General features: G+C 59.7%; 50 protein-coding genes (2 of these 50 cut by a window edge). 21 read left to right on the forward strand and 29 right to left on the reverse strand.

From position 1 onward, the window contains the following. The 5 genes from phoU to AC0Z8Z_RS16225 form a co-directional block, all read right to left on the reverse strand. Positions 1–590 carry the 5' portion of a phosphate signaling complex protein PhoU gene (gene phoU, locus AC0Z8Z_RS16205; RefSeq protein WP_122534192.1) on the reverse strand. The gene continues 169 nt to the left of window position 1, outside the view, so 590 of the gene's 759 nt are visible here — the first part of the coding sequence; it begins with the start codon at positions 588–590; its stop codon lies beyond the left edge, outside the window. Positions 591–641: 51 nt separating this feature from the next. Beyond that, positions 642–1475, reverse strand: coding sequence for a phosphate ABC transporter ATP-binding protein PstB (gene pstB / locus AC0Z8Z_RS16210; protein ID WP_065988194.1), 834 nt, complete (start codon positions 1473–1475; stop codon positions 642–644). Between the two features lie 103 nt (positions 1476–1578). Next, positions 1579–3249, reverse strand: a complete 1671-nt coding sequence (gene pstA / locus AC0Z8Z_RS16215) for a phosphate ABC transporter permease PstA (protein WP_485619767.1) — start codon at positions 3247–3249, stop codon at positions 1579–1581. Positions 3250–3264: 15 nt separating this feature from the next. Then, positions 3265–5550, reverse strand: a complete 2286-nt coding sequence (locus AC0Z8Z_RS16220) for an ABC transporter permease subunit (protein ID WP_485619768.1) — start codon at positions 5548–5550, stop codon at positions 3265–3267. 185 nt (positions 5551–5735) lie between these two features. Further along, the gene (locus tag AC0Z8Z_RS16225) at positions 5736–6716 is read right to left on the reverse strand and encodes a phosphate ABC transporter substrate-binding protein PstS family protein (RefSeq protein WP_485619769.1); all 981 of its coding nucleotides are present in this window, start codon (positions 6714–6716) and stop codon (positions 5736–5738) included. Positions 6717–6990: 274 nt separating this feature from the next. Here AC0Z8Z_RS16225 and AC0Z8Z_RS16230 point away from each other — a divergent pair, with 274 nt between their 5' ends. Further along, positions 6991–8340 carry an NHL repeat-containing protein gene (locus AC0Z8Z_RS16230; RefSeq protein WP_485619770.1) on the forward strand — a complete coding sequence of 450 codons (1350 nt, stop codon included), beginning with the start codon at positions 6991–6993 and terminating at the stop codon, positions 8338–8340. Positions 8341–8475: 135 nt separating this feature from the next. Here AC0Z8Z_RS16230 and AC0Z8Z_RS16235 read toward each other — a convergent pair whose 3' ends face one another. Beyond that, positions 8476–9777 (reverse strand): MFS transporter, encoded by a 1302-nt coding sequence (locus tag AC0Z8Z_RS16235; protein ID WP_485619771.1) that lies wholly within the window; start codon positions 9775–9777, stop codon positions 8476–8478. Between the two features lie 380 nt (positions 9778–10157). On the opposite strand from AC0Z8Z_RS16235, the gene AC0Z8Z_RS16240 reads away from it, so the two are divergent. Together AC0Z8Z_RS16240 and AC0Z8Z_RS16245 are read left to right on the forward strand one after the other, a co-directional pair. Continuing rightward, the gene (locus AC0Z8Z_RS16240; protein WP_037016781.1) at positions 10158–10559 is read left to right on the forward strand and encodes an acyl-CoA thioesterase; all 402 of its coding nucleotides are present in this window, start codon (positions 10158–10160) and stop codon (positions 10557–10559) included. Positions 10560–10665: 106 nt separating this feature from the next. Next, on the forward strand, positions 10666–11577 hold the full coding sequence (locus tag AC0Z8Z_RS16245) for a D-hexose-6-phosphate mutarotase (RefSeq protein WP_485619772.1): 912 nt from the start codon (positions 10666–10668) through the stop codon (positions 11575–11577). A gap of 156 nt (positions 11578–11733) precedes the next feature. On the opposite strand, the gene AC0Z8Z_RS16250 is transcribed toward AC0Z8Z_RS16245, so the two are convergent. The 4 genes from AC0Z8Z_RS16250 to purE form a co-directional block, all read right to left on the reverse strand. Next, positions 11734–12270: a DUF3299 domain-containing protein gene (locus AC0Z8Z_RS16250; protein WP_237250117.1), complete on the reverse strand. Its 537-nt coding sequence runs from the start codon at positions 12268–12270 to the stop codon at positions 11734–11736. Positions 12271–12349: 79 nt separating this feature from the next. Beyond that, on the reverse strand, positions 12350–12595 hold the full coding sequence (locus AC0Z8Z_RS16255; RefSeq protein WP_037016790.1) for a GlsB/YeaQ/YmgE family stress response membrane protein: 246 nt from the start codon (positions 12593–12595) through the stop codon (positions 12350–12352). A 226-nt stretch (positions 12596–12821) separates the two neighbouring features. Continuing rightward, positions 12822–13904, reverse strand: a complete 1083-nt coding sequence (locus AC0Z8Z_RS16260; protein ID WP_485619773.1) for a 5-(carboxyamino)imidazole ribonucleotide synthase — start codon at positions 13902–13904, stop codon at positions 12822–12824. Positions 13905–13911: 7 nt separating this feature from the next. Continuing rightward, a complete protein-coding gene (purE, locus tag AC0Z8Z_RS16265) occupies positions 13912–14403 on the reverse strand; it encodes a 5-(carboxyamino)imidazole ribonucleotide mutase (protein WP_074885928.1) in 492 nt (163 codons plus the stop codon). 355 nt (positions 14404–14758) lie between these two features. On the opposite strand from purE, the gene AC0Z8Z_RS16270 reads away from it, so the two are divergent. After that, entirely contained in the window at positions 14759–15394 is a 636-nt protein-coding gene (locus AC0Z8Z_RS16270; RefSeq protein ID WP_485619774.1) for a hypothetical protein, read from the forward strand. Between the two features lie 43 nt (positions 15395–15437). Here the strand turns inward: AC0Z8Z_RS16270 and AC0Z8Z_RS16275 are convergent, their stop codons facing one another. Next, positions 15438–16349, reverse strand: a complete 912-nt coding sequence (locus AC0Z8Z_RS16275; protein WP_205485494.1) for a LysR substrate-binding domain-containing protein — start codon at positions 16347–16349, stop codon at positions 15438–15440. Positions 16350–16559: 210 nt separating this feature from the next. Here AC0Z8Z_RS16275 and AC0Z8Z_RS16280 point away from each other — a divergent pair, with 210 nt between their 5' ends. From AC0Z8Z_RS16280 to AC0Z8Z_RS16290, 3 genes are all read left to right on the forward strand, one after another. After that, on the forward strand, positions 16560–17984 hold the full coding sequence (locus AC0Z8Z_RS16280) for an aspartate ammonia-lyase (protein ID WP_205485496.1): 1425 nt from the start codon (positions 16560–16562) through the stop codon (positions 17982–17984). A gap of 198 nt (positions 17985–18182) precedes the next feature. Next, entirely contained in the window at positions 18183–19637 is a 1455-nt protein-coding gene (locus AC0Z8Z_RS16285; protein WP_172610237.1) for an alanine/glycine:cation symporter family protein, read from the forward strand. A gap of 30 nt (positions 19638–19667) precedes the next feature. After that, complete coding sequence (locus AC0Z8Z_RS16290; protein WP_485619775.1) at positions 19668–20672, forward strand: asparaginase; 1005 nt, start codon at positions 19668–19670, stop codon at positions 20670–20672. Between the two features lie 384 nt (positions 20673–21056). Here AC0Z8Z_RS16290 and AC0Z8Z_RS16295 read toward each other — a convergent pair whose 3' ends face one another. Continuing rightward, entirely contained in the window at positions 21057–21947 is an 891-nt protein-coding gene (locus AC0Z8Z_RS16295; protein ID WP_438826317.1) for a bestrophin family protein, read from the reverse strand. A 245-nt stretch (positions 21948–22192) separates the two neighbouring features. Between AC0Z8Z_RS16295 and tkt the strand changes: the two genes are divergently transcribed. Beyond that, positions 22193–24304, forward strand: a complete 2112-nt coding sequence (gene tkt, locus AC0Z8Z_RS16300; RefSeq protein WP_485619776.1) for a transketolase — start codon at positions 22193–22195, stop codon at positions 24302–24304. 64 nt (positions 24305–24368) lie between these two features. Here tkt and AC0Z8Z_RS16305 read toward each other — a convergent pair whose 3' ends face one another. Together AC0Z8Z_RS16305 and pdxR are read right to left on the reverse strand one after the other, a co-directional pair. Next, positions 24369–25580 (reverse strand): YeeE/YedE family protein, encoded by a 1212-nt coding sequence (locus AC0Z8Z_RS16305; protein ID WP_485619777.1) that lies wholly within the window; start codon positions 25578–25580, stop codon positions 24369–24371. 91 nt (positions 25581–25671) lie between these two features. Further along, positions 25672–27222, reverse strand: coding sequence for a MocR-like pyridoxine biosynthesis transcription factor PdxR (pdxR, locus tag AC0Z8Z_RS16310; RefSeq protein ID WP_485619778.1), 1551 nt, complete (start codon positions 27220–27222; stop codon positions 25672–25674). Between the two features lie 89 nt (positions 27223–27311). On the opposite strand from pdxR, the gene AC0Z8Z_RS16315 reads away from it, so the two are divergent. From AC0Z8Z_RS16315 to AC0Z8Z_RS16325, 3 genes are read left to right on the forward strand one after another with little or no spacing between them, the layout of a single operon-like run. Continuing rightward, on the forward strand, positions 27312–27953 hold the full coding sequence (locus AC0Z8Z_RS16315) for an FMN-binding negative transcriptional regulator (protein ID WP_485619779.1): 642 nt from the start codon (positions 27312–27314) through the stop codon (positions 27951–27953). Beyond that, the gene (locus AC0Z8Z_RS16320; RefSeq protein WP_485619780.1) at positions 27946–28392 is read left to right on the forward strand and encodes a GNAT family N-acetyltransferase; all 447 of its coding nucleotides are present in this window, start codon (positions 27946–27948) and stop codon (positions 28390–28392) included. Before AC0Z8Z_RS16315 ends, AC0Z8Z_RS16320 begins: the two co-directional genes overlap by 8 nt. 16 nt (positions 28393–28408) lie before the next feature. Beyond that, the gene (locus AC0Z8Z_RS16325; RefSeq protein ID WP_485619781.1) at positions 28409–29080 is read left to right on the forward strand and encodes a GNAT family N-acetyltransferase; all 672 of its coding nucleotides are present in this window, start codon (positions 28409–28411) and stop codon (positions 29078–29080) included. Positions 29081–29212: 132 nt separating this feature from the next. Here AC0Z8Z_RS16325 and oadA read toward each other — a convergent pair whose 3' ends face one another. Together oadA and AC0Z8Z_RS16335 are read right to left on the reverse strand one after the other, a co-directional pair. Next, on the reverse strand, positions 29213–31021 hold the full coding sequence (gene oadA / locus AC0Z8Z_RS16330; RefSeq protein ID WP_485619782.1) for a sodium-extruding oxaloacetate decarboxylase subunit alpha: 1809 nt from the start codon (positions 31019–31021) through the stop codon (positions 29213–29215). 103 nt (positions 31022–31124) lie between these two features. Beyond that, the gene (locus tag AC0Z8Z_RS16335; RefSeq protein ID WP_122534213.1) at positions 31125–32540 is read right to left on the reverse strand and encodes an acetyl-CoA carboxylase biotin carboxylase subunit; all 1416 of its coding nucleotides are present in this window, start codon (positions 32538–32540) and stop codon (positions 31125–31127) included. 195 nt (positions 32541–32735) lie between these two features. Between AC0Z8Z_RS16335 and AC0Z8Z_RS16340 the strand changes: the two genes are divergently transcribed. Beyond that, positions 32736–33686: a LysR family transcriptional regulator gene (locus AC0Z8Z_RS16340; RefSeq protein WP_122623595.1), complete on the forward strand. Its 951-nt coding sequence runs from the start codon at positions 32736–32738 to the stop codon at positions 33684–33686. On the opposite strand, the gene AC0Z8Z_RS16345 is transcribed toward AC0Z8Z_RS16340, so the two are convergent. The 3 genes from AC0Z8Z_RS16345 to AC0Z8Z_RS16355 form a co-directional block, all read right to left on the reverse strand. Continuing rightward, on the reverse strand, positions 33640–33870 hold the full coding sequence (locus AC0Z8Z_RS16345) for a PA3496 family putative envelope integrity protein (RefSeq protein ID WP_172610227.1): 231 nt from the start codon (positions 33868–33870) through the stop codon (positions 33640–33642). The genes AC0Z8Z_RS16340 and AC0Z8Z_RS16345 overlap by 47 nt on opposite strands. Before the next feature lie 108 nt (positions 33871–33978). Next, positions 33979–34845 (reverse strand): transcriptional regulator HexR, encoded by an 867-nt coding sequence (hexR, locus tag AC0Z8Z_RS16350; protein WP_065988147.1) that lies wholly within the window; start codon positions 34843–34845, stop codon positions 33979–33981. 117 nt (positions 34846–34962) lie between these two features. Continuing rightward, positions 34963–37029: a putative bifunctional diguanylate cyclase/phosphodiesterase gene (locus AC0Z8Z_RS16355; protein WP_485619783.1), complete on the reverse strand. Its 2067-nt coding sequence runs from the start codon at positions 37027–37029 to the stop codon at positions 34963–34965. A 171-nt stretch (positions 37030–37200) separates the two neighbouring features. On the opposite strand from AC0Z8Z_RS16355, the gene uvrD reads away from it, so the two are divergent. From uvrD to AC0Z8Z_RS16370, 3 genes are all read left to right on the forward strand, one after another. Then, the gene (gene uvrD, locus AC0Z8Z_RS16360; RefSeq protein ID WP_122623598.1) at positions 37201–39384 is read left to right on the forward strand and encodes a DNA helicase II; all 2184 of its coding nucleotides are present in this window, start codon (positions 37201–37203) and stop codon (positions 39382–39384) included. A 205-nt stretch (positions 39385–39589) separates the two neighbouring features. After that, positions 39590–40444, forward strand: coding sequence for a Tim44 domain-containing protein (locus tag AC0Z8Z_RS16365; RefSeq protein WP_122534217.1), 855 nt, complete (start codon positions 39590–39592; stop codon positions 40442–40444). Between the two features lie 128 nt (positions 40445–40572). Next, entirely contained in the window at positions 40573–40980 is a 408-nt protein-coding gene (locus tag AC0Z8Z_RS16370) for an SMI1/KNR4 family protein (RefSeq protein WP_065988140.1), read from the forward strand. Between the two features lie 52 nt (positions 40981–41032). Here the strand turns inward: AC0Z8Z_RS16370 and AC0Z8Z_RS16375 are convergent, their stop codons facing one another. Next, positions 41033–42787 carry a cation:proton antiporter gene (locus AC0Z8Z_RS16375; RefSeq protein ID WP_485619784.1) on the reverse strand — a complete coding sequence of 585 codons (1755 nt, stop codon included), beginning with the start codon at positions 42785–42787 and terminating at the stop codon, positions 41033–41035. A 306-nt stretch (positions 42788–43093) separates the two neighbouring features. Here AC0Z8Z_RS16375 and AC0Z8Z_RS16380 point away from each other — a divergent pair, with 306 nt between their 5' ends. Next, the gene (locus tag AC0Z8Z_RS16380; protein WP_122534219.1) at positions 43094–43579 is read left to right on the forward strand and encodes an acyl-CoA thioesterase; all 486 of its coding nucleotides are present in this window, start codon (positions 43094–43096) and stop codon (positions 43577–43579) included. Between the two features lie 18 nt (positions 43580–43597). Here the strand turns inward: AC0Z8Z_RS16380 and pdxY are convergent, their stop codons facing one another. Further along, positions 43598–44464 carry a pyridoxal kinase PdxY gene (gene pdxY, locus AC0Z8Z_RS16385; RefSeq protein WP_485619785.1) on the reverse strand — a complete coding sequence of 289 codons (867 nt, stop codon included), beginning with the start codon at positions 44462–44464 and terminating at the stop codon, positions 43598–43600. Between the two features lie 134 nt (positions 44465–44598). On the opposite strand from pdxY, the gene AC0Z8Z_RS16390 reads away from it, so the two are divergent. Continuing rightward, complete coding sequence (locus tag AC0Z8Z_RS16390; RefSeq protein ID WP_074886003.1) at positions 44599–44991, forward strand: DUF3301 domain-containing protein; 393 nt, start codon at positions 44599–44601, stop codon at positions 44989–44991. Between the two features lie 20 nt (positions 44992–45011). Here AC0Z8Z_RS16390 and AC0Z8Z_RS16395 read toward each other — a convergent pair whose 3' ends face one another. Beyond that, positions 45012–45974, reverse strand: a complete 963-nt coding sequence (locus AC0Z8Z_RS16395) for a CobW family GTP-binding protein (RefSeq protein WP_485619879.1) — start codon at positions 45972–45974, stop codon at positions 45012–45014. 51 nt (positions 45975–46025) lie between these two features. Here AC0Z8Z_RS16395 and AC0Z8Z_RS16400 point away from each other — a divergent pair, with 51 nt between their 5' ends. After that, on the forward strand, positions 46026–46397 hold the full coding sequence (locus tag AC0Z8Z_RS16400) for an NADH:ubiquinone oxidoreductase (protein WP_485619786.1): 372 nt from the start codon (positions 46026–46028) through the stop codon (positions 46395–46397). A gap of 12 nt (positions 46398–46409) precedes the next feature. Here AC0Z8Z_RS16400 and zigA read toward each other — a convergent pair whose 3' ends face one another. Beyond that, positions 46410–47612 (reverse strand): zinc metallochaperone GTPase ZigA, encoded by a 1203-nt coding sequence (gene zigA / locus AC0Z8Z_RS16405; RefSeq protein WP_485619787.1) that lies wholly within the window; start codon positions 47610–47612, stop codon positions 46410–46412. An 86-nt stretch (positions 47613–47698) separates the two neighbouring features. Here zigA and AC0Z8Z_RS16410 point away from each other — a divergent pair, with 86 nt between their 5' ends. After that, positions 47699–48088: a glutamine synthetase gene (locus AC0Z8Z_RS16410; RefSeq protein ID WP_485619788.1), complete on the forward strand. Its 390-nt coding sequence runs from the start codon at positions 47699–47701 to the stop codon at positions 48086–48088. Positions 48089–48335: 247 nt separating this feature from the next. Here the strand turns inward: AC0Z8Z_RS16410 and AC0Z8Z_RS16415 are convergent, their stop codons facing one another. After that, positions 48336–49574: an N-acetylmuramoyl-L-alanine amidase gene (locus AC0Z8Z_RS16415; RefSeq protein ID WP_485619789.1), complete on the reverse strand. Its 1239-nt coding sequence runs from the start codon at positions 49572–49574 to the stop codon at positions 48336–48338. On the opposite strand from AC0Z8Z_RS16415, the gene AC0Z8Z_RS16420 reads away from it, so the two are divergent. Beyond that, complete coding sequence (locus AC0Z8Z_RS16420; protein WP_485619790.1) at positions 49573–49710, forward strand: hypothetical protein; 138 nt, start codon at positions 49573–49575, stop codon at positions 49708–49710. The genes AC0Z8Z_RS16415 and AC0Z8Z_RS16420 overlap by 2 nt on opposite strands. A gap of 109 nt (positions 49711–49819) precedes the next feature. On the opposite strand, the gene AC0Z8Z_RS16425 is transcribed toward AC0Z8Z_RS16420, so the two are convergent. Continuing rightward, the gene (locus tag AC0Z8Z_RS16425) at positions 49820–50341 is read right to left on the reverse strand and encodes a DUF3617 domain-containing protein (protein ID WP_485619791.1); all 522 of its coding nucleotides are present in this window, start codon (positions 50339–50341) and stop codon (positions 49820–49822) included. Between the two features lie 175 nt (positions 50342–50516). Between AC0Z8Z_RS16425 and cls the strand changes: the two genes are divergently transcribed. After that, positions 50517–51956, forward strand: a complete 1440-nt coding sequence (gene cls, locus AC0Z8Z_RS16430; protein WP_485619792.1) for a cardiolipin synthase — start codon at positions 50517–50519, stop codon at positions 51954–51956. Between the two features lie 126 nt (positions 51957–52082). On the opposite strand, the gene cfaB is transcribed toward cls, so the two are convergent. From cfaB to hflC, 4 genes are all read right to left on the reverse strand, one after another. Then, positions 52083–53267, reverse strand: a complete 1185-nt coding sequence (gene cfaB / locus AC0Z8Z_RS16435) for a C17 cyclopropane fatty acid synthase CfaB (RefSeq protein WP_485619793.1) — start codon at positions 53265–53267, stop codon at positions 52083–52085. A 277-nt stretch (positions 53268–53544) separates the two neighbouring features. Further along, on the reverse strand, positions 53545–55425 hold the full coding sequence (locus AC0Z8Z_RS16440) for a cation-translocating P-type ATPase (protein ID WP_485619880.1): 1881 nt from the start codon (positions 55423–55425) through the stop codon (positions 53545–53547). Positions 55426–55496: 71 nt separating this feature from the next. Continuing rightward, complete coding sequence (locus AC0Z8Z_RS16445) at positions 55497–56564, reverse strand: SPFH domain-containing protein (protein ID WP_485619794.1); 1068 nt, start codon at positions 56562–56564, stop codon at positions 55497–55499. Next, a protein-coding gene (gene hflC, locus AC0Z8Z_RS16450) for a protease modulator HflC (protein WP_485619795.1) crosses the window boundary here: on the reverse strand, positions 56561–56748 show its end. Its footprint extends 853 nt past the window's final position; 188 of the gene's 1041 nt are visible here — the last part of the coding sequence; its start codon lies beyond the right edge, outside the window; the stop codon is at positions 56561–56563. The genes AC0Z8Z_RS16445 and hflC overlap by 4 nt, the downstream gene beginning before the upstream one ends.

The raw sequence follows: 56748 nt of genomic DNA on the forward strand, positions 1-56748 counted from the left end.
AGGACCCAGATCACATTTAACACGCGGGAGATCGAGCGCGGATCTTCCATCATGTAGGTAACCAGCTCACGCAATGCGGTCTTGTACTCGCGGTCGATGTTTTTATCGTACTGCGCCACCGACAACGCCAGATCGGCATCGAAGCGGGCGAACGAGTCCAGTGCATCGCGCACCATCTTGCTGACCTGATCGCTGATGTGGCGCACTTCGACGTAACCGCGCGGGGACTCACCCTCTTCGCACAACTGAATCGCACGGCGGGCGATCTTGGTGGACTCATCGCCAATACGCTCAAGGTCGATGACCGACTTGGAGATGCTGATGATCAGACGCAGGTCGGAGGCGGCAGGCTGACGACGGGCCAGAATGCGCAGGCACTCTTCGTCGATATTGCGCTCCATCTGGTTGATCCGGTCGTCCACCTCGCGCACTCGCTGGGCCAGGCCCGAGTCGGCTTCGATCAACGCGGTGACCGCGTCGTTGACCTGCTTCTCGACCAGACCACCCATTTCCAGCAGGTGGCTGCGAACTTCTTCCAGTTCAGCGTTGAACTGCTGGGAGATGTGATGTGTATGGCTGTCTTTGATCATGAGTGTCCGTCCGATTGATTGCGCGGTGGTTCAAGGCTGACGAAACACGTGCTAGCCGTAACGACCGGTTATGTAGTCTTCAGTCTGCTTTTTGGTCGGATTGGTGAACAACGTATCGGTGTCCCCGTATTCGACCACCTTGCCCATGTGCAGAAACGCGGTGTAATCCGACACGCGCGCCGCCTGCTGCATGTTGTGGGTAACGATCACAATGGTGTATTTGGATTTCAGTTCGTAGATCAGCTCTTCGACTTTCAGCGTCGAAATCGGGTCGAGCGCGGAGCACGGCTCATCGAGCAGCAGCACCTCGGGTTCGACGGCGATAGTGCGGGCAATCACCAGACGCTGCTGCTGACCACCGGAAAGTCCGAGCGCCGACTCATGCAGGCGGTCCTTGACCTCGTCCCACAGGGCGGCGCCACGCAAGGCCCACTCGACGGCTTCATCAAGCACGCGCTTCTTGTTCACGCCTTGAATGCGCAGCCCGTAGACCACGTTCTCGTAAACGGTCTTGGGGAACGGGTTGGGCTTCTGGAATACCATGCCAACCCGGCGACGCAACTCGGCGACGTCCTCGCCCTTGGTGTAGATGTCGTGGCCATAGAGCTTGATCTCGCCCTGTACGCGACAGCCGTCCACCAGATCGTTCATGCGGTTGAAGGTGCGCAGCAAGGTGGACTTGCCGCACCCGGACGGCCCGATGAACGAGGTGACGCGCTGTTTCGGGATGTTCATGCGGATGTCGAACAGCGCCTGCTTCTCGCCATAGAAGAGATCCAGCCCCGGGACTTCCAGCGCAACGGCTTCGTTCGCCAGATCCAGCACCTGGCGCTTGCGACCCAGGGCCGACATGTTGATGCCGTGGGCGTGGGGTTCGTGTTGCATGGTCTCACTCCGATCGTAGCTGCAAACCTTAAGCCGCAAGCTGCAAGTGTGGTGCTGATACGGTATGCGGCTCTCAGCTTGCCGCTTGAAGCGTGTCGCTGACTCAGTCTTCGAAAGCCTTGTACTTGTCGCGCAGGCGGTTGCGAATCGTCACCGCCGACAGGTTCAGCAGCGCAATCACCAGCACCAGCAGCAGCGCCGTGGCGTACACCAGCGGGCGCGCCGCCTCGACGTTGGGGCTTTGAAAACCGACGTCGTAGATATGAAAACCCAAGTGCATGATCTTCTGGTCGAGGTGCAGGTACGGGTAATTGCCGTCCACCGGCAGCGACGGCGCCATCTTGACCACACCTACCAGCATCAGCGGGGCCACTTCACCCGCCGCTCGTGCCACGGCCAGAATCAGGCCGGTCATCATCGCCGGGCTGGCCATCGGCAAAACGATCTTCCACAGCGTTTCGGCCTTGGTCGCGCCCAGGGCCAGTGAACCTTCGCGCAACGTCAGCGGGATGCGCGCCAGGCCTTCTTCGGTGGCAACGATCACCACCGGCACGGCGAGGAGCGCCAGGGTCAACGATGCCCACAGCAAGCCCGGTGTGCCGAACGTCGGCGCAGGCAGGGCTTCGGGGAAGAACAGCTGATCCAGAGAACCGCCCAGCACATAAACGAAAAAGCCCAGCCCGAACACGCCGTAGACGATGGCAGGGACGCCCGCAAGGTTGTTCACCGCGATGCGGATCAAGCGCGTCATCACGCCCTGGCGCGCGTACTCACGCAGATACACAGCGGCGAGCACGCCAAAGGGCGTCACGATGACGGCCATGATCAGCGTCATCATCACGGTGCCGAAGATCGCCGGGAAAATCCCGCCCTCCGTATTGGCCTCGCGCGGGTCGTCGCTGAGGAACTCCCAAAGCTTCTGAAAGTAGAACCCCAGCTTGGTCATCGTGCCCATGGCGTTGGGTTGATACGCATGGACCACCTTGCCGATGCTGATCTCGATTTCTTTGCCGTTGGCGTCACGCGCCGTCAGGCTGTCACGATTGTATTCGGCGTGTAGCGCGCCCAGCCGCGATTCGACTTCCTTGTAACGCGCGTCATATTCAGCGCGCTCAGTGGCCATGTCGGCCTGAGCCGCTGCATCAAGTTCGCCATTGAGCTCAAGCTTGCGTGCCTGCAGACGCAGCCGCTCGATGCCGTGGTTGATCGCGCCGATCTCGCCCTTCTCCAGGTCGTCCAACTGATCGGAAATACCCTGCACCCGTTCGATACGCGCCTGCAGTTGCGGCCATGCGGCTTCACCTTCGGCGACGACTTTGCCGTCTTCCTTGACGTTGACCAGATAGCCGTAGAATTTGCCCCACTCGCGGCGCTCCAGCGTCATCAACTCCGCGGGCTTGCGATGATCCTTGAGCCACTCGCCGATGATCCAGTTGAAATCGCTTGGGCTGATGTCCCGGTTGCCGACCTTGAACAGATCGCGGGTCATGAACTCGGGCCCCTGATCAGGGACCGGCAACCCGGCGGCCTTGAGCCTGGCGCGCGGCACTTGTTCAGACTGAACCAGCTCGCCCACCAGCACGTGGCTTTCCTGCCCGGGAACGTCGTACTGGGCGGAGATCACATCGGCCGGCCAGAAATGCCCCAGCCCGCGCACGGCGATCACCGCCAGCAAACCGATGGTCATGATCACGGCAATAGATACCGCACCCGCGCTTAACCAGACGCCGGGGCCGCCACTGTTGAACCATCGCTTGAGGGAGGTCTGCTTCATAGGTTTCAACCTGCCCTAAAGAGACGAATACTGCTTGCGCAGGCGCTGACGAATCAGCTCTGCCAAGGTATTCATGACAAATGTGAACATCAGCAGCACCAGGGCAGCAAGGAACAGCACACGATAATGACTGCCGCCCACTTCCGACTCCGGCATCTCCACCGCCACGTTGGCCGCGAGCGTGCGCATGCCTTCGAACAGGTTCATGTCCATGATCGGCGTGTTGCCGGTGGCCATGAGCACGATCATGGTTTCGCCGACGGCGCGCCCCATCCCAATCATGAGCGCCGAGAAAATTCCTGGGCTGGCCGTCAGAATCACCACACGAACCAGCGTCTGCCACGGCGTGGCGCCGAGGGCCAGTGAGCCGAGCGTCAGGCCACGCGGCACGCTGAACACGGCGTCCTCGGCGATGGAATAAATGTTGGGGATGACCGCAAAACCCATCGCGATCCCGACCACCAATGCGTTGCGCTGATCATAGGTGATGCCCAGGTCGTTGGTGATCCACGAGCGCATGTCGCCGCCGAACCACCAGTTCTCGAGGTGCGGGCTCATGCTCAGTGAGACCCAGCCAATCAGCAGAATGACCGGAATCAGAATCGCGCTTTCCCAACCGTCGGGTACCCGCAGGCGAATCGAGTCCGGCAAGCGCGTCCAGCCAAACCCTGCCAGCAAGATGCCGATGGGGGTGAAGATCAGCAGGCTGAAGATGCCCGGCAGATGCCTTTCCAGATAGGGCGCCAGGAACAGCCCGGCGAAGAATCCGAGAATCACCGTCGGCATCGCTTCCATCAGTTCGATGATCGGCTTGACCTTGCGGCGCATGCGCGGCGCCATGAAGTAAGCGGTGTAGATCGCCGCAGCCACAGCAATTGGAGCGGCCAGGAGCATGGCGTAGAACGCGGCCTTCAGGGTGCCGTAAGTGAGTGGCGCGAGGCTGAGCTTGGGCTCGAAATCACTGCTGGATGCGGTGGATTGCCAAACGTATTTGGGTTCGTCGTAGTTCTCGTACCAGACCTTGTCCCACAACGCGCTCCATGAGATCTCCGGATGCGGATTGTTCAGGCTCATGGGCAGCAGCTTGCCGCTGTCTTCAACGATGATCCGATCCGCCCGCGGCGACAGGCCCATGACGGCCGGGCCGCTGGCTATCGGGTCGATCAGCAGCGTGCGGTGGGCGGTGCTGTGAAAAACGCCGAGCTTGCCGGAGGTGTCCATGGCAATGAAGCCTTTGCGGCGCTGCTCGGCGGTGATCTGGGAGATCGGCGCGCCACTCATTTTGAAATCACGAATGTGCTGCAGGCGCATCTCGCCATCGACGTCTCGGGCCATGAACCACTGCGCGATATTGCCTCTTGAGCTACCGATCACCAGAGAGACGCCACCGACCAGTTGCGTGCTGGCAGTGGTTTCGGCATTGGCATCTTCAAGAAGTTTGTAGCGGCCGTTCAGTGTGCGATCGCGCAGGTCGAACACGTCGACCAGCGCGCGACCATTGATCACGTACAGCCACTGCTGACGCGGGTCGACATAAATGGCTTTGACCGCTGCTGACAGCTGCGGCAGATCGATGCGGTTCTGCTCGCGATCGGTGTCGCCCGTCATCAGGTTTTCGGATTGGGTCAGCGACAGCACGTGCAGTTGGGTACCGGTTGCACCGGCCAGAATCAGGGTCGTGTCACTGGCGTTCAGATTGACGTGCTCAAGCGCCCGGCCGCCTTCGTCCAGCACCAGCGGCGTCTCGCCGTAGGGATAGGTAATCGTGGGGGTGATGGTTTTCTTGTTGTCGGGATAGCTGATCGGATAAGCGTGCTTGAACACCAGCACCTGTCCGTTGGACAGGCCGACCGCAATCAAAGGCTTGCCGGGCTGATCCTGGGCCACCGACGTCACTTTCGCGCCAGCGGGGATCGGCAGGGCCACGCGGGAAATCTCGCCGCCGTCCTTGAGATGGAAAAACAGCGCTTCGCCTTTGTCGGACACGCGCATGGCGACCTGATTCTGCTCTTCGATGACCAGCACTATCGGCTCGCCGGCATCTTGCAGCCAGGCAGGCGTTTGAGCATCGCTGCGCGTCAGCTTCGCACCCTGGAACAACGGCGCGACGACGTAAGCCAGGTAGAAGAAGATCAAGGTGATGGCGGCCAACACGGCAAGACCGCCCACTAACACGTACCAACGCGTCAGGCGGTCTTTGAACGCACGGATCCTGCGCTTGCGTTGCAGCTCGGGCGCATTGAAATCGATGCGCTCGGGACGGGGTTTGTCGGTCATTGATGAATTGGCCAAATCATTCATGCGCACACCGTAGCCACTCTGTATGACAAATACATGACAGCGAGGTGACGCAAAAAAGCCCGCCGCTCCTGAATCGGGGCAACGGACTGTTCAGTGTTCTGCGAGCCTCGTTCCATAAGGCCTTTGTCGTTTGTGGCGGGACGAACCTGTCACCCCGCTTCAGGGTTGTCTGGGCAGCGTGCTCGCTACCGTTCTTGTAGCCCCAGATCAGCCAAGGCTTTGCTGACGACCTTGGCTGGTAACGGAATGTACCCGTCTTTCATGACAACTTCCTGACCTTGTTTTGACAGGATCAATCTGACGAACTCGGCTTCGAGCGGATTCAACGGTTGGTTCGGCGCCTTGTTGACGTACACATAAAGGAAGCGTGCCAGCGGGTAGGTGCCATTCAATGCGTTGGCTTCGTTGTCTTCGACATACTCGCCGCCCTCCTTTTTTGCGAGGGGAACAGTGCGAACGCTGGACGTTTTATAACCAATGCCCGAGTAACCAATGCCGTTTAGCGAGTTGCTGATGGAGCTGACCACCGACGCAGAGCCGGGCTGTTCATTGACGTTGGGCTTGAAGTCGCCCTTGCACAGCGCCTCTTCCTTGAAGAAACCGTAAGTGCCGGAAACCGAATTACGCCCGAACAGCTGGATGGCCTTGCCGGCCAGATCACCCGTCACGCCCACATCGCCCCAGGTTTTTGCATCGGTCTTGGCACCGCAAAGCCGGGTCGCGGAGAAGATTGCGTCAACCTGCTGCAGCGTCAGGCCCTTGATCGGGTTGTCCTTGTGGACGAACACCGCCAGCGCATCCACCGCCACCGGAATCGCCGTAGGCTTGTAGCCACGCTTCTGCTCAAAGGCCGACAACTCGCCGTCTTTCATCTTGCGGCTCATGGGCCCGAGCGTCGCAGTGCCCTCGGTCAGTGCAGGTGGCGCTGTCGAGGAGCCAGCGGCCTGAATCTGGATGTTCACGCTTGGGTATTCTTTCTTGTAGGCCTCGGCCCACATCGTCATCAGGTTGGCGAGCGTGTCGGACCCTACACTGGACAGATTCCCGGAGACGCCACTGGTTTTGACGTAGGGCTTGATCGCCGGGTCGACAGCGGCACTCGCGTTGTCGACAGCCACGCCAGCCGCCACGAAAGTCAGCGCCGTCATCAAACGTTTGAAGGTCATGCCTTGCTCCTGCGGTTTGGCTGCAGCGGAATCGTGCCTGCGGCTTAAAGATATGACTGAATTGTGACAAAAAAGTGAAGGTATGAGGATTCCTATCCGGTCGTGGGCATTCGACGCCATAGAAAATTAATTAATTGAACATAAATCCCTATGGATCCGCGATAAAAATAGGAAGCTTATTTCCACTCAATATAGCCTATTAAATTCGCTCACCTAGCCTTAAGAATGCAGACTCGCCACCCCGTAAAACTGCACACATTCAGGAGGTTTACTCATGGACCATAATCTAATTAATGCGATGAGATTAGAAGCGCAACGCATGCGTGATGAAGCGCCACATCTGGCTGACTCAGCTGAGTTCAGGCCGGACCCCTCCATTCCATATCTTAAGTACGATGAGGCCTTTGCGAAGCAAGGCGATGGCAAGCTAACACTTAGGCCGCCAGGAAATACGCTCAATACCGCCACCAGCATAGTACCTACTGCCAAAGATCAGACAAAATTCTGGGTAACTGCCTGGCAGACATTTTTCGATGAGCCTGAGCCGCCCAATTACGCAGCCATTGCACGTATTAATCAGAAAGGAGAGATGGATACGAGTTTTGGTTCAGAGGGTTTTGCTAAAGTAGCTTTTGATGATAAAAACTACACCGCGCTCGATTGTTTGCATGAGCATTCGGATGGGAAGCTGATCGTCTTCGGTGAGCTTATTAAGCGACAAGGTGCAGGTTCTTATCGTCAACCCATGATAATCAGACTAATGCCCGACGGGGCCGTAGATAAAAGCTTCGGCACCAATGGGATCGTCGACTTAGTTACGACAATCAGCAAACCTGCCGAGCGAGCCTTCTACGGAGTCGATGCCCAAGGTCGAACTTTAGTGTTGGCCCAAATCTACAAAGAAGACTACCCGACTTCTGTCCTCGCGCGTTTGACAGCGGAGGGCAAGCTTGATGAAACTTTTAAAATGGTAGAAATACAAAAGGATGGTCATGGCGCCTATCCGATAGACATCATGCTGGATAACAGTAATAAAAAAATATTCATAACATTCTTAACTCCCTCAGCAGCGCATTATATTGTGTGCTTCGACAGCGATGGTAGGCTAGACAGAGCGTTTGGCAGCGACGGATTTGCCGACTTGTCAGGTCACCTAGAAGCGGTAGCAAGCTGTTCATTCACTCAAAAAAGCAAGCATCTTTTTATCAGCGGGCAGTCGTACGATGAGACAAGGGCGTATGCGACGCTAGCAAACTTTACGACTGGTGGTAAACCGGAACTAAAATTCAATGAAGGCAGACCGGTTGAGTCTTACTTTGCAAAACTGTTTCCTGAGCGTATTTGGTATAGCGCGTACGAGCTAGCAGGCGATCCTTTTACGATCAAGACCTTGGGTTGGTATGGTAATTCGAGTGATAGCTATCAAGTTTTGGGTCGGTTCACTCGTGTCGGAGCTTCCGATGGAAGCTTTGTCGAAAATGAGCCGATCGCGCAATTGCAAGCTGGCGACTATTTTTCTTATGGTCATCAGAACTTCATTAATGACGCACCGAAGAGATTCCTGGTGGCGGGAAGGTCGTTATCTGCGGCGACGATATTCGCCGTCAAGGAAGGGCCAGAATAGGATGGGTATCACAGGTCAGTAGAAATACCGTAGGAGGAATAAGCAGCCGTAACGACTGACGCCGCAGGATGAGTAATAACCATCGCGGGCCAGATTATCTGGCCCGCGATTGATTCAGCGGCTACATCTGTCAGCCTACGACTGCATACCCGGTTTAGCCTTCAGCAAATACACACCTATCCCCATTCCCAACACACACAAAATCGCCACGTACCACGCCGGCCCCATCGGGTTGGCCGCGAACATCAGGCTGACGACCATTGGCGTTAGACCGCCAAAGATGGCGTACGCCAGGTTGTAGGAAAACGACAGCCCGGAGAAGCGAACAACCGGCGGGAAGGCCTGGACCATCACGAAGGGCACCGCGCCGATGGTGCCGACGAACAAGCCGGTAATCGCGTACAGCGGATACAGCAGATCCGGGTGCGTGCCGATCATGTGGTAGAAGGTCCACGAACTTACCAGCAGGCCCAGCGAGCCGAACAGGAAGACCAGCCCCGCGCCGACTCGATCCGCCAGCGCGCCCGCCCCGATACAGCCCAGACTCAGCAAAACAATGGCGAGGCTGTTGGCTTTCAGGGTGTCGGCGGGTGCGAAACCGTAGGCCTTTTGCAGCAGGGTCGGCGTCATCAGAATGACAACCACCACACCGGCGGAGAGCAGCCAGGTCAGAAGCATCGACAGCACAACGGCGCCACGGTGATCACGCAATACCGCTTTGAGCGGCACTTCTTCAGCCAGTTGCTTGCGCAATTGAAGCTCGGCGAACACCGGGGTTTCGTGCAGCCAGCGGCGCAGGTAAACCGACATCAGACCGAAGACGCCACCGAGCAGGAAAGGAATCCGCCAGGCGTAGTCCGATACCTCAACGGGCGAGTACACGCTGTTGATCCAGGTGGCGACCAGCGAGCCAAGCAGAATCCCGGCAGTCAGACCGGACGTGAGGGTACCGCAGGCGTAACCGACGTTACGGGCGGGAACGTGTTCGGAAACGAATACCCACGCGCCAGGCACTTCGCCACCGATCGCGGCGCCCTGAATGACGCGCATCAACAGCAGCAACATGGGAGCCCAGATGCCGATCTGCGCGTAGGTAGGCAGCAAGCCCATGATCAGCGTCGGCACGGCCATCAGAAAAATGCTCAGGGTGAACATTTTCTTGCGGCCCAGCAGATCGCCGAAGTGCGCCATGACGATGCCGCCAAGGGGACGAGCCAGATAACCGGCGGCAAAAATGCCAAACGTTTGCATCAAACGCAGCCATTCGGGCATGTCTACGGGGAAAAACAGCTTGCCTACCACTGCTGCGAAGAACACGAAGATGATGAAGTCGTAGAACTCCAACGCTCCGCCCAGGGCAGACAGTGAAAGGGTTTTGTAATCGTTGCGGTTCAGCGGGCGCGAAGGCTGCGTAGCACTTAAAGGCACAGAGGACATGACAATGGCTTCTCTTTTGAGGCTCTCTTTGGGCGAAAAATCAACGGTGACTCAACCGTGGGTAACGGCTTCACACGCGATTTCTCGACTCGAAAAGTTAATCGGGCATCAAAATTGCGTGCCAAAAATGGCGTAGTGCGCCAGGTCGGTCCGGCACGATAGCAAATTGCGTACAAATGCACATGGATTGCAATGACGCGAAGGCATCATGAAAAAGCGGCGGTCGTGTCGTGACGGCGCGCCAGATATACTCGCCGGCCGCGACTCAACCGGGCTCTTCAGGGAAGTTGTGCGAAACCATTTGCCCAAGTCGTTTTCGCAGAGTTTCCCTTTAAACAAAATGAAGACTTAGTAGAGTCATGGGTCAGAGGGACCCAATAATGATTGAGCTCGAACAAGAAGATCCGATACCGCAGGGCGATCTTGCCCTGCAGATTACCGCCCTACCCCGCGAAACCAACGGCTTCGGCGATATTTTCGGCGGCTGGCTGGTTTCCCAGATGGACCTTGCCGGTACTGCCATGGCGAGCAAGGTGGCCGGTGGCCGTGTGGCGACGGTTGCCATCGACCGCATGGCGTTCCTGGTGCCCGTCGCGGTGGGGGCGCAGTTGTCGTTCTACACCCAGACCCTGGAAATCGGCCGCAGCTCGATTCAGATGATGGTCGAAGTGTGGAGCGATGATCCCCTGTCCAGCGAATGGCGCAAGGTGACCGAAGCCGTGTTCGTTTTCGTCGCCATCGACGGCAGCGGCCGTACTCGCTCGGTGCCGGCTCGTCGCTGATCAGTAAGCCAAGGGGGGCCGATGTGCCCGCCCTTGGCTTTGCGCAACAAACTCATCAAGCTTGGCGCAGTCTGAGTCAGTCACTGTCCTTCGAGTGAGAACCCCTATGCCTACGTCAAACGTCGAATCCTTCCAGCTCGGTGAGCTTAATTGCTGGCGCATCCGCCACGGTCAGGCCGAACTGGTGATCGCCCAGCAAGGCGCGCACATCATCAGTTACCAGGTGGACGGCGATGAGCCGCTGATTTGGTCCAACCCGGGCGCGCTGTTCAAATCGGGCAAGCCTATTCGCGGCGGGATGCCGATCTGCTGGCCGTGGTTTGGCAATTTTCAGCGTAATCCGTCCAGCGTGCAGGCCATGCGTGCAAGCGACGAGTCGGCAAAGGCCCACGGCGAAGTTCGAGCGATCGACTGGGAGTTGATGGGCGTGGGTGAGGATGGCGACGCGTTGATTGTCGAATTCATTCAGCCCCGGGCCGAAGGACATTTGCCGGGGTGGGCGCACACCGTTGGCTTGAAGCTGCACATCCGCCTGGATACTGCGCTGAATGTCAGCCTGGTGAGCTTCAACGCTGGCGCTGAAGACGTCACGCTCAGTCAGGCGCTGCACAGCTATTTCGCGGTCAGTGACGTCAGCCAGATCAGCATCGAAGGGCTGGATGGCGTGGAGTACCTGAACACTCTGGAAAGTTGGGAAACTCGTAATGTACAGGTGGGCGATATCACCTTCACCGGCGAGACCGACCGTATTTATCAGGACACGCCCGACCTGATCTCAGTGGTCGATCCAAAATGGGAACGCCGGATTCAGATTCAGACGACGGGTTCGCAATCGGCCATCGTCTGGAACCCGTGGATCGACAAGACCAAAACCTTCGATGACATGCAGCCGGATGGCTGGAAAAGCATGGTGTGTGTTGAGACAGCCAACGTCATGACCGATGTGGTGACGCTCAAACCGGGTGATATGCATGCGCTGAGCGTCAGCATCTGGGCCGAGCCGTTGGCAGAAGCCTGACGACACTGCGCTATTTTGTAGGACCGGCTTCAGCCGGGAAGAGGCCTGCGTGCGCACCTTCGATTTTGTGGTGTGACACCCGACGCCTTCCCGGCTAAAGCCAGTCCTACAATGCATCGAGCCGGATCCATCGAATCTGCACGCTATGTCAGCGAACTACAAATCCGCCTCAACCACCACACGCACTTTCGACGCGTCCAGCGCATAGGCGGCGTCGGCGAGATCATTGTTCACCTTCTCGACCTTCAACGTGCCGATGACCCACAACGGTGTGTAAATGTCGGAGATCTTCAGGCCTTTCGGATAACGTACCAGCACCAGCTGATTCGGCGGCGGTGGCGGCACATGGATGCAGGCGCCCGGGTACGGGACGAGGAAGAACAGCGTGCTGTGGCCTTTCGCATCAGTCTCCAGCGGCACCGGATAACCACCCAGACGAATGGTTTTGTCGTTCATCGACGCGACGGTTTTGGTGGAGTACATGACGGCAGGCAAGCCCTTGCTCTGCTTCAAACCGCCCTTGCTGTCGAACGTTCCCTGGCCTTCAGGCGAGTTGTGATCGATTTCGGGCATGGCTTCGAGGGCTTTCTGATCCGACTTCGGCATTAGCTCTAGCCAGTCGGTTTCAGGTAATTCAGCGGCGCGTACCAGTCCGCAGACCAGCAGCAGTGAAACGAAGAGGAGATGACGCATTGGAGATGCTCGGCGGGAGGAGTTGAGTGCCGGGCATTCTAGCCCTCTGCGCAGCAATAGCGCAGAGGGCCAGGCGTGCTTAACGCTTTTTAATCATGCCGTAGATCACCAGCAGGATGATCGCGCCGACAAGTGCACCGAGGAAACCTGCACCCTCGCCTGCGCGGTAGATACCCAGCGCCTGACCACCATAAGTGGCGGCCAGCGAGCCGCAGATGCCGAGCAGGATGGTCATGATCCAGCCCATGCTGTCGTCGCCTGGCTTCAGGAAGCGCGCCAGCAGACCTACGATCAAGCCGATGAAGATGGTTCCGATGATTCCCATGCCATGTCCCTCTGTTTGAATGAATATGCCAATAACCTAGCTAGCTATTGGCAACACGCTATGAGAGGGGCGGCCCGGCGAAATGGTTCAACAGGATATGAAGGACACTGCAGGAGCGAGCTAGCTCGCGATCTCGCTGGGTCAGACAGCCATGATGTCGCGGACAAAATCCTATCGCGAGCAAGCTCTCTCCCACAGAGGCCGTCAAGACCGACTACCGCTGTGATCAGTTTTTGATCAATGCCTCGACCTGCTTCACCTGACGATCCAGCGTCGTGCGGTCTTTGCTGCGCACCGTGGCGTGGCCGACCTTGCGCCCGGCCTTGAAGGCCTTGCCGTAGTGATGCAGATGACAGTCTTCGATGGCGATCACGTCGCTCACAGCCGGCACTTCACCGATGAAGTTGAGCATCGCGCTCTCACCAACCTTGGCCGTCGAACCCAGCGGCAGCCCGGCAACGGCGCGCAGATGGTTCTCGAACTGGCTGCACTCGGCGCCTTCGGTGGTCCAATGGCCCGAGTTGTGGACACGCGGGGCGATCTCGTTGGCTTTCAGGCCGCCATCGACTTCGAAGAATTCAAAGGCCAGCACGCCTACGTAATCCAGCTGCTTGAGCACACGCCCGGCGTAATCTTCAGCCAGCGCCTGCAGCGGGTGATCGGTGCTGGCGATGGACAGGCGCAGAATGCCGCTGTCGTGGGTGTTGTGTACCAACGGATAGAAGCGGGTCTCGCCATCACGGGCACGCACGGCGATCAACGAAACCTCGCCGGTGAATGGCACAAAGCCTTCCAGCAGGCACGGCACGCTGCCCAGTTCGGCGAAGGTGTCGCTCACGTCTTCAGGGGTGCGCAGGACTTTCTGGCCCTTGCCGTCGTAACCCAGCGTACGGGTTTTCAGCACGGCCGGCAGACCGATGCTGGCCACCGCAGCGTCCAGATCCGCCTGGGACTGGATGTCGGCGAACGCCGGCGTCGGGATGCCGAGGTCCTTGAACATGCTTTTTTCAAACCAGCGATCGCGGGCGATGCGCAGCGCTTCGGCACTCGGGTAAACCGGCACGAACTGCGACAGAAAGGCAACGGTTTCAGCCGGTACGCTCTCAAACTCGAAGGTGACCAGATCAACATCGTTCGCCAGCTGGCGCAGGTGTTCCTGATCACCGTAATCGGCGAGCAGGTGCTCGCCAAGCGCAGCGGCGCAGGCGTCCGGTGCGGGATCAAGGAAGGCGAAGTTCATTCCCAGCGGGGTGCCCGCCAGTGCCAACATGCGACCCAACTGGCCGCCACCGATTACGCCGATCTTCATGAAAACCTCAGGCCTCGCGTGGGTCTGGATTGTCCAGAACGCTGTCTGTCTGCTCAGCACGGAATTTCTTCAGCACTGCGTGGAAGTGTGGGTGCTTGGCGCCCAGGATACTGGCCGACAACAGCGCGGCGTTGATCGCGCCTGCTTTGCCGATGGCCAGCGTTGCAACTGGAATACCGGCAGGCATCTGCACGATGGAGAGCAATGAGTCGACGCCCGACAGCATGGACGACTGAACCGGGACACCCAGAACGGGCAGATGAGTCTTGGCAGCGCACATGCCAGGCAGATGAGCAGCGCCACCAGCGCCGGCGATGATCACCTCGATGCCACGGCCTTCGGCTTCTTCGGCGTACTTGAACAGCAGATCGGGCGTGCGGTGCGCCGAAACCACTTTGACTTCGTACGGGATGCCGAGCTTTTCAAGCATGTCGGCGGTGTGGCTAAGGGTGGACCAATCGGACTTGGAGCCCATGATCACGCCAACCAGTGCGCTCATCGTCGTGCCTCTCATCGGGCGCCCGCAGGCGCGGCTAAAAACAACAAGCCACGCGGGAAAACCGGCGTGGCTTGTCGTACAAATGATGACCAGTCGAACCGGCCGAAGGCCGCGGAGTATACCGCAAAGCGTCAGGATGACAGCCCCCATACGTTCAACCGTCCAGGTTTTTTATAGCGGCAGGCGGCACGGAAAAGTCCGGCAGAGGATCGGCACTTGTACCTCATACCAATCAAACGAGGACTACTGCAATCGGCGTCGATCCTGATTCCCTGTCGACGCCAGTTGCTATTAGATATCCGGCGTCGGGCTATACACGGCCCGACAATAATCCACCTACTCAAGGAAGAGTACGATGCTCAAGAAATATACAAGTTGCCTGCTGCTGCTCTGCGCGTTAGCGCTGAGTCACAAGGCGTGGGCCAACGATAACCCCTCCAGACAACCGTTAACCCTCTACCTGGTTCTCCACGACGACCTTTCACATCACAACATCCACGAATTGCGCCAGGATTACTTCGCCTGGCTTATCAGGGATCTGGAAAGTTTCACCGATCGTTATGTGCGACTGGCGTTCATTCGGGACGTCCCGGGCCTCACGGACTTCGCTTATCAAAATGATGATGTGGACGAAACCTATTACGCCTGGAAGAACAGGATGGATCGGCATGTCATCAACAACGGCATGGAGCGCAACGCGACCACCAAATACCTGTTGTTAACTCAGAACAAGATCAACTCGAATACGCTGGGCGCGAGTGAGGACAAGAGCTACACGGGCATAGCATCACTGGAAACGTTCGCAATACCCGCGCACGAACTGGGTCATATGCTCGGTGGCACTCATGAGGCCGCAGAGGTTCTCTATAAAGGCGGATGGTGGTGCCAGACGAATATCATCGAAAGTCACGAAAAAATACGCTCCAACTGCTATGTCTACAGCGACGCGAACAAGCAAATTATTGCTGAGCATCTGAACAGGTTTCCTTGACGCAACATGGGTCGCTCTTCGGCATTCCCAGGAGCGGCCCTCGTCATGGGGAATCTGGTGCCGCCGCACTTTCGAGCTTGCGCCACAACAGCCGGACATTGGCCTTGCGAACCAGCGCGCAGCGGTAGAGCCTAATCTCCAGCGGGACGTGCCACTGAGTGCCGCCGCAGATAACCAATTCGCCTCGTTCGAGCTCCGCCGTCACGCTCAGCCGCGGCACCCACGCGATACCCAGCCCTTGTAGCGCCATGCCCTTGAGGCTGTCGGCCATCGCCGTTTCATAAATCGTCGTGAAGCGCACGCTGCGTTGGCGAAGTAGCAGGTTCACCGAGCGCCCCAGAAACGCACCGGCGCTGTACGCCAGCAGTGGCACGCTTTGCTCCCCTTCCAGGTCGAACAGCGGCCGCCCCTCTTCGTCTGTCGAGCAGACTGGCAGCATTTCGGTCATGCCCAGATGCAGGGAGGGGAAGATCTCGGCGTCCATCTGCAGCGCGGCATCGGGGTCGTAGAACGCCAGCATCAGATCACAACCGCCTTCACGCAGCGCGTGTACCGCGTCGCCGACGTTGGTGGCGACCAGGCGCGTGGCAATGTTCAGCCCTTCATTGCGTAACTGCGCGATCCAGCGCGGAAAGAAGCTCAGCGCCAGCGAGTGAGCGGCAGCGATCTGCATGACCTCACCCTGCCCGCTCTCCAGGTGGTGCAAATGACGCAGCACTTCGCCGAGCTGGTCGACCACCGTCCTTGCAGTGACGAGGAATAATTGCCCTGCCGCCGTCAGCTCGATCGGCGTGCGCGAGCGATTGACCAGCGTCAGCCCAAGCGCCGCTTCAAGGCTGCGAATGCGCCGGCTGAAGGCCGGTTGCGTGACAAATCGACGCTCCGCTGCCTGGGAAAAACTGCGGGTCGCGGCCAGCGCACTGAAATCTTCCAACCATTTGCTTTCTAGGTTCATCGTTTCTCCAGCGTTAGAAATGGCGCATTCGCAGGTGCGGACGGAGCGTCATACACTGATTCACACGTTCGCAACAATCCCTGCGTCACAGCGCCATTATGCCGATTGTGCATAGGGCAGCGTTTTACAGCATTGGTCCAGAATCGCCTGCAAGCCTAGTATCGGCGGCGTTCCGGCTTAGTCCGTGCCCATCTTGAGACTTTCTCTATCATGTCCTCCGCTGCATCATTTCGCATCGAAAAAGACCTGCTTGGCGTTCTCGAAGTACCCGCTGAAGCGTATTACGGCATTCAGACCCTGCGCGCTGTGCACAACTTCCGCCTCTCGGGTGTTCCGCTTTCGCACTACCCGAAGCTGGTTGTAGCGCTGGCGATGGTCAAACAAGCTGCAGCGGATGCAAACCACCAGCTGGGTCACCTGAGCACCGATAAGCATGCGGGCATCAGCGAAGCCTGCGCACGACTGATCCGCGGTGATTTCCACGATCAGTTCGTCGTCGACATGATCCAGGGCGGCGCCGGCACCTCTACCAACATGAACGCCAACGAAGTCATCGCCAACATCGCGCTTGAAGCGATGGGCCATGCCAAGGGCGAATACACGTTTCTGCACCCCAACAACGACGTGAACATGGCGCAGTCCACCAACGACGCGTACCCGACGGCCATACGTCTGGGTTTGCTGTTGGGCCACGACTCGCTGCTCGCCAGTCTCGACAGCCTGATTCAGGCATTCGCGGCCAAAGGTCACGAGTTCAACCACGTGTTGAAAATGGGCCGTACCCAACTGCAAGACGCGGTGCCGATGACCCTGGGTCAGGAATTCCGCGCCTTCGCCACCACCTTGACTGAAGACCTCAACCGCCTGCGCAGCCTGGCGCCTGAGCTGCTGACCGAAGTCAATCTCGGCGGCACCGCCATCGGCACCGGCATCAACGCCGACCCTGGTTATCAGCACCTGGCCGTTCAGCGTCTGGCGACCATCAGCGGCCAGCCGCTGGTGCCGGCGGCGGACCTGATTGAAGCGACCTCCGACATGGGTGCTTTCGTCCTGTTCTCCGGCATGCTCAAGCGCACAGCAGTCAAGCTGTCGAAGATCTGCAACGACCTGCGCCTGCTCTCCAGCGGCCCGCGCACCGGCATCAACGAAATCAATCTTCCGGCACGTCAGCCAGGCAGCTCGATCATGCCGGGCAAGGTCAACCCGGTGATTCCGGAGGCGGTGAACATGTGCGCCTTCGAAATCATGGGCAACGACCTGGCACTGACCATCGCTGCCGAAGGCGGTCAATTGCAGCTGAACGTGATGGAGCCGTTGATCGCCTACAAGATCTTCGACTCGATTCGCCTGCTGCAGCGCGCCATGGACATGCTGCGCGAGCACTGTATCGTCGGCATCACCGCCAACGAAGTGCGCTGCCGTGAGCTGGTCGAGCACTCGATCGGCCTGGTCACTGCGCTGAACCCTTACATCGGTTACGAAAACGCCACCCGCATTGCCCGCGTTGCACTGGAAACGGGCCGTGGCGTGCTGGAGCTGGTGCGTGAAGAGGGCTTGCTCGATGACGTCATGCTGGCAGACATCCTGCGCCCAGAGAACATGATTGCGCCGCGGCTCGTGCCTTTGAAGGCTTGATCGTCCGGCTCTCCAGCACTTGCAACACGATCACCAGGCTGAGGGTCTAGACACCCCTCACCCTTTTGAGGGCCGGAAGCACACGCTTCCAGGCCCTTTTTTTTGCCTGCTTTATGCCGGCTTGCAGCAAACCGAATAAAGACTCCAATAACGCGCACCGGTATAGTGCGCACCCTCTAAGAAAGCGAGGAAACACCAATGCTTGAAGTCATCAACGACTTCCTCTCGGGAAAAGTACTGATCGTGCTCATTGTTGGGCTCGGTGGATATTTCACGATTCGCTCGCGTTTCGTTCAGTTCCGTCACTTCTTTCACATGTTCGCGGTGTTTCGCGACAGTTTGCGCAGCAGCGCCGGCCAGTTGAGTTCATTCCAGGCCCTGATGCTGAGCCTTGCCGGCCGCGTCGGCGCCGGTAACATCGCCGGCGTCGGCATCGCCGTCACCCTAGGCGGACCGGGCGCGGTGTTCTGGATGTGGGTCACTGCGCTGGTCGGCATGGCGAGCAGCTTTTTCGAATGCTCCCTTGGTCAGCTGTACAAACGCTGCGACGCCGAAGGTCAATACCGCGGCGGTCCGTCGTATTACATCCAGCACGGCCTGGGCAAACGCTGGCTGGGCATGATCATGGCGGTGTTGCTGCTGGTGACCTTCGGCTTTGCCTTCAATGGCCTGCAATCCCACGCCGTGACCCACTCGCTCAACGACGCGTTCAAGATCTCGCCAAGCTACGCCGGCGTCGGTCTGGCGATACTGCTGGGTCTGGTGTTCGTCGGCGGGATCAAGCGCATCGCCAAGGTCGCCGACCTGCTGGTGCCGATCAAGACACTGGTCTACATCGCCGTCACGCTGTATGTCATCGGCGTGCAGTTCGAACACGTTCCGCACATGCTGATGACCATCGTCAAAAGCGCGTTCGGCATGGATGAAGTGTTTGGTGGCCTGATCGGCAGCGCCATTGTCATGGGCGTCAAACGTGGCGTCTTCGCCAACGAAGCCGGCCTGGGCAGCGCGCCGAACGTAGCGGCGGTGGCTCAGGTCGAGCACCCGGTTGCACAAGGTGTGGTTCAGGCGTTCAGCGTGTTCCTTGATACGTTCGTCATCTGCACCTGCACCGCGTTGCTGATCCTGCTGTCCGGTTTCTACACCCCGGGCTTCGAAGGCGATGGCATTGCCCTGACGCAGAACTCCCTCGCCGCCGTCGTCGGTGACTGGGGCAAGCTGTTCATCAGTGTGGCGCTGGCGCTGTTCGTGTTCACTTCGATTCTCTACAACTACTACTTGGGCGAAAACAGCCTGCGCTTCCTGCTGGGTGAGAACCGCAAGGCGATCTTCGGCTACCGCGTGTTGGTCCTCGCGTTGATTCTGTGGGGCGCGGTCGAGGATCTGGGCACGGTGTTCGCCTTCGCCGACATCACTATGACGATGCTGGCTTTCGTCAACCTGATCGCGCTGGCGATGCTGTTCAAAATCGCGCTGCGGGTGCTGAAAGACTACGATGCCCAGCGTAAAGCCGGGATCAAGACGCCAGTCTTCGACTCCAGCCAGTTCCCCGATCTGGACCTGGACTTGAAAGCCTGGCCAAAGCCTGATGCCGCTCAGCCTGCGGCGCACACGGCAGCGGTCAGCGGCAAACCGGTCGCGGACGCGCGTTGATCATTTGAACCTCAATCCAGGGAGACAGGCATGAGTCGCAAAAACCACGCACCCGCCCGCCAGGTGATGGTGCTGTATACCGGTGGAACCATCGGCATGCAGGCCAGCGAAAACGGGCTTGCACCTGCTTCCGGCTTTGAAGCGCGCATGGCTGAGCAACTGGCTGCGCTGCCTGAAATGGTCGTGCCGCAGTGGTCGTTCCGCGAAATGTCTCCCCTGATCGACAGCGCCAACATGACGCCTGCCTACTGGCAACGCCTGCGTGAGAGGGTGGTGGACGCGATTGAGGTTCAGCATTGCGATGCCGTGCTGATCCTGCATGGCACCGACACCCTGGCCTACAGCGCAGCGGCCATGAGCTTTCAACTGTTGGGGCTGAACACCCCTGTGGTGTTCACCGGCTCGATGTTGCCAGCGGGCGTTCCCGACAGCGATGCCTGGGAAAACGTCAACGGCGCCTTGCAGGCATTGGGTCAAGGGCTTGCCGCAGGAGTGCATCTGTACTTCCACGGCGAGCTTCTCCAACCGACGCGTTGCGCAAAGATTCGCAGCTTTGGCCGCAACCCGTTCGCTGCGCTCAATCGTGCCCAGGGCGGCGAAGCCGCCTCGACGTTGCCTGCGGCGCTGGATTATCGCCAGTTCAAGCAACTGGCGAACGTGGCGATACTGCCCCTGTTTCCCGGCATTGGCGCGGCCCAGCTCGACGGTTTGATCGACAGCGGTATTCAAGGTCTTGTGCTGGAATGCTTCGGCAGCGGCACAGGGCCCAGCGATAACGCCGACTTCCTCGGCAGCCTGCAGCGTGCTCACCAGCAAGGCGTGGTTGTGGTGGCGATTACCCAATGCCACGAAGGCGGCGTCGAGCTGGATGTGTACGAGGCTGGCAGTCGTCTGCGAGGCGTCGGCGTGCTGTCAGGCGGCGGCATGACCCGCGAAGCGGCGTTCGGCAAGCTGCATGCGCTGCTGGGGGCCGGACTGGATGGCAATGAGGTGCGGCGATTGGTCGAGCTCGATGTGTGTGGCGAGTTGCGCTGAGCGAGTAGCGTCGCTTAGATAGTTGTCTGCACGCGTTTACCGGCGAGGAGCCCAGACATTTCGCAAGGTCGATAACCCACAACAGGCCGCAAATTGCCCGGTGTCCAGACGCTATACTCGCGCAGCAAACACAACCCTGTGGGAGTGAGCTTGCTCACGAAGACGGCATTTCAGCCGCTGAAGATTCAGCGCACGTCCTACCCCTTCGCGAGCAAGCTCGCTCCCACAATTGGTGTATCGGCGGCGTGGTTTCGTGTTTGATGAGAGCAAGCTTGCTCGCGAAAGCGGCCTCTTCATCGACGGATATCTCGCGGATGGACCGTCCTCTTCGTCCGGATGCGTCTGGCGTCAATCATGCCCTCATCAAGCAAGGGCATGACCTCATCACGAATAAGCAACCTCAACCGGCCGCTTGTCCATCGCGTCCTGCAGCATCGAGTTCAGATTGCCGGAGATGTTTTCGCACAGCGCTTTCATCTGAATCTCGTGCTCGGAGGCCTTGAACGGGCTTTGCAGGTCGGTGCCGATTTTCTCGATTGCCAGCAGCATGAAGCCCACGACAGTCGACGCCAGTGGCGTGAACCAGCCCAGTGTTTCGACCAGACCGATCGGCACGATGATGCAGAACAGCGTGATGAACAGGCGCGGGAACGTCACGTACGGGTAAGGCAATGGGGTATTGGCGATGCGTTCCATGCCGCCCTGGTTATTGGAGATTTCCACCAGCGTCGCTTCAAGCCGCTCAAGACGAATGCTGTCCAGCCGACCGGCTTTGTATTCCTGAGCGATGATCGCGGCGGACTCATTGAGGATCGCGTTGGGGAAGTTGTTGGTGCGCGTGCGGCGCTCGAATTCTTCCCGGGAAATCATCGCCGTTACCTGCTCGCCGCAATCGCTGCCCTTCAAATGGGCAGACAGGCATTCAACGTAGGCCACATGACGGCGCAACAGCGTGGCCTTGACCGGGTTCAGCCCGTCCTCGTCATCAATGAACGTCAGCACCTGCCGGGCAAAGCTGCGGGAGTTATTGACCAGCGCACCCCACAGCGTGCGCGCCTCCCACCAGCGGTTATACGCGCTGGTGTTGCGGAAGCTGGTCAGCACGACCAGCGCAGAACCCAACAGGGTCAGGGGCATCGATGGCAGGGTGATCTTGCGATCCAGAAACAGCATGAAGTCGACGGTAACGACGACGTCCCATATCAGCAGCCAGAATAAGGACCAGCCGATGTAGGTAAATGTCCTGATCATGGCGCGGTACTTCTTGACGATCATTTCCTGCAAAGGCCACCTCCGGCGCAATACGTTGAATCAGTCGGCAAGGGCTCGACCCAAGGCTTCGAATACGTCTGGGCAACTTCGTTCGTTACGCTCACAGGCTATATGTAACCAAATACTCAATGGAAGCTGAATCGCTTCTCCAAAAGACTGGCTGACAGATTGTTCATGGAACGATAACGCCCTCGTCGCGCTCAACACCTATCTGGATGCTTCCGCTACCCGTCACGAGGAGAACGTTAATGAGCTCGTCTGCCAACTCTCACTCCACCGAACGATCAGGCGCAGTGCGCCCGTTTACGCCGCACACTGACCGCGACCAACTGACCATCAATACCATTCGCACCCTGGCCATGGATGCCGTGCAGAAAGCCAATTCCGGGCACCCCGGTACGCCGATGGCGCTGGCACCTGTCGGCTACACGCTGTGGAAAGATTTCCTGCGCTATCACCCGGAACACCCTGACTGGCCTAACCGCGACCGTTTCGTGCTATCGGTCGGCCATGCTTCGATGCTGCTGTATTCGCTGCTGCACCTGGCCGGTGTGATCGAGATCGATGAGCACGGCAAGCCATCGGGCAAACCCGCGGTGAGCCTCGAGGACATCAAGCAGTTTCGCCAGATGGACTCCAAAACCCCGGGCCACCCTGAGTACCGCATGACCACCGGCGTGGAGACCACTACCGGTCCGCTGGGTCAGGGTTGCGCCAATAGCGTCGGCATGGCGATGGGTGAGCGCTGGCTGGGTGAGCACTTCAACAAGCCGGGCGCGACGCTGTTCGATTACAACGTGTACGTGCTGTGCGGCGACGGCGACATGATGGAGGGCGTGACCGCCGAAGCGGCTTCAATCGCCGGGCACCTCAAGCTGTCGAACCTGTGCTGGATCTACGACAACAACACCATCAGCATCGAGGGCCACACCGAACTGGCTTACAGCGATGATGTGCAGAAGCGTTTCGAAGGCTACGGCTGGAAAACCCTGCACGTCAAAGACGCCAACGACGCCAGTGCGCTGGCCAAGGCGCTGCAGACCTTTCAGCAAACCAGCGATGCGCCGACCCTGATCGTGGTCGACAGCGTCATCGGCTTCGGTTCGCCCAACAAACACAATACGTCTGCCGCCCACGGCGAACCGCTGGGCGATGACGAAATCAAGCTGACGAAAAAGGCCTACGGCTGGGATGAAAACAGTTCCTTCCTGGTGCCGGAAGATGCCCGTCACTGCCTGCGTGATGCACTGCTGGAACGTAGCGGCAGCGATTACGACGCCTGGCTCGAGACCCTTAAGCAGTTCGAAAAGGACCAGCCCGAGCTCGCCGATCAGCTCAAGCGCATGCGTGCCGGTGAGATGCCTGAAGGCTGGCAAGACAAGCAGATGAATTTTGAAGCGGACGCCAAAGGCATTGCCTCGCGCGCTTCCGGTGGCAAGGTGCTGAATGCGTTTGCCGAGCAGATCCCGTGGCTCATCGGCGGCTCGGCAGACCTTTCGCCGTCGACCAAAACCAACCTGACGTTTGATGGGGCGGGCAGCTTCGAAGCAGGCAATTACGGCGGTCGAAACCTGCACTTTGGTATCCGTGAACATGCCATGGGTTCCATCGCGAATGGCTTGGCCCTGTCCTACATCCGTCCGTACACCTCGACCTTCCTCGTGTTCAGCGATTACATGAAGCCGCCGATTCGTCTGGCGTCGATCATGGAATTGCCGGTTATCTTCGTCTTTACCCATGACTCCATCGGCGTCGGCGAGGACGGCCCGACCCACCAGCCCATCGAGCAACTGACTCAGCTGCGGGCAACACCCGGTGTGCTGACGATTCGTCCGGGCGATGCCAACGAAACGGCCGAAGCCTGGAAAATAGCGCTGGCGCAAACCAGCAGACCGTCCTGCCTGGTGCTGTCCCGCCAGCCGTTGCCAACCCTCGATCGCTCGAAATACGCCGCCGCCGAGGGCCTGACTAAAGGCGCGTACGTGCTGGCCGATGCGGTAGAAGGCAAAGTGGACGTGATCTTGATCGCCACTGGCAGCGAGGTCGGCATGACCGTCGAAGCGTTCGAGAAGCTCAAAGCCGAAGGGGTTGCGGCGAGAGTGGTGTCGATGCCGAGCTGGGAATTGTTCGAGGATCAGGACAAGGCCTATCGCGACGGCGTGCTGCCGCCGGACGTTAAAGCCCGGGTGGTGGTGGAGCAGGCAGGGCCTGTGGGTTGGGATCGGTATGTCGGGCAGACCGGCGCAAAGATCGTGATGAACACCTTCGGTGCATCGGCTCCCATTGACAAACTGCAGGCCAAATACGGATTCACGGCGGAAAACATCGCCAAACTGGCGAAGGAACAAATCGCTGGTTAATCCTGTGTAAGAGCGCTTGCCCGCAACTTGCGGGCAAGCGCCCTCCTTCCTTCAGATCACCCGTTCAGCATCCGGTCAATACAGCGGGCCGACGCTCACCCTCAAAGAAGAACGGCCGAATCCGCACGCCCACTGCGTTGCCCGCAAAGGCAGCGACCAGCCAGAGCCAGCCGTGCAGGCTGCCTGAGGCGATGCCGCTGAAATAAGCGCCGATGTTGCAGCCGTACGCCAGGCGCGAACCGTAACCCAGCAACAGCCCGCCAATCACTGCGGCAATCAACGAGCGTGTCGGGATTTTCAGGCTCGGGGCGAATCGCCCTGCAAGGCCCGCCGCCACGGCCGCACCCAACATGATGCCGATGTCCATGACGGTGGTGATGTCCTCCCACACTGGCGCGGCCAGCGCCTTGGCGTTCGCTGGCATTTGCCAGAACGGCCAGCTGCCCACGTCCACACCCAGACCACCGGCGACTTTCGCGCCCCACAGCGCGAAGGCCGAGGTGATTCCCCAAGGGCGACCGGCCAATGCCAGCGTGGCGTAGTTGAGCAGCGCCAGGCCTACCGCACCCCACACCAAAGGCCAGGGGCCGCGGAGGAAACGGCGCAGGCCAACGTGTTCGCTGGTGACGGCCGCTTCCAGATCCCCGTGTCGGCGCTTTTCCAGCTTCACGGTGACGAGGGCAATGACTGCGAACAGGGCCAGGCTCATCAGCAGCGCCGGAATCACACCAAAGCTTTTGACAATCGAGGTCGCTGGGAAGGACGGCAGCGAGAACCACCAATCGACGTGATGGGTGGCGATCAGCGAGCCAATGATGAAGAACAGCAAAGTGACGAGCATCCGCGCGTTGCCGCCGCCAACGGTGAACAGCGTGCCGGACGCACAGCCGCCGCCCATTTGCATGCCAATGCCGAAGATGAAGGCGCCGAACACGACGGACACACCTGCCGGGGCCACGAGGCCGGTGACCGGCGTGCCAAACAGCGTACCGGCACCCAGCGCGGGGAAGAACAGGACCACCGCCACGGCAAGCATCACCATTTGCGCGCGCAAACCGGCACCGCGTCGCTCGTTGATGAATACCCGCCAGGCCGAGGTGAAGCCAAATGCGGCGTGATACAGCGTTAGGCCCAGCGCGGCGCCAACGATCAGCAACAGCACTTGCCTGCCGCCAACGGCGGATTGCAGAAACAGAGCGCCGACCACCAACAAAAGGAAGGCGATCAGCGGCGCGCCGAGCTTGCGCTGCGGCGCCGCAGAGAGGGGAATACTCATGGGCGTATCTCGGAGATGGATTGCGATGGCCACGAGTATACGCCGACGCCCGCTGGATGACGCGCCGACACCACAACCGGCTTCAGCACCCTCAAACCTGCCAGGCGCTCCGTAACCGCGCCAGCGCCGAGGCGATATCTGTTTCAGGCACCGCTGCAAACCCCAGCACCAGCCCTGCCCGATCATCCACCGGCGTCTCGGACTCCGGCAGCCAGTACTCACTCAACGGCGCTATCTCGACGCCGACACTTTCCGCCTTGGCGACCAGTTCCGTTTCACGCTCTAACGTGTCCACTGCAACGGTCACATGGAGCCCTGCAACGGGCTTGATCATCGGGCTGCAACCCGCAAGGGCGGCCTGGGGCCAGCCGGCCAGTAATGCGTCGCGTCGACTCAACGCCGCCCGGCGCATGCGACGGATGTGCCGCTGAAAGTGGCCCGCCGCGATGAACTCGGCCATGACCATTTGCGTGCCGACCTCGGAATGACGCATGTCCACGGCCCGGCGTCGACTGAACGGCTCAACCAGGTTGCGCGGCAACACCAGATAACCCAGACGCAGCGCTGGAAACGCGACCTTGCCGAATGTCCCGACGTACAGCACGCGACCGCTACGATCCAGCGCCGCCAGCGGAGCCAGCGGTGCGCCGCTGTAGCGATACTCGCCGTCATAGTCGTCTTCGACGATCCAGCCCTGATTGCGCTCGGCCCACGCGAGCAGTTCCAGCCGCCGCGCCAGACTCATCGTCACGCCCAGCGGGTATTGATGAGACGGCGTCACGTACGCCAGCTTGCAACCTGAGTCATCGAGAGCCGGGCTGCGCATGCCTTCGGCGTCAACCGCCATGCCCTGCAACCTGGCCCCCGCCACCCCGAAGGCATGACCGGCCGCGCGGTAGCCCGGATTTTCGATCGCCACCAGGTCGCCCTGCTCCAGCAGCAGCTGTGCACAAAGGGTAATCGCCTGCTGCGCGCCATTGGTGATCACAATTTGCTCAGGCGCGCAGCGCAGGTCGCGAGACGTCCTCAAATAAGCAGCGATGAGCTCCCGCAGCCGCCATTCGCCAGCCGGGTCGCCATAACCCAGATGTTGCAGGCCCGGCTTACGCCAGAAAGCCGCGTGCAGCTTGCCCCACGTGTCGAAAGGGAACAAATCGAATGCCGGAACCCCTGTTCGAAACGCCTTCGGCAGGCCGCTTTTCGGAGGCCGCAAATGATGCTGGTCCAGCGTACGCATCGCTGTGCTGTGGATAAGATTGTTGGACAGCCCGGCATTCAAAAGAGTGGGCTTTGTGGATAAACCTGTTGATAAGCTTGGTGATAACCCTGTGGACAGGTGTGTGGATAGTTTTCTCACGGGTACTGGTTTCTCTCTCAACAGTGCCACGTAAGTACCATCTCCCACGCGGCTCTCGGTAAAGCCTTCGGCGTAGAGTTGGTCATACGCACGCATCACGCTGTTGCGGGAGATGGTGAGGGACAGCGCCAGATCCCGGCTTGCCGGCAAGCGCGTGCCACCGGACAACCGACCGTCGAGGATGCGTTCGCGCAAAATCTGATAGAGCTGGCGGCTAAGACCATGGCGGCGGTTCAACTCGATGCCGGCGAAATCGAAAGTCCACGCTGGTGTGGGTGCGTGCATGGGATTGGCCCTATGAGATTAACCATTAATGGCTCTTACAACGAACCAATAGGCTGCCTAGGATTGGCTCAGCCGCCAAGGAAAACCTCATGTACACACCCAGCTATTTCAGAGATGAAGACCTCGTCAGCCTGCACCGGCAGATCGAATTCACGCGCCTGGCGACACTGGTTACGTTTGACGAGACCGGCTTGCAGGCGAGCCATATCCCCTTGTTGCTCGAACCGGCGCAGGGTCCGCAAGGCACGCTGTACGGGCATCTGGCCAAGGCCAATCCGCAGTGGAAAGCCCTTGAGACAGGCGCTCAAGCGCTGCTGATTTTCCAGGGTGCGGACGCCTACATCAGCCCCTCTTTTTACGCCGCCAAAGCCGAACACGGCAAAGTGGTGCCTACGTGGAATTACCTGGCGGTGCATGCCTACGGCCGTGCCGATGTGTTCACTGATCCAGAGCGACTGTTGCGGATCGTCACCGGCCTGACCGACAAGCACGAGGCCAGCCGCGCCGAGCCCTGGGCTGTCAGCGACGCACCCGCCGATTACATCGAAAAAATGCTCAACGGCATCGTCGGCTTCGCGATTCCCATCGAGCGGCTGGAAGGCAAACGCAAGCTCAACCAGAACCGCAGCGCCGAAGACATTGCCGGCGTCAGCCAAGGCCTGGCACTCAGCCAGGATCCATCCGATCAGAAAATCGCTCAGTTGATTAGCCAGGGAGCACCGCGTGTCTGACCTCCACATCCGCCCCGTCACCGCCGAAGATCACGACGCTTGGTTGCCGTTGTGGCACGCCTATCTGACCTTCTACAAAACCACGCTGGCCGATGCGGTTTCACAGAGCACCTGGCAGCGGTTTCTGGACAGCAGCGAGCCCACCAATGCAGCCCTCGCCTGGCAGGACGGCAAGGCGGTGGGCATGGTGCATTTCATTTATCACCGCTCCAACTGGAGCATCAGCAATGCCTGCTATTTGCAGGACTTGTTGGTGGTGCCTGAACAGCGCGGGACGGGCGTTGGCCGCCGACTGATCGAATACGTCTACGCGACCGCCAAACGGGACGGCGCCGACAAAGTCCACTGGCTCACCCACGAGACCAACGCAACCGCCATTCAGCTCTACGAGCGCATCGCTGAGCGCCCGGGCTATATTCAATTTCGCAAACCGTTGTAAGACAGGGACTCTCGATATGTCGAATCTTGAAAACTGGCAACCGGCCAAGCTGCCGGATACCCGCACACTGCAAGGACGCTTTATTCGTCTGGAAAAATTGAACGCCGCCCGCCATGGCGATGGGCTGTGGGATGCACTGGAAGGCCCGGCCGCAGACCGCAAATTATGGGATTACCTGTTCGTGGGCCCGTTTCCAGAGCGCGGCGCATTCAATGACTATCTCGCAGGCCTGGAAGACTCGACCGATCCGTGGTTTTACACGGTCATCGACCAACAGACCGGGGCCATCGACGGCTTTCTGAGCTTGATGTCCATCGTCCCGAACGCAGGGCGCATCGAAATTGGCCATGTGACCTTTGGCGCCTCGATGCAACGCACGCCAAAAGCCACAGAGGCGGTTTATCTCCTGGCGAAGGAATCTTTTTCGCTGGGCAATCGCCGCCTGGAATGGAAATGCAACGCCAACAACGCCCGCTCCAAGCGCGCGGCCGAGCGCTTCGGGTTCAGCTTCGAAGGCACGTTCCGCCAGCATTCGGTGTTCAAGGGGCAGAATCGCGACACCGCCTGGTATTCGATGATCGACAGCGAATGGCCGGCTGCACAGCAAGCGTTTGAAGCATGGCTGGCTGTGGATAACTTCAAGGACGGTCAGCAAATCAGAACGCTGGAGCAACTGCGCGGCAACTGAGCGCGTTGAAACGAACACCCGGAGGCACCCAGCTTCAGGCAAAAAAAAGAGGAGCCACGAGAGCTCCCCCAGAGGTAACCATTAGCCTGCCGCCTCTGTGCGCGGCAGGCTTCCAACTGTGCAGCGGCTCTTTCAGCCCTCGATTTCAATCAAAATCTCGCCCGGGTTTACGCGATCGCCCTTCGCAACGTGAATGGCCACGATCTTGCCAGCGACTGCCGCCTGAACTTCGGTCTCCATCTTCATTGCTTCGGTGATCAGCACCGCCTGACCGGCGCGGACGGTATCGCCCTCTTTCACCAGCACGTCGACGATGTTTCCCGGCATCGAAGTGCTGACGTGGCCCGGTTTGCTGGCCTGTGCACGCTTGCCGATGCCGTTGCCGACGAACTCGTTAAGCGGCTCAAACACCACTTCTTCCGGCATGCCATCAATGGACAGATAGAAGTGACGCTTGCCCTCGGCCTTGACGCCTACACCGGTGATATCGACGCGGTAGCTTTCACCGTGAACATCGATCACGAATTCGGTCGGGACGCCTTCGCCGCCTGCTTTCGCCACTGCACCCGGCTCTGGAATCGGCAGCAGAGGCTCTGGCGCCAGAGTGCCCGCCGCACGCTCTTCGAGAAACTTGCGGCCGATGTCCGGGAACATCGCGTACGTGAGCACGTCCTCTTCGGTGGTGGCCAACGCGCCGATTTCGCCGCGCAGCTTGGTCATTTCCGGCTTCAGCAGGTCGGCCGGACGCACATCGATCAGCTCTTCACTGCCGATGGCCTGACGGCGCAGCGTCTCGTCCACCTGCCCCGGTGCCTTGCCGTAGCCGCCCGTCAGGTAAAGCTTCACTTCATTGGTGATGGTTTTGTACCGCTCGCCGGCCAGCACGTTGAAAAACGCCTGGGTGCCGACGATCTGGGAAGTCGGGGTCACCAACGGCGGATAGCCCAAGTCTTTGCGCACCCGCGGAATCTCGGCCAGCACTTCGCCCATGCGGTTCAACGCACCCTGCTCTTTGAGCTGGTTGGCGAGGTTGGAGATCATGCCGCCCGGCACTTGGTTAACCTGCACGCGGGTATCGACCGCCGTGAATTCGCTTTCGAACTGGTGATACTTCTTACGCACGGCATAAAAATACAGGCCGATTTCCTGCAGCAGCTCTAAGTCCAGACCGGTGTCGAATTCGCTGCCTTTCAGGGCCGCGACCATCGATTCGGTGCCGGGGTGACTGGTGCCCCAAGCGAAGCTCGAGATCGCGGTGTCGATATGGTCGGCACCGTTTTCGATGGCCTTGAGCTGGCACATCGCGGCCAGACCCGCCGTGTCGTGGGAGTGGATGAACACCGGCAGCGATTGCTCGGCCTTCAGCGCCTTGACCAACTCGCCCGTGGCATAAGGGGTCAGCAGACCGGCCATGTCTTTGATCGCGACAGAATCACAGCCCATCGCTTCCATCTCTTTAGCCTGCGCCACAAACGCGTCGATGGTGTGCACCGGGCTGGTGGTGTACGCGATCGTGCCTTGGGCATGCTTCCCGGAAGCTTTCACGGCTTCAACCGCCACCCGCAGGTTGCGCACGTCGTTCATGGCATCGAAGATGCGGAACACGTCGATACCGTTGTCTGCCGCCTTGGCGACGAATGCCCTGACCACGTCATCGCTGTAGTGGCGATACCCCAGCAGGTTCTGGCCGCGAAGCAGCATTTGCAGACGTGTGTTGGGGAGCGCCGCGCGCAATTGGCGCAGGCGCTCCCACGGATCTTCCTTCAGGAATCGCACGCAGGCGTCAAAGGTCGCACCGCCCCACACTTCCAGCGACCAGTAGCCGACCTTATCGAGCTTGTCGCAGATCGGCAGCATGTCCTCGGTGCGCATGCGGGTCGCCAGAAGAGACTGATGGGCGTCGCGCAGAATAGTGTCGGTGACGAAGATTTTCTTGGACATGTTCGGATCTCCTTTTAGCTTCAAGCGGCAAGCTACAAGCGGCAAGTCACAGCGGATCGGCTTCAACTTGCAGCTTGCGGCTTAGCGCTTGCAGCTGGCTTTTTTATAAGCCCGCATGGGCAGCGATAGCGGCGGCGATGGCCAGGGCCAGCTCTTCGGGTTTGCGCTTGATCGAGTAATGGGTGAGCTCGGGATGGCTCTCAACGAAGCTGGTATTGAACTGGCCGCTGCGGAATTCCGGGTTGCGCAGGATTTCCTGGTAATACGCGGCCGTGGTTTTCACCCCTTGGAGACGCATGTCATCCAGCGCACGCAAGCCGCGATCCATGGCCTCTTCCCAAGTCAGCGCCCAGACGATCAGCTTCAGGCACATGGAGTCGTAATACGGCGGAATGGTGTAACCAGTGTAAATCGCCGTGTCAGTGCGCACGCCGGGACCGCCGGGTGCGTAATAACGGGTGATCTTTCCGAAGCTCGGCAGGAAGTTGTTTTTCGGGTCTTCCGCGTTGATGCGGAACTGCAACGCGAAACCGCGATGGATGATGTCTTCCTGCTTGACCGACAGTGGCAGCCCGGACGCAATGCGGATCTGCTCGCGAACGATGTCGATCCCGGTAATTTCCTCGGTGATCGTGTGCTCGACCTGTACGCGGGTGTTCATCTCCATGAAGTACACCTCGCCCTCGGCGAGCAAGAACTCCACGGTGCCGGCGTTCTCGTAACCCACGGCCTTGGCGGCGCGCACGGACAAGTCACCGATGTAGGCGCGCTGCTCCGGCGTCAGTTGAGGGCTTGGGGCGATTTCGATGAGTTTCTGGTTGCGGCGCTGGATGGAGCAATCGCGCTCGAACAGGTGCACGACGTTGCCGAAACTGTCGCCGAGGATCTGCGCTTCGATGTGCTTGGGGTTGACGATGCACTTTTCGAGAAAGACTTCAGCCTTACCGAAGGCCTTGGTGGCCTCGGAGATGACCCGAGGAAACGCCTGTTCCAGCTCCTCCCGGCTGTTGCAGCGACGAATGCCGCGCCCGCCGCCGCCGGAGGTGGCCTTGAGCATAACGGGGTAACCAATGCGATCGCCTTCCACCAATGCTTCGGCGATGTCGGCCACGTTGCCTTCCGTACCGGGCGTCACCGGTACGCCGGCCTTGATCATGCTGCGCCGAGCTTCGGTTTTGTCGCCCATGCGGCGGATCACTTCAGCAGACGGACCGATGAACTTGATACCCCGTTCAGCGCAGATATCCGCCAGCTCCGCGTTTTCCGACAGAAACCCGTAGCCGGGGTGCAACGCGTCGCAGCCGGTTTCAACGGCGAGATTCACCAGCTTGCGCGGGTTCAAATAGCCTTCGAGGGGGTCCGATCCGATGCCGTAGGCTTCGTCGGCACGCTTCACGTGGAGCGCGTGACGGTCCGCCTCGGAATAGATCGCCACCGAGCGGATGCCCATCTCGGCGCATGCGCGCACGATCCGAACAGCAATTTCCCCACGATTAGCGATCAGGATTTTTTTTATCACGGGTATTTCCTCGACCGATTAGCAGATGGACCAGAAGGCTGGCCAATGCCGCGCGACTTTCCGTTACTGCATGTTGCTCGCAGGTGAGGCCACCCTATGACGAACCAGCAATTAACAAAAATGAGTAAAAATTGGGTGAACCATAAGTAAAACCTTATAGTTGCCAGTATTAAGTAAGCGGCCAGGGCTTAAACAATGCGTAAGTCATTGATGCGTATGACATTGCGTCAGCTACGGATCTTTAACGAGGTCTGTGATTTGCGCTCTTACAGCCGGGCAGCTGAGGAAATGTCGCTGACCCAGCCAGCGGTGAGTCTGCAGATTCGTCAGCTGGAAGAGCTGGTTGGCCAGCCGCTGTTCGAGTACGTGGGTAAAAAGCTCTATCTCACGGAAGCAGCCGAGGCGTTGCAGCTCGCCAGTCGCGACATTTTCGGTCGACTGGAGAACCTCGACATGCAGCTCTCCGACATGCAGGGCTCGCTGCAGGGCCAGCTCAAACTGGCGATCGAATCCAGCGCCAAGTATTTCGTTCCTCACCTGTTCGCGGCCTTCAAGCGTAAATACCCGGAAGTCATGCTCAACCTCACGGTCGTCAATCGGGCGCAGGTGATTCGGCGGCTGTCGGATAACCGTGATGATCTGGTCGTCATGTCGATGGTCCCCCAGGACATGGGCCTGGAGTTCTTGCCCTTCCTGAATAACCCGATCGTTGCCGTGGCGCAGCCGGATCATCCGTTGACGCTATTGCCCAATCCGACGCTCAAGGATCTGGAGGCAGCGACGTTGGTGGTCCGCGAACAGGGTTCGGGGACGCGCAAGGCGTGCGAGGAGTATTTCAAGGAGAAGCGCATTCATTTCGAGCACACGCTGGAGGTGTCCTCGGCCGAGGCACAGCGTGAATGCGTGGTGGCGGGGCTCGGCGTCGCACTGCTGACGCGCCATGCGCTGAGCCTGGAACTCGCCACCGGCACGCTGATCGAGCTGCCAGTGGCCGAGTTACCGCTGTACCGAAGCTGGTGCGTCGTACAGGCGCGGGACAAACGTCTGTCGCCGGTGGCTCACGCGTTCCTGTCATTCATTCGGACAGAGCGTACGCAGATCAGCGAGCTGGTCGCGCGCTTTGATGGCCACCTTCCGAAGCGCTAGCGCTTTGCCAGAAGTGGGCAGTGGCGCTATCCAGATAGCTGGAGAGCTCCTGGTTAAGGCGGCGTTCTTCGGAGTGGCTTTCGATCGCTCGCCGGAACGCCATGCGGCGCTGGTCTTCCTGCTGACGGCGGGTCTTGGTGCTGGAGGTGCTGTGCTGCTGCGAGTCATCGTAGTGCCGAGGCATATCCTGTCTCCCATTCGTGTGCGGGAGTACAGAGTGGCGGGATGCGGTGACGATCAGACGTCGGAAGCGTTACAAGTTGGTGAAGGTTTCAGCACTGCATGGCTCAGCTCAATCCTCGGACGATTTGATCGACTTCGGCGACAACCGCAGGCTGCGCAAGCTGCGCTTCACGCTTTTCAAGTGATTGACCAGGCTCGGACCGCGCGCCATGGCAACGCCCATCGCCAAGACATCAATGACCACCAGATGCGCAATGCGCGAGGTCAATGGCGTGTAGATTTCGGTGTCTTCGTGCACGTCGATCGCGAGGTTGACCGTGGACAGCTCGGCCAATGGCGTCTGACTCGGGCACAGAGTGATCAGGTTGGCGCCGCTTTCGCGCACCAGATTGGCGGTGATCAGCAGGTCCTTGGAGCGACCTGACTGCGAGATGCACACCGCGACGTCAGTGGGTTTGAGCGTCACAGCCGACATCGCCTGCATGTGCGGATCGGAATAGGACGCTGCCGTCAGCAACAGACGAAAGAACTTATGCTGGGCGTCAGCCGCAACCGCACCCGATGCGCCGAAACCGTAGAACTCGACCCGATGCGCCGCCGCCATGACCGTCACCGCTGCCTGCAAGGCATGGGGGTCTAGCTTTTCGCGCACTTCTATCAATGTGTGCAGCGTGGTGTCGAAAATCTTCAGGCTGTAATCGGCGACGGAATCGTCTTCGTGGATGGCGAACTGGCCGAAGCTCGCGCCGGCAGCGAGGCTTTGCGCCAGCTTGAGTTTCAGGTCCTGAAAACCGGTGCAGCCAATGGCGCGGCAGAAACGCACGATCGTCGGCTCACTGATACCGACCGCATGCGCGAGATCGGCCATGGAGCTGTGCATCACGGCCGCCGGATCGAGCAGCACGTGATCGGCTACTTTCAGCTCCGATTTGCGCAAGAGATGGCGTGACTGGGCGATGTGCTGCAACAGATTCAAAGGACAGGACTCAAGTGAAGGATGGGCCGGGCTGTAGCTTTCTTGTAGTTATACTACATGACCTGCAAACCGCACAGTTAAACGATCTACCCGCAGTCAACCGATAGCTGTTGAGGGTCATGTCGCTGTGTAGTGTAGGGCTTTTCGCACAGGGCTCCAGGCTTCGGTAAGCTGACTGCGCAGGATACTGCCCATTATGCAGGCCTCCACCGGCCGACTGATCAAATAGCCTTGCACCTCGTCGCAACCGTGAGACCTGAGAAACTCCAATTGTTCGCAATCTTCCACACCTTCGGCCACAACCTTGAGGTCAAGACTGTGGGCCATCGCGATGATCGCCCGAGTAATCGCCGCGTCTTCTGCCCCTTCGTTCAAACCACGAATAAAGGCCTGATCGATCTTCACATAGTGCACTGGAAAACGTTTCAGGTAGCTCAACGATGAATAGCCAGTGCCGAAGTCGTCTATGGCCAGTTTCACCCCAAGTGCGCGCAACTGCTGAAACGTTGTGATGATGTGCTCGACGCTTTCGAGCAACTGACTCTCGGTGAGCTCCAGCTCCAGGTATTCCGACGCAAGCCCTGTTTCTTCGAGCACTTGGCGCACGAGGCTGACCAACTTGCCCTGCCGCATCTGATGCACCGACAAATTGACCGATACCCTGATTGGAGCCAGGCCCTCGCGCTGCCATTCGCAGGCTTGATGGCAGGCTTTGCGCAGCACGAACTCTCCGATGTTGGCGATCAGACCGGTCTCCTCCGCCAGTCCGATGAACTCGCCGGGCGAAATCAGACCGCGCTCGGGATGACGCCAGCGCACCAGAGCCTCCGCGGAATTCAGGCGCCCGCTTTCCAGCTCCAGCTTCGGTTGGTAAAAAACCTCCAGCTGCCCTTCTGCAATCGCGCGCCGCAGCTGGATTTCCAGCTGTAGGCGACCGGGCGTCCCCGCCTCAAGGCTCTCGCTATAGAACTGGAAATTGTCGCCGCCAAGATGTTTGGCGTGCTGCATCGCCATATTCGCCTGGCTGACCAGCGCGGCGATGTCTCGGGCAGAACCCGGCAGCAACGCGATGCCGATGGAGGCGCTGACCACCAGCTCATGGCCGCAAACCGATATCGGCGAGCGCAGCTTCGCCAGCAGGCGCGTCGTGATCCGTGCCAGCGTGGTCAGATTGCCATGGCTGTCGAACAGCACGGCAAACTCGTCCGCCGACAAACGCGCGACGGTATCGGCATCTGCCACGTTGGCATTCAGCCGGCGCGCGACAAGGCGCAGCAATTGGTCAGCAATGTCGTGACCCAGGCTGTCGTTGAGCAATTTGAAGCGATCAAGGTTGATGTGCAGCAGGGCCAGCGTCCGCCCCCCGTGCCGCGCACGCTGATTGGCCTCACGCAGTCGCTCATTGAACAGGGCGCGATTGGCGAGGCCGGTCAGCTCATCGTAATGGGTCAGGTAACGCGTACGCTCTTCGTACTGGCGCGTCAGTTCGCGGTTGAGCTCGTCGCTTTTAGCCTGGGCCTGTTGAAGGTGTTCGATGAGCGCCACGTTCTGAAATCGCCGGATCAGGCCCCGCTCGATCAAGCGGTTGACCTGAGCGGCCACCACGATCAGCGCCAGCAGCAAAATCAATCCGAGCCAACCCCAGCCGTGGCGCTGCGAATCACCGTCCCCGAACAGATAGACAATGGGCGGCAGCAGACACGGCAGCGTGAACGTGAGGAACGCCGGAATGCTGACAGCATAGGCCACGCTGGCAGAAAGCGTCGCAGCGCCGATCAGACCGAACACCCAAGCCTGTTGAGCGAGGCTTTGCGCCGGCATCAGCACCAGCGCAGCGCTGGAAAGAGTGAAACCGCTGACGCATGCGCCGGCCAGAAACATGCGATTCCAGATCGGCTGCGATCGACGATCGAGTGATGCTGACCTGAACGCTGCGACTTGCAGAACGCGCAGGCACACCAGCGCTGACAGCCAGCCCAGCCAGACGCCCACCAGCACGTAACGCTCGGGGCTCCAGAGCAGCCAGGCGCAGAGCAAACCATTGATGAACATGAACAGAGTCGGCAGCAGCGATCCCTGATAAAGAAGGCGGGTGCGCTCGGCGGCGAGCTGAGTCGCGAACTGCTTGCAGATGACACGACGTGTCGCCACCGCGTCTGCCGGGGCTTCGGAGCTGAAGGTCATGGCGGTTCTTATAATTGGGGGCCTTGAACGTTCGCGGAGGATACACAAGGGATGGTCGAGACCAAACAGTCATCAATTAAAATCTACAGACGGCAAAAATGGGACCGGTAACATCACGACCGGCCGGCGTTAGGGTTTGCCCATGCCCTCACGGCACCCTAGAATGCCCCGATGCGCGATGACCTCTCCCTTCTGCTTAACTCCCTCAACGATGCCCAACGCCAGGCCGTAGCTGCCTCCGTGGGTCGTCAGTTGGTCCTGGCCGGCGCTGGTTCCGGCAAAACCCGTGTGTTGGTGCACCGTATCGCCTGGTTGATCCAGGTCGAGAACGCCTCGCCCCACTCGATCCTGTCGGTGACGTTTACCAACAAGGCCGCTGCCGAGATGCGCCATCGCATCGAGCAGTTGATGGGTATCAACCCGGCCGGCATGTGGGTGGGCACCTTCCACGGCCTGGCGCATCGCCTGCTCCGGGCGCACTGGCAAGAAGCGGGGCTGAATCAGAGCTTCCAGATTCTTGACAGCGATGACCAACAGCGACTGGTCAAGCGCGTCATGCGCGAGCTGAACCTTGATGAGCAGCGCTGGCCGGCACGGCAGGCGCAGTGGTTCATCAATGGGCAGAAGGACGAAGGGCTGCGCCCCAAACACATTCAGGCTTCGGGCGACCTGTTTCTGACGACCATGAAGTCGGTCTACGAGGCGTACGAAGCGGCCTGTCAGCGCGCTGGCGTTATTGACTTCTCCGAGTTGCTGCTTCGGGCGCTGGACCTTTGGCGCGACAACCCGAGCCTGCTTGCGCATTACCAGCGTCGTTTCCGCCACGTGCTGGTGGACGAATTCCAGGACACCAACGCCGTTCAATACGCCTGGTTGCGCCTGCTCGCCCAGGGGGGCGACAGCCTGATGGTGGTCGGCGACGACGACCAGTCCATTTACGGCTGGCGCGGCGCGAAGATCGAGAATATTCATCAGTATTCCGAAGATTTCCCTGACACAGAGACCATTCGCCTGGAGCAGAACTATCGCTCCACCGCGAGCATCCTCAAGGCCGCCAACGGCTTGATCGTCAACAACACCGGGCGTCTGGGCAAAGAGCTGTGGACGGACGTCGGCGATGGCGAACTGATCAGCCTTTACGCAGCATTCAACGAACACGACGAAGCGCGCTACGTGGTCGAGACCATTGAAAGCGCGATCAAGACCGGCCTCGCGCGCAGCGACATCGCCATTCTGTACCGCTCCAACGCCCAATCGCGGGTACTTGAAGAAGCCTTGCTGCGCGAGCGCATCCCGTACCGTATCTACGGTGGCCAGCGATTCTTCGAGCGCGCCGAAATCAAGAACGCCATGGCGTATATGCGCCTGCTTGACGGTCGCGGAAACGACTCAGCGCTGGAGCGGGTGATCAACGTTCCACCTCGCGGTATCGGCGAGAAAACCGTCGAAGCGATTCGCGAGCACGCGCGCCATGCCGACGTGTCGATGTGGGAGGCCATGCGCCTGCTGGTCGCCAACAAAGGCTTGGCCGGTCGTGCGGCGAGCGCGCTGGGCGCGTTCATCGAACTGATCGAAAACCTCGCCGCGAAGGCCGCAGACATGCCCCTGCACCTGATGACCCAAACGGTCATCGAGCAGTCCGGCCTGATCACGTACCACAAGGAAGAAAAAGGCGAGAAAGGCCAGGCCCGGGTGGAAAACCTTGAGGAACTGGTCAGCGCCGCGCGCGCTTTCGAGAACAGTGACGAAGAGGAAGACCTGACGCCGCTGGCTGCATTCCTCGGGCACGCCTCGTTGGAGGCAGGCGATACCCAGGCGGATGAGCACGAAGACAGCATTCAGTTGATGACGCTGCACAGCGCCAAAGGTCTGGAGTTCCCGTACGTCTTCCTGGTGGGCATGGAAGAAGGCCTGTTTCCGCACAAGATGAGCCTGGAAGAGCCGGGGCGTCTGGAGGAAGAGCGTCGTCTGGCTTACGTGGGCATTACCCGCGCGATGCAGCATCTAGTGATGACATACGCAGAAACCCGACGCCTGTACGGCAGCGAAACCTACAACAAGGTCTCGCGCTTCGTACGGGAGGTCCCGCCCAACCTGATTCAGGAAGTGCGGCTGTCCAACAGCGTGACCCGTCCGTTCGGCGGCTCCAAAACCATGGCCCCAAGTCGTCTGTTCGATGGCGAAGCCATTCCGCAGAGCCAGTTCTCCCTGGGTCAGCACGTGCAGCATGCGGTGTTTGGTGAAGGCGTGATCCTCAACTTCGAGGGTTCAGGCGCTCAGGCACGGGTCCAGGTGAATTTCTCGGAAGGCAGCAAGTGGCTGATGCTGGGGTACGCGAAGCTTGAGCCTGTGTGATCGACGACTGGCGATGCGTTAATGCCCCCTTGCATTCCCACATCCACCCCCCATCTTTCCTACAGAACTTTCTTCATCTGCCTACAACCCAAGTAGGACAGGCAGGTGAAGATTCACGCAAAAGCCGGAAACATATGGCCGCTGGTCATCCCCATTTGTCCTGTGCAACATGGCGCGCGTGCAATCCACAAACGGGAATTCCCTTATGCAACGTTTTCTTAGCATCGCTTTGGCAATGATCATCGGGCTCACCATGAGCCTTGATGTCAATGCTGCGCGTTTCGGTGGTGGCAAGAGCATGGGCTCGGCGCCAAGTCACCAGGCGCGTCAAACAGCTCCTTCTACTCCTGCCGCAGCACCTAATGCCGCTGGCCGTCCTGCGCCTGCTGCGGGCGGTGCTTCCAAATGGCTGGGCCCACTGGCCGGTCTCGCCGCCGGTGGTCTTCTGGCCTCCATGTTCATGGGCGGTGGCTTCGAGGGCATGCAGTTCTTCGACATCCTGATCATGGCGATCATCGCCTTCGTGATCTTCCGCTTCATCGCGGCCCGTCGACGCAAACAGCAGCCACAGATGGCTCCCGCCGGTGCTCCTTACCAGCGTGAAACCTTCGAACAACCACAACCGGCCCAGAACTCGATCTTCGGCGGTTCCGCTCCGGCAGCGGCAGCCCGTCCAGTGATCAACGCGCCAGCCTGGTTCAACGAAGAACGCTTCATTGAAGCGGCCCGCAGCCACTTCCAGTCGCTGCAACAGCACTGGGATGCGAACGAGATGGATAAGATCTCCGAGTTCGTGACCCCGCAGATGCTGCAGTTCCTGAAGAAAGAACGCGCCGATCTCGGTGAAGGCTTTCAGTCCACGTTCATCGACAACCTTTCCGTGCAGCTCGACGGTCTGGATGACCGCGCCGACAAGACCATCGCCACGCTGACCTTCAGCGGTGTGTCGAAAACGTCGCGCTTCGATCAGGGCGAAGTGTTCAGCGAAAGCTGGAACATGGAACGCGCTCAGGGCGACAACCAGCCTTGGCTGGTGGCAGGTATCCGCCAGAACGGCTAATACCGCTGAGCTGCTGCAAATGAACCCCGGACTTGTTCCGGGGTTCTGCTTTTTATAGAAGCCAAGTTAATTTGGCGATGCCTTTGAGCTACTGTATAACCCGCGCAAATCGTTAGAGGATCCACGTCGTGGAAGAAGTCATCGAACAACTCCGTGAAGCCAATGAACCGGTACCTGTCCCGCTCGAGCTGCCTGATGAAGATCAGCTGGTCGAGGTTGAGGAGCAACTGTTCATCAATATCCCCTTCGTCTTCAAGGAGTTCTTGCTGACCGTCAGCGACGTGGTCTACGGCAGCCTTGAGCCCGTCACTGTCACTGATCCGGGCTCGCATACGTATTTGCCGGAAGTGGCGGCGACCGCCTGGGACATCGGCGTGCCACGCGAGCTGATCCCGATCTGTCAGGACGGCGAGGATTACTACTGCGTTGAAGAAGACGGCACTGTGGTGCTGTGGTCTGGCGAAGAAGAGCTCGTCACCGAAGAAAGCTGGGAGTCCGTCTGGCACTGGGCGCGGGACGTCTGGCTGGAAAGCTGAGACTCATTGCCCTCTCCTGAATCAGCCTCGAGGCACGCACTGCGAGGCTGATTCAGGGCTCTGGATGATTGCCAAGGGTTTCGAGCAACGCGATTTGCATCCGCGTATGCACCCGGATGAACCAGCGCCACAGCACCGCAGCCACTACGGCCGCCACAACGACGATCAGCATTAACCACTCACGCGTCGGCAGCATGCTGGATGACAGCAATGCGATGAGCAGGAAAATCACCATCAATGACAGCAGCGGGATCACTTCGGCGATCACCCGACGGACGCGCGCTGTGTGCCTGCCCGCCATCTCCGGCTTCACGCTCATCTCTGCCAGCAGCATCGACAGCGCCTTGAGCTTGCGATAAGCAGCGATCAGAAACGGCAGTGACAGCAGCAACGACGCACCCCAGATCCAGGCTTTTTGCTGCCCGACATCGCTGACCCAATCGCTGAAATACACGCCAATCCGCTCCGCAAAAAATGCCCCGGTGAAGAAGATGGCGATGACCAGCGCCAGATTGATACCGACTTGCAGCAGAATCTTGCGGATCATTGCCGCCAACACCGCGCCCTGCCCTTGAGGCTGAATGCTGCGCAGCCACTCCCCGTACATTCCGAACACACGTGCCATGCGTGCAGGAACAATGGCGCCCAGCGTGTGCGACAGCGGATCGGCTGCGCGGATGAGGTAAGGGGTCAAGAGCGTGGTGATCGCGGAAACCGCCACGGCGACCGGGTAGAGAAAATCGCTGGTGACCTGCAGCGTCATCCCCAGCGCTGCGATGATGAAGGAGAATTCGCCGATCTGTGACAGCCCCATTCCCACCCGCAAGGAGGTCTTGCCGTCGTTGCCGGCGATAAAAGCGCCAAGCCCGCAGGAAATCATCTTGCCCAGCACCACGGCGACGGTGATCACGGCAATGGGCCAGGCGTAATCGAGCAGAATCTTCGGATCGATCATCAAGCCGATTGCGACGAAGAAGATCGCGCTGAACATGTCACGGATGGGCTCGACCAAGTGCTCGATTTTGGCCAGTTGCCTGGATTCGGCCATGATCGCACCGATGAGAAATGCGCCCAGCACCATGCTGTACTCGAGTTTGACCACCAGCAGGCAAAACCCGAAGCACAGGCCTAGCACCGTGATCAGCAGCATTTCGTTGCTCTCGAACTTCGCCACGTAGGCCAGCAATCGCGGCACGACCAGAATGCCGATGACCAACGCCACGATCATGAACAGCGACAGCTTGCCGACCGTTGAAAACACCTCCCCGGAACTGACCGTGCCGCTCACGGCGATGCCCGATAACAGCGCGATGATGCCAATGCCGAGGATGTCTTCAACGATGAGCACGCCGAAGATCAGCTGGGCGAAGCGCTGGTTTTTCATCTTCAGGTCATTGAGCGCCTTGACGATGATGGTGGTGGACGAGATCGCCAGAATGGCACCGAGGAACAGCGAGTCCATGGTGTTCCAAGCGAAGAACTGGCCGATTTCGTAACCGATCCAGGTCATCAGCATGATTTCGAGAAACGCGGCGATGAACGCCGTCGCACCGACCTTGAACAGCTTGCGCAGACTGAATTCCAGGCCGAGGCAGAACATCAGAAAGATCACGCCGAGTTCGGCGAGGGTCTTGATGGTGTCCTCGTCGTGGATGAGGCCAAACGGCGGGGTGTGCGGGCCGATGATGAAGCCGGCGACGATGTAGCCCAGCACCACCGGTTGCTTGAGCCGATGAAACACCACCGTTACGACGCCAGCGACGAGCATGATCACAGCCAGGTCTTGAATGAAACTGATGGCATGCATGGGCGCTGCTCCTGCTGGCAATCGGTGAAATACGCGTATCCGCCTGAAAGAGAGACGACTGCTGTACGAAAACTCGCCAACGAGTCCGATTATTCCGACTGAGACGCAGGATTTACCCCATCCAAGGGCTTCCGCAGGTTAACACCGCACAAAAGCACGAGAAGCCAGTGCAATATATGGAAACAGATGGGTACAGGGCGTGACGGCGGAGCGGCCGTTGGCGTCCCGGTATGGATGGTTTTTCGCCAATCTGCATTCGAGCACCTGAGCAAGGTGCCTTCTGACTCTTTAGACCGTGAGCACGCTATGGAACCCGGAAACGCCCAGCTGTCGATGACTGTATTGATGACCCCGGACATGGCCAACTTCTCCGGCAACGTGCACGGCGGGACGCTGCTGAAGTACCTCGATGAAGTGGCCTACGCGTGCGCGAGCCGTTACGCAGGGCGGTATGTGGTAACCCTGTCGGTGGATCAGGTGATTTTCCGTGAGCCCATTCACGTCGGCGAGCTGGTCACGTTCCTGGCATCGGTCAACTACACCGGCAATACGTCCATGGAGGTGGGCATCAAGGTGGTGACCGAAAACATCCGCGAGCGCTCGGTTCGTCACACCAACAGCTGCTTCTTCACCATGGTGGCGGTGGACGACCAGCGCAAACCTGCCAGCGTACCGCCGCTGACACCGGCCAACAGCGAAGACAAGCGCCGTTACGTGCAGGCACAACAACGCCGCCAGATCCGTCAGGAACTGGAGAAGCGTTATCGTGAAATCAAGGATGAGCCGGTTTAAGCCGGCGCCGGGTTCGGTTTACAGCCGGACCGCTTCGAACCTGACGCGCGGGTGAGCGATTCGGTCCTGCGCGCGCACCAGCTCCAGCTCGTAGCTGCCGCAGGCCTGGGTTTCCAGCAGCACTTCATGCACCGCTGACGCCGCGAATTCGAAGGCGCTGCGCAGGTCGTCACCGAGCAGAATCCGGGACAGGAACAGCCCGGACGTCAGGTCGCCCACGCCGACCGGCTGTCGAGGGAATGCCAGCAGTGGCCGGCGCAGGTGCCAGGTGTCGTGCTCGGTCACCAGCAGCATTTCAAAGCCGTCCGCAGGTTTTCCCGGATAGGCCAGGTGCTTGACGACTACCGCCTTGGGGCCTCGGGCCAGCAATGCTCGCGCCATGGCCACGCAGTCGAGCAACGATTCGGGTTTGCGGCCGGAAAAGCTGTCCAGCTCCAGCTGATTCGGACACAGAAAGTCAGCAACCGCAGCGGCTTCATCGAGCAGGAAATCGCTGACCTCCTGCGGCACGATGCAGCCCTTCTCCGGGTGCCCCATCACCGGATCACACAAATACAGCGCGCGTGGATTAGCGCGTTTGATCTGCGCAACGGCGCTCAGAATGGCCCGTCCCTGCGCTGCGCTGCCCAGATAACCCGACAGCACCGCATCGCAATTGCCCAGTTCGCCTATCGCCGCAATGCCCTCGACCAACGCCGGAATCTGCTGCGGCGCCAGGACTTCCCCCGCCCAGTGGCCATACTGAGTGTGGTTAGAGAACTGAACGGTATTCAGCGGCCAGACATTGATGCCGATACGCTGCATAGGGAACACGGCTGCGCTGTTGCCGGCGTGACCAAACACGACATGCGACTGGATGGCGAGTAGATGGGGCGTACGTTTCATGACAGGTTCCTGAGACCGGGAAGGCACAGTAGTGGCGATGCCGGACGAAGTGAAGCGAAATTAAACTTTCGGGCTATGGCTGTCTGTCACCCGACGCAGTTAAGCTGCAAGCCTTCTGTTGGAGTTCCTTTTCCATGCTGACCCTGGGCAACATTTTCGTCCTCATGCTGCTGGCGACTGCCGGCGCCTGGCTGTGGCACGCCCATGGCCTGCGTGAACGGGCGCTCGAACGCGTCAAACAGCACTGCGCCAAACTTGATCTTGAGTTGCTCGACGGCAACGTGGCGCTGAAGCGACTCGCGTTCAAGCGCGACAATGAGGGCCGCAAGCGACTGGCGCGGGTGTATAACTTCGAGTTCACGGTCACCGGTGAGCACCGGCATCCCGGCACAATCACCATGTTCGGTGCCCACGCGGCGCAGATCGAGCTGGCGCCCTACCCGTTCGAGATCAAAGACCCGAAGCCCACCGCCGAGATCATTCAGCTCAGCCAGTGGCGCCAGGAACACAACAAGTGGAAGCAGTGACCCTCTGTGGATAACTCGCTCTAGCGCAGACAGGCCGCCAGGGTTCTCTGCAAAGCATCTTCGTCTTGGGGCACGTCGAAGATCAGCTCAAGGCGAGAATCCTTGCGCCACTCACTCGACGCCCATTCCAGCGTGCTCCCTCTCAGCCCATTGCCCGAGATCCATCCCTTTTCGCTGTGGATAACCAGCTTGGCGCGCCGCCAGCCCATGCTTTGCAGCCAAATCTGCACGCTCGCCGCATTGAATACTCGCTCAGGGTGCCAGCGCCAGCCAATGCTCCAGCCCTCCGCCTGTTGCTGGCTCAGGCAGACCGGCGTCATCGGGTCTGCCCACACTGCGGGGAGTTGGGCCAATGACCGGGGTACGGCCGGATTGTCTGAGCCAGCCTGAGCGCTGACGTCGATGCCGGGTAACGAAGCCAGGGACAATACACCGTGGTCAGTCCAGCGCAGCGGGCGAACAGGCAGCGCATCGGTGATCGCCTTTCGCGTGGACGCGTTCAGCCCTTCGGACTTGTTCATTAGCAGCAGGCCAGCTTGTGCGAAGGCGTCTCGCTGGGTGTCAGGGAGCGCTTTGCCTTGGGCAAGTGCCTGGGCGTCGAGCACCATGACGCTGGGCTGGATCGCCAGGACCCCAACCCAGGGCGCCTCCTGTAATTGCTTGATCAACTGAACCGGATGCCCCAGCCCGGAGGGCTCGATGAACAAGCGGTCCGGTCTGGCCTTACGTAACAGCCGGCCGAGGCCAATCTGAAAAGGCGCGCCATTGACGCAGCACAGGCAACCGCCAGCCACTTCGCCAAGTGCGATACCATCGTCGCCGGTCGTCAGCAGCGCAGCATCCAGGCCTATCTGGCCGAACTCATTGATCAACACAGCCCAGCGCTCGGCCGCCGGTTTCTGCTTGAGAAGATGCCTGATCAGGCTCGTCTTGCCGGCACCTAGAGGGCCAGTAATGACATGAGTGGGGATGTTCTGCAGCATGTCGGCCATTCTTGAGATCGCTCCTGAAGTGAGCGCTGAGGGAGGTAATTGATGCGAGCAATCGGGCTACCTATACGGCTGACGTGGGCGCTGTTGGCGATGACGTCGACGCAGGTCTGGGCGCAGTCGTGCGTCGTGCACAGCCAAGGGGAGCGAGTGGACGTCAAGGTCTGTCAGGAGAATCTGAACATCCCGCCAGACCTGTTCCATGACGGGTTCTGCAAACCCCAACTCAAGGATCAGAAAACCGACGTCACGTACTCGGAACAGTGCCCCTCCGGGTCATTTGGCCAGTGCAGCAACGCGCAGGTGGCCAATATGCCTTATCGGCAGAACATTCACTATTACGGCGTGGCCAGCGACGCAGCGTTTCTCAAACCGTTCTGCGAGCAGCAGAGCAAGGGCATCTGGAAAACGCAGTAAGACTGAGGGATTTCAGGCCGCGTCGCCGTACCAGTCGCCAAACGGATCGGGCATGGAGCGCCAGTCTGCAACACCGGCCGCCATCTCGGCGTCAGTCAGCAGGCATTCATCGAGCTCGGCAGCCAGACGGCCGAAGTCGATGTTCTGCCCGATGAACACCAGCTCCTGACGGCAATCACCGGTCTCCGCCTCCCAGCTGCGCATGATCACCTGCGTGCTTTCGTCGTCTTGCGGCCACTCCGCTTCGGGCACGAAGCGCCACCAACGACCCGCGAAACCGTGACGCATCAAGCCGCCGGCCTGGGACCAGCTTCCGGCGTCCTGGTGTTTGCTGGCGAGCCAGAAAAAGCCCTTCGAGCGCAGCAGCCGGCCGTTTTCCCACGGCGAATTCAGAAAGTCGAAAAAGCGTTGGGGGTGAAAAGGCCGACGCGCCCGATAAGCCGTGGACGCGATGCCGTATTCTTCGGTCTCCGGCGCATGTTCGCCACGCAACTCCTTAAGCCAGCCAGGTGCTTGAGCCGCACGCTCGAAGTCGAAACGACCGGTGTCGAGGATCTTGCCGAGGGGCACGGCGCCCATGACCATGGGCAGAATCTCTGCCTGGCTGTTGAGCCGCCGCAAAATTGCCATCAGCTCTCGCCGGTCGGTTGAGCTGATCAGGTCGATCTTGCTGATCAGAATCACATCGGCGAACTCGACCTGCTCAATCAGCAGGTCGGTGATCGCGCGCTCGTCCTCTTCGCCCAGGGTCTCTCCGCGGGAGGCCAGGCTCTCTGCAGCGTTGAAGTCCTGGAGAAAATTAAGGCCATCGACCACCGTCACCATGGTGTCGAGTCGGGCGACATCGGCCAGGCTCCGACCCTGTTCATCGCGAAAGGTAAACGTCTCGGCCACGGGAAGCGGCTCGGAAATGCCCGTGGACTCGATCAGCAGATAGTCAAAATGGCCTTCATGGGCCAGCCGACTGACTTCTTCCAGCAAGTCTTCGCGTAGGGTGCAGCAGATGCAGCCGTTGCTCATCTCCACCAGTTTTTCTTCCGCGCGATTGAGGCTGACGTCCCGCTGTACTTCGCTGCCGTCAATGTTGATCTCGCTCATGTCGTTGACGATCACAGCGACGCGCAAGTTGTCGCGATTGCGCAGGATGTAATTCAGCAGCGTGCTTTTGCCCGCGCCAAGAAAGCCGGACAGAACGGTAACGGGAAGGCGGTTCATGAAGGTTTCACCAGAGTGCGGATGTGATCGCTTTTTACGTTATAGTATAACGATACGCAGGCGCCAATCTTTTTTAAGGCAGTTTCATGACTCGGTTGTTTTCGTTGTTGGCAGGGTGTTCGCTGGTGCTGAGCACGCAGGCGTTTGCGCTCCCTCCCTCGCCAAGGCTGGACAAGGCGTTGTGCACGCGCACCGCGACGCTGTTGGCCTGCGTTGATGCCGAGGACAACACGTACAGCGTGGCGGTGGCAGGGAAAACGATGTTCGTGCGCGGCTTTGAAAGCGCAGGCAAGCGCCGCTGGGCCCAGACCAACAGCCGCTATGGCTCGCTGACGTTCTTCACCGGCCTGGCATCGGACGGTGAAATCTGGGTGGGGTACATTCAGAAAGTGGGCTGGACGACGATCAGTCGGGTATCGAGTTCGAGCGGGAGCCGGACCAAGATCACCTGCGACCGAGTGATGGGTTGTCGGTGACCTGACCCCTGCAGGAATGAGGGAAGATTCCGTGGTCATACGCCGTGCTGGCTCCCTGGCAAACACTGTCCATGTGGGAGTGAGCTTGCTCACGAAGACGGTGTTCCAGGCGCTATACATGCAGCGGCTGTTCCGACCTCTTCGCGAGCAAGCTCGCTCCCAGAATGGGTGTTTAGGCAGGTGCATCTGCAATGGTGTCAAATTTGATGAGAGCGAACTTGCACATTCTGCCTCACGACTTAGTCCGTCAGACCAACGCCTCATTCGCCTTTTGCTCTTGCCGCCAGGCCACATACGAGCCTACAGGCGGATTGCGTTCGAAGTAGCGCTTCATGCCATCAAACAAGCCGTCGGCAACGGCCTGCTGATGGCGCGCGGTGACGAGGCGCTGACTGTCGCGGCTGTTGGAGATGAAGCCGGTCTCGACCAGAATCGACGGTACATCCGGTGACTTCAGCACCGCAAAACCGGCCTGTTCCACGCGTTTCTGGTGCAGCGTCGTGATCCCTTCCAAGCTGCCCAGTACGGTATGACCCAAATCCAGACTCGCAGCGATTGTGGCGTTCATCGACATGTCGAGTATCACGCCGGCCAGCATCGGGTCCTTGTCTTTCAGGTTTAGCAGACTGGTCGCGCCGATCAGGTCGGCGCCGTTTTCACGCTGGGCCATGAAGCGTGCTGTCGCAGACGTCGCGCCGTTCTCCGACAAGGCAAACACCGACGCGCCGGAGGCCGTCAGCCGAGGGGCGGCGTCGGCGTGGACCGAGATGAACATGTCAGCGTTGTATTTGCGTGCGACGTCCACGCGCTTGCGCAGCGGCACGAAAAAGTCGTCGTTACGAACCAGGCGCACATCGAAACCCTTCTCGCGTTTCAGCCGCTTGGCGAGCAACTGCGCGATGGACAGCACGACGTCCTTCTCCCTCTCTCCCTTCGAGCCGACGGCGCCGGGGTCTTTGCCACCGTGACCTGCGTCGACGACCACCATGATGTCGCGCTTGGAACGGTCCCTTCCAGGGTTCTGCGCGGGTGGCTCTTTCGCCAAAGGCGCTGCTGTGGCGAGCTGCACTGGAGGACGGGAAAGCACGTCATGCCCCAAGTCCACAACAAGCCGGTTGCCCTGCGCGCCTTCGGGCCCTAGCAGAAAACTGTTGATCTGCACGGGTGATGTCAGATCGAGCACGATGCGCGTGTCGCTCTGGCCGAAGTGACCGGAACGAATCGATTTGATCGGCGTGTTTTCAAGCGCCAACTGACTGAAGTTGCCATCAAGCCGCGCGCCACTGACATCGATGATGATCCGCTCCGGCGCGCTGAGCGTGAAGGTCTTGTACTGCACCGGGCCGCTAAGGTCGAACACGAGCCGCAGCTTACTATCGGAACGCCACAGGCGGGCGTTTCGGATCTGCGTCGCGTTGACTGAGAGTGGAAGCGCAAAGGCGGCGCTGGCCAAAAGCATGTTGAGCAGCATTTGACGTCGGTGCATGGCACGTTCCGAAGGCGAAGAGCATCCCGGCTCAGAGATGGATGGCGATGGTTACAATATAACAGCCGAGATATCGGGCAAAGATGAAGCTTTTTATAAGTTAGGCGGGATTTTATTGAGCCTCTTCAACGCCTAAGGCGCAAAAGCTCATGTGAAACAACAAGATGTTCCACGTGGAACATGGCCCGTCATCTGTACAAACAAAAACGCCCCGACAAGTCAGGGCGCTTAGTAAGCAGAGAAAGTCAGGTCCTTGGTTTTACAGTGCCGCACTGCTGACCGAGCCATACAGCGCGCGTGTCCATGCTGCCGTTCTGTTGCTGGCCTGTGGCGTTGAACGAGCCAATGACATGGGTGTTGAACTCGCGGTCACTGAGGAACTGTGCAGTGCCGGTGCCTTGAGCGCGAGGGCAACTGAACTTGAACTTCCAGATAGCGCCGGTACGTTCAGTGATCTGCTGGGTGCAGCCCGACTTCGGATCAGTCAACGGAATCTGCTCATTCTTGACCTGCTCCTGCGTGAGGCAAATACGAACGCCCTTTCCGCCCAGAGTAACGCCTTGTTTTTCCAGCATTTGTTCCATGGCTGCGCGCTGCTGCGGCGCCATCATCTGCAATTGGGACAGCATTACCTGCAAGTCCGGCATCTGCTGGCCGTCCACCTGCATGTTGCTTGAGCTCAACTCCCACAGCCCGGGCTGCAACACCTGAGCCTGTGCAAGAGGCGCAGCCAGACAAACCATCAACGCCAGTACGCGCTTTTTCATGAATCGGATTTCCTTTAGGACTCTTGGGCATCTTGATGCGACCTGCTGGCAGGTCACTGAACGATGACGGTTAGACGACAGATCGGGCAGCCAGTTGCAGCCTCAATAAAATAGCGACAATCCCGGCGTCATGTGGTCTGTTAGACACCAATAAGCTTATGGCACAAGGTTGCGCATGGATTACCACAGCCCGTATTTCTTTGGCTATTTGCTGGGTTTCACTCACCTGCTGGGCATTGTCGCAGCAATCCACGCCTTACTCACTGTGCGTACGGCTCAAGGCTCAATCGCTTGGGCGATGCCCCTGATCTTCATCCCCTATGTCGCGCTGATTCCGTATCTGGTTTTCGGGAGGAGCACGTTCGACGCGTACATCAAGGCGCGGCGTCAGGCGAATACCGAGATGCGCGCGGCGATCGCCGACTTCAACTGGAAGCCATGGATTGAAGAGGCAGTAGCAGCAAGGCGATCCGACGCTTATCGATCCCTGCGCGCGATGCCGAAGCTGGGACGCATGCCGTGCCTGGCGAACAACGAAGTGAAGCTGTTGATCAACGGCGATGAAACGTTTGGCGCAATATTCGAGGCCATTAAAAGCGCCCGGCAAGTGGTGTTCGTGCAGTTTTTTATCATCCACGACGATGATCTCGGTCGCCGCCTGCAAGGGCTGCTGCTGGAGAAAGCCGCAGAAGGCGTCGCCGTCCATGTGCTCTACGACCGCATCGGCAGCCACGCGCTGCCGGCGCGTTACATCGATAAGCTCCGCGACGGCGGCGTGCAGATAAAGGCGTTCGCAACCCGGGGCGGCTGGCTGACGCGCTTCCAGATCAACTTCCGTAATCACCGCAAGATCGTCGTGGTGGATGGCATCAAAGGCTTCGTTGGCGGGCACAATGTGGGTGATGAATACCTCGGCCTCAAACCGCCGCTGGCGCCATGGCGCGACACCCACATCAGCGTTGTCGGACCTGTCGTAGCGTGTTTGCAGGAATCGTTTGCCGAAGATTGGTTCTGGGCAACCCGCGAGATACCACCGCTGATCCTGCCGGACAGTTACCCGGAAGACGGCGTGCTGTGCCAGTTACTGGCCAGCGGCCCGGCCGATGCGCAGGAAACCTGCTCGCTGTTCTTCGTAGAAGCCATTCACGCGGCGACTGGAAGGGTGTGGATCACGACACCGTATTTCATCCCCGATGAAGCCGTATCGGCGGCGCTGAGGTTGGCGGTCCTGCGCGGAGTAGATGTGCGCCTGCTGCTGCCGTCGCGTCCCGACCACTACACGGTATATGCCGCTTCCAGCCTGTACGCCTTCGAAGCCGTTCGCGCAGGCGTTCGCATCTTTCGCTACAAGCCCGGCTTCCTGCACCAGAAGGTGGTGCTGGTGGACAACGCGATCTCGGCGATCGGCAGCGCCAATCTGGACAACCGTTCGTTCCGGCTCAACTTCGAGCTCATGCTGCTGACCGTGGACGAGGACTTCGCACGCGAAGTCGAAGCTATGTTGATCGACGACTTCGCCCTTTCCCACGAGATCTCCAGCGAAGAAAGCAAAGAGACCCATCATTTGCAGCAGTTGGGGATGCGGGTTGCCAGGTTGATTTCGCCGATTCTGTAGACGTGAGTGAGCAGTACGCCACGTGTGGGAGTGAGCTTACTCACGAAGACGGTATTTCAACCGCCGATGATTCGGTGGATGTACCGACGTCTTCGCGAGCGAGCTCGCCCCCACAAGTTGAAGCCATTACGTATAGATATCGTCCCTGGTCAGCGGCAGATTATGACTGCCGTCCGCATGGGGTTTCACCGCCAGGATCTGGTGCAGATTGATCCAGCCTTTGGAGAACGCATACGCGCAGCCAGCCAGGTATAACCGAAAGATTCTCAGCGCCTGTTCCGGCACCATCGCAGCGGCGACGTCGAGCTTCTCTTCCAGGCGGGCGCTCCAGTGTTCGAGCGTCTTGGCGTAGTGCAGGCGCAGACTTTCCACATCGACGACTTCCAGACCCGCCTCGCTGATGAATCCAGTGATCATCGACAGGTGCGGCAGCTCACCGTTGGGAAAGACGTAGCGATCAATGAAGTCACCGGCGCCCCGCCCTACAGGTCGCCCGTCGGTGTGCTTGGCGGTGATGCCGTGATTCATCACCAGACCGCCCTCCTTCACCGCATCAAACAGACATTTCGCGTACAGCTCCAGATTGGCGTGGCCGACATGCTCGAACATGCCGACGCTGACAACCTTGTCGAAACGGCCGTCTTTAGGCAGATCCCGGTAGTCGAGAAGCTGCAGTTCGACACGGTCCTGCAAACCGTCCGCGCGCACCCGCTCCCGGGCCAGCGCCAGTTGCTCGCGGCTCAGCGTGATGCCGAATACCTTGACGCCGTATTCACTCGCGGCAAAGCGGGAGAGGCCTCCCCAGCCACAGCCGACGTCGAGCAAATACTCCCCGGGTTTGAGCCGTAGCTTGCGGCACAGGTGGTGAAATTTGTTCTGTTGTGCCTGATCGAGCGTCTCGTTGCCGGTCTTGAAATACGCGCAGGAGTAGACCATCTCCCGGTCCAGCCACAGGCGATAGAAGTCATTGGAGAGGTCATAGTGGTAGGAGATCGACGCAGCATCGGTGGCCTTGTCGTGCTCGGTGCGCACAGGGAGATTGTCGTCGTCCTCGTCCACCAGCGCCTTGGTCAGCTCGTCGCACACCCGGACCACTTCGCTGATCGAGCCTTCCAGCTCAAGCCGACCCTCAACGAAAGCACTGCCAAGAAGGCCCAGACTTGGGTGGGTGAAATCGGAAACAAGCGACGGGTCCTTTACCACGATCGTGACGCGGGGATCATTTCCCAAATCGAGTTCGTTGCCGTCCCAGAGCTTGAGGCGCAGCGGCAAATGAAGGTTCTGTAACGCCAGTGGAAGTTGCGCGAGCATATGAAATCCCCCTGATCCAGCTACATGGAAAAGGGTAGTCCATAACCGGCCCCAGATCAGGAGCCGTCAGGCGATCGGCTGGTTTGAACGACGACGAATCTACAACGGGTACGACCCTGTGCCCCAGAATTCGAGCCAGTTTGACGCCTGCAAATGGAGCACCCCGAACAAGACTGAACTTAATTTGTAACAGAGTTCTTCAAAGCTCAAGCAAATTTTAATACTTAGTGGAGGCCTCTAACCCGACGCTTTCAATGCAGGCGCCGGGAAATCTGGCTCAGGAGGGATTGTGAAACTTCGCGATGGGCTCATGAAAACGCAGCAACCGCCCGGCATTGCCCAGCACCAGCAGCGTGCTGAGGTTGTGCAAGACCGCAGCGATCATGGCGCCTGCCGCACCCAGCACGCCGAAAGCCGCCATGGCAACAATGGCCAGCGTCCAGCCGAGTCCGATGATCACATTCACCTGCAAGGTATGGCGACACTGGCGGCTCAGGCGCACGCAGGTGCCCAAGCGGCGCAGGTCACTGCCGATCAAGACGATGTCGGCAGAGGCCAACGCGATGTCCGCCCCTCCCGCCCCCATCGCGACGCCGACTACGCCGGCCTTCAACGCCAGCGAGTCGTTGATGCCGTCGCCGACGACCATTGGGCGAAAGCCCTTTTTTATTTCGCTCATGACCCGATTGAGTTTGTCCTCGGGCAACGCCTGGGCGTGGATATCACTGATGCCGACCTCGTGACCCAAGCTGTCGGCGACACTCTGCCGATCCCCCGTCAGCAGCAACTGTCGACCCAGGCCTAGCTCGCGCAACTCACTCAGCGCCTGACGTGCTTCAGGCTTGAGGCTGTCGGCCAACAGCAGCCAGGCCAGGAAGTGGCCATTTAGCGCGAGCCCGGCAATCGGGCCATCGTGATCGGGGATCGGCGAGGTCGCGATTCCCAACTGTGCGAACAGCTCAGGCCGTCCTAATGCGGCTTCACCCCGCGCGGTCCGCGCAACGACGCCCAGCCCCTGGCGCTCACGAATGTCGTCCAGAGGGAGCAGATGATCCTTGTCGACCAACGTGGCCAGCGCGCGACTGACCGGATGACTGCTCGCCGAACCCAGGCTTGCTGCCAACGCGATCAGATCATCGCCCGCGCCCTCCTCGGCCTGGACCGATTGCAGGCGCAAAGTCCCATAAGTCAGCGTGCCGGTCTTGTCGACGACCAGCGAAGTGAGGTCGGCCAGCTCTTCAAGAAATGCCGAACTGCGGATCAGAATGCCGTGGCGCGCGGCGACAGCAATACCCGCGATGGCTGTCGCCGGCGCCGAGAGCACCAACGCGCAGGGGCACGCGGCGACCAACACCGCCAGCATGGCCTGGGCGTTATTGGTGATGAACCAGGTCACGGCCGCGATCAACAGCACCAGCACCATGTAGCTGCCCGCGTACTTTTCCAACAGGCGAGTGATGGGCGGTTTGGAGCGTTCGGCGCTTTGCATCAGCGCGATGACCTTGCCCAGGGTCGACTCGTTGCCGATACGCGTCACTTCAATGCGCAGCAGCCCGTCGAGGTTGATCGCGCCACCAAAGACCTCCATGCCGGCGCGCGCCTCGAGCGGAACCGACTCTCCGGTAATGGGCGCCGTATCGAGGCTGGCCTGCCCCGAGATCACCAAGCCGTCAGCCGGTACGCGGTCACCGGCGCGCACTTCAACGCGGTCACCAGCAACCAACGTGCCGTTGTCGACTTCGCGGATCGCGCCATCCTCATCGATCAGCCGGGCATGGCTGCGGGTCAGACGGCCCAGTGCCTGAATGGCTTCCTGAGAGCCGATCACGCTGCGCTCTTCCAACACGTGGCCGAAGATCATGATGATCGGCAGCAGCGCGGCGGTCATCAGATCGCCCGTTGCCCAGGCGCCGAGCATGGCCAGGGCAATCAATTGATCGGTAATGCCGTGCAGGCTGGGATAACGCAGGCTGTGCCAACCGGCACTGACCACCGGGATGGCCACCAGCAGAGAGGCGGCGCCCAACAGCAGCTGGCTGACCCCAACTTGCTCGGGCGAGAAAAATCGCCAGACCAGCCCCAGCGCGAGCAGGCCGAGGGCAAGCATCGCCAGCGTCAACTGCCGGGCGGCGCTGCGCTGTTCGCGGCTGGTCAGCATGCTGCCAGGCGCGGCGGGCTCGGCATGCTTATGGGAAGGTTCGTGGGAATGGTTATGCACGGCTTCGCCACTCATTTGTCAGCTCCCTGAATGATCAGACGGGAATCGTCGCGGGGGTCGACCGTGGTCACTGAACCCGCCTGTTTCAGGATGGCGGGCACCCGCTCGCGGTAAATCCGCAGCAGCAATCCGGGATCGCTTTTGTTCTGCATCGACTGCGCCAGCCCGGTCACCGCAGCGGTGTCGGTCTGCGCCTTGGCCAGCCGCTCGGATGCTTGCGCATGGGCGACCTGCAGGGTCCGGTCGGCTTGCTGATTGGCGGTCTGGTTGAGTTTCTCTGCGTCAGTGCGCGCGTTTGCCACGGCCTGATCGGCTTGCTGACTCGCAGTCAGCACCGCGTTGAACGCGTTTACCGCAGCCGCTGGCAGACTGGACTGCACGTCGACCCGCACGACTTCAACACCCAGCCCCACGTCAGTGGCCGTCAGCTCGCCAAGCCGCATATTGATGCCCTGCACCAGATCGCCGCGCAGGCGTTCGCGACGCTCGGCAGACTGGCTGTCAGAGCCGACCAGCTCGGGACGCGCCACCAGAATGGTGTCCAAGTCACGCGCTGCAGCAAGGCTGACGGCGCTGCGATTGACCAGACGATCCAGCGCCGGCAGCACGTGCTCGCCCTGCAGAACGAACTCCCGGGGATCTGTCACTTTGTAGTACGCCGTCACGTCGAGCTGTACGACACCGGCGTCACCCGTGAGCAGATAGCCCGAGCCTGCCAGCGCGTCGCTCATCGGCGTCGCAAAACTGGTGATCTTGTCGGCCGCCAACGCAGTGGGTGAGCGCAACAGCGTTTCGACGTGCCGCTCGATCACGCGATCAGCGGAAGGCAGCAGCACCACCTGCTCGAACGGTTGCGGCCAGGCCAACAGCAAACCGGCGTTCTGCACACGGTCCAACTCGCCGAATCGAAACACCACCGCACGGTTCTGTGGATCGATTTCCCGCACATTGGACACAGCCCAACCGAGCGCCGCCAGCAGTGTCACGACGTACAGCCCCAAAAACGCCAGCCGACTGGCCTGCAGCCACGGGCTGTTCACCACCGGCCGCTCGATGTGCGCAGCGTCGTGCTCGGTCATGGCTGCGTTCCAGCCTTGCCATCCAGAGTCGGCGGGCCGTCCACGAGCACCCGGAACGGTGCGGCATCGGTGCGCAGAATCAGTTTTGTGCCTGGTCCCACCACGGTGCCGAGGGTGTCCAGCGAGCGCAGCAAGTTGTACAGCTGGGGCGAACCGGCGTAGGCGCGGCCGTAAATTTGCGCCG

Source organism: Pseudomonas sp. 1L-C-7-B-C1 (genome assembly GCF_057291635.1).

Bases quoted from the DNA above. Each gene is read 5' to 3' on its own strand.
- cls (WP_485619792.1), top strand. From the start codon at position 50,517: ATGGATTACCACAGCCCGTATTTCTTTGGCTATTTGCTGGGTTTCACT.
- AC0Z8Z_RS16400 (WP_485619786.1), top strand. From the start codon at position 46,026: ATGCGAGCAATCGGGCTACCTATACGGCTGACGTGGGCGCTGTTGGCG.
- AC0Z8Z_RS16365 (WP_122534217.1), top strand. From the start codon at position 39,590: ATGCAACGTTTTCTTAGCATCGCTTTGGCAATGATCATCGGGCTCACC.
- oadA (WP_485619782.1), bottom strand. From the start codon at position 31,021: ATGTCCAAGAAAATCTTCGTCACCGACACTATTCTGCGCGACGCCCAT.
- AC0Z8Z_RS16410 (WP_485619788.1), top strand. From the start codon at position 47,699: ATGACTCGGTTGTTTTCGTTGTTGGCAGGGTGTTCGCTGGTGCTGAGC.
- AC0Z8Z_RS16240 (WP_037016781.1), top strand. From the start codon at position 10,158: ATGATTGAGCTCGAACAAGAAGATCCGATACCGCAGGGCGATCTTGCC.
- AC0Z8Z_RS16285 (WP_172610237.1), top strand. From the start codon at position 18,183: ATGCTTGAAGTCATCAACGACTTCCTCTCGGGAAAAGTACTGATCGTG.
- AC0Z8Z_RS16270 (WP_485619774.1), top strand. From the start codon at position 14,759: ATGCTCAAGAAATATACAAGTTGCCTGCTGCTGCTCTGCGCGTTAGCG.
- AC0Z8Z_RS16375 (WP_485619784.1), bottom strand. From the start codon at position 42,787: ATGCATGCCATCAGTTTCATTCAAGACCTGGCTGTGATCATGCTCGTC.
- cfaB (WP_485619793.1), bottom strand. From the start codon at position 53,267: ATGCTCGCGCAACTTCCACTGGCGTTACAGAACCTTCATTTGCCGCTG.
- AC0Z8Z_RS16250 (WP_237250117.1), bottom strand. From the start codon at position 12,270: ATGCGTCATCTCCTCTTCGTTTCACTGCTGCTGGTCTGCGGACTGGTA.
- AC0Z8Z_RS16440 (WP_485619880.1), bottom strand. From the start codon at position 55,425: ATGCTGACCAGCCGCGAACAGCGCAGCGCCGCCCGGCAGTTGACGCTG.
- AC0Z8Z_RS16315 (WP_485619779.1), top strand. From the start codon at position 27,312: ATGTACACACCCAGCTATTTCAGAGATGAAGACCTCGTCAGCCTGCAC.
- pdxY (WP_485619785.1), bottom strand. From the start codon at position 44,464: ATGAAACGTACGCCCCATCTACTCGCCATCCAGTCGCATGTCGTGTTT.
- pstA (WP_485619767.1), bottom strand. From the start codon at position 3,249: ATGAAGCAGACCTCCCTCAAGCGATGGTTCAACAGTGGCGGCCCCGGC.
- AC0Z8Z_RS16380 (WP_122534219.1), top strand. From the start codon at position 43,094: ATGGAACCCGGAAACGCCCAGCTGTCGATGACTGTATTGATGACCCCG.
- AC0Z8Z_RS16305 (WP_485619777.1), bottom strand. From the start codon at position 25,580: ATGAGTATTCCCCTCTCTGCGGCGCCGCAGCGCAAGCTCGGCGCGCCG.
- AC0Z8Z_RS16275 (WP_205485494.1), bottom strand. From the start codon at position 16,349: ATGAACCTAGAAAGCAAATGGTTGGAAGATTTCAGTGCGCTGGCCGCG.
- AC0Z8Z_RS16230 (WP_485619770.1), top strand. From the start codon at position 6,991: ATGGACCATAATCTAATTAATGCGATGAGATTAGAAGCGCAACGCATG.
- AC0Z8Z_RS16445 (WP_485619794.1), bottom strand. From the start codon at position 56,564: ATGACCGAGCACGACGCTGCGCACATCGAGCGGCCGGTGGTGAACAGC.
- AC0Z8Z_RS16415 (WP_485619789.1), bottom strand. From the start codon at position 49,574: ATGCACCGACGTCAAATGCTGCTCAACATGCTTTTGGCCAGCGCCGCC.
- AC0Z8Z_RS16255 (WP_037016790.1), bottom strand. From the start codon at position 12,595: ATGGGAATCATCGGAACCATCTTCATCGGCTTGATCGTAGGTCTGCTG.
- AC0Z8Z_RS16345 (WP_172610227.1), bottom strand. From the start codon at position 33,870: ATGCCTCGGCACTACGATGACTCGCAGCAGCACAGCACCTCCAGCACC.
- zigA (WP_485619787.1), bottom strand. From the start codon at position 47,612: ATGAACCGCCTTCCCGTTACCGTTCTGTCCGGCTTTCTTGGCGCGGGC.
- AC0Z8Z_RS16420 (WP_485619790.1), top strand. From the start codon at position 49,573: ATGGCACGTTCCGAAGGCGAAGAGCATCCCGGCTCAGAGATGGATGGC.
- AC0Z8Z_RS16280 (WP_205485496.1), top strand. From the start codon at position 16,560: ATGTCCTCCGCTGCATCATTTCGCATCGAAAAAGACCTGCTTGGCGTT.
- pdxR (WP_485619778.1), bottom strand. From the start codon at position 27,222: ATGCACGCACCCACACCAGCGTGGACTTTCGATTTCGCCGGCATCGAG.
- AC0Z8Z_RS16355 (WP_485619783.1), bottom strand. From the start codon at position 37,029: ATGACCTTCAGCTCCGAAGCCCCGGCAGACGCGGTGGCGACACGTCGT.
- AC0Z8Z_RS16295 (WP_438826317.1), bottom strand. From the start codon at position 21,947: ATGATCGTCAAGAAGTACCGCGCCATGATCAGGACATTTACCTACATC.
- AC0Z8Z_RS16235 (WP_485619771.1), bottom strand. From the start codon at position 9,777: ATGTCCTCTGTGCCTTTAAGTGCTACGCAGCCTTCGCGCCCGCTGAAC.
- AC0Z8Z_RS16290 (WP_485619775.1), top strand. From the start codon at position 19,668: ATGAGTCGCAAAAACCACGCACCCGCCCGCCAGGTGATGGTGCTGTAT.
- AC0Z8Z_RS16245 (WP_485619772.1), top strand. From the start codon at position 10,666: ATGCCTACGTCAAACGTCGAATCCTTCCAGCTCGGTGAGCTTAATTGC.
- purE (WP_074885928.1), bottom strand. From the start codon at position 14,403: ATGAGCGCACTGGTTGGCGTGATCATGGGCTCCAAGTCCGATTGGTCC.
- AC0Z8Z_RS16340 (WP_122623595.1), top strand. From the start codon at position 32,736: ATGCGTAAGTCATTGATGCGTATGACATTGCGTCAGCTACGGATCTTT.
- AC0Z8Z_RS16390 (WP_074886003.1), top strand. From the start codon at position 44,599: ATGCTGACCCTGGGCAACATTTTCGTCCTCATGCTGCTGGCGACTGCC.
- pstB (WP_065988194.1), bottom strand. From the start codon at position 1,475: ATGCAACACGAACCCCACGCCCACGGCATCAACATGTCGGCCCTGGGT.
- AC0Z8Z_RS16395 (WP_485619879.1), bottom strand. From the start codon at position 45,974: ATGCTGCAGAACATCCCCACTCATGTCATTACTGGCCCTCTAGGTGCC.
- AC0Z8Z_RS16220 (WP_485619768.1), bottom strand. From the start codon at position 5,550: ATGAATGATTTGGCCAATTCATCAATGACCGACAAACCCCGTCCCGAG.
- AC0Z8Z_RS16425 (WP_485619791.1), bottom strand. From the start codon at position 50,341: ATGAAAAAGCGCGTACTGGCGTTGATGGTTTGTCTGGCTGCGCCTCTT.
- uvrD (WP_122623598.1), top strand. From the start codon at position 37,201: ATGCGCGATGACCTCTCCCTTCTGCTTAACTCCCTCAACGATGCCCAA.
- AC0Z8Z_RS16260 (WP_485619773.1), bottom strand. From the start codon at position 13,904: ATGAAGATCGGCGTAATCGGTGGCGGCCAGTTGGGTCGCATGTTGGCA.
- AC0Z8Z_RS16225 (WP_485619769.1), bottom strand. From the start codon at position 6,716: ATGACCTTCAAACGTTTGATGACGGCGCTGACTTTCGTGGCGGCTGGC.
- tkt (WP_485619776.1), top strand. From the start codon at position 22,193: ATGAGCTCGTCTGCCAACTCTCACTCCACCGAACGATCAGGCGCAGTG.
- AC0Z8Z_RS16325 (WP_485619781.1), top strand. From the start codon at position 28,409: ATGTCGAATCTTGAAAACTGGCAACCGGCCAAGCTGCCGGATACCCGC.